Origin of the sequence: Noviherbaspirillum massiliense JC206 (assembly GCF_000312045.1) — a bacterium.
Classification (GTDB): Bacteria; Pseudomonadota; Gammaproteobacteria; order Burkholderiales; family Burkholderiaceae_D; genus Noviherbaspirillum; species Noviherbaspirillum massiliense.
Window position 1 is genome coordinate 2,935,849 of record NZ_HE978634.1, and the last position, 55,981, is coordinate 2,991,829.

The following is a 55,981-nucleotide window of genomic DNA, read 5'->3' on the forward strand; positions in this document are numbered from 1 at the left end:
CGACAATGGAACGCAGAGCACCCGGGCGCTGCTGTTCGACCTGCATGGGAATATCGTCGCCAAGTCGCAGGTGCACCTGCAAGCCTATTTTTCCGACCAGCCGGGATGGGCCGAGCATCACGCGGAAGACTACTGGCAGGCGCTATGCGTCGCCTGCCAGCGGCTGTGGGCGCAAACGAATGTGCCGAAGTCTGCGATCAGGGGTGTGGCCGTCACTACCCAGCGCGGCACGGTGATCAATCTCGACAGGCAAGGCAAGCCCTTGCGCCCTGCGATGGTCTGGCTCGACCAGCGCCGCACCGCAGAAGTGCCACCCATCCATCCCCTGTGGCGGCTGGCTTTCAAGCTCGCACGCGTGGAAAGCACGATCAATTTTTTTCGCGGCGAAGCCGAAGCCAACTGGATCAAGGCGCACCAGCCGGAGATCTGGGACAAGACCGACAAGTTCCTGCTGCTGTCGGGCTATCTGAACTACCGTCTCTGCGGCAGCTTCATCGATTCCATCGGCTCGCAGGTCGCCTACCTGCCCTTCGATTACAAGCGGCTGCGCTGGGCCGCTGCGCACGACTGGAAATGGCAGGCGCTGGCGGTCACGCGCGACATGCTGCCGGAACTGGTCCCGCCGGGCACCGTCATCGGCAAGATCGAGAAAGACGCGGCCGAGGCTACCGGCATCCCGTCCGGCACGCCGCTGGTGGCCGCCGCCGCCGACAAGGCCTGCGAAGTGATCGGCGCCGGCTGCCTCGATCCGCACATCGGCTGCCTCAGCTATGGCACGACCGCGACCATCAACACCACCAGCCGGAAATACCTGGAAGTCACGCCCTTCATCCCGCCTTATCCTGCCGCCATCCCGAATGCCTACAGCACCGAAGTGCAGATCTTCCGCGGCTACTGGATGGTGAACTGGTTCAAGGAACAGTTCGGTCATCATGAAAAGCTGCTGGCCGAGCAGCAGGGCGTGCTTCCCGAAGCATTATTCGACGAACTGGTGAATGCGGTGCCGCCGGGATCGATGGGATTGATGCTGCAACCCTACTGGACGCCGGGCATCAAGCAGCCGGGACCGGAAGCGAAAGGCGCGGTGATCGGCTTCGGCGACGTGCACAATCGCGCGCACCTCTACCGTGCCATCCTGGAAGGGCTGGCGTATGCGCTGCGCGAAGGAAAGGAACGCATCGAAAAGCGCAGTGGCGTGCCGATCACCTCGCTGCGCGTCTCCGGCGGCGGCTCGCAAAGCGATGCGGCGATGCAGCTGACCGCCGACATCTTCGGCTTGCCCACAGCACGGCCGCACATCTACGAAACCTCCGGCCTGGGCGCGGCAATCAATGCCGCGGTGGGCCTGGATCTGCACAGCGATTTCGATACCGCCATCCATGCGATGACGCGCATCGGCCGGGTGTTCGAGCCGCAGGCGCAGCATCGCCAGACTTACGACGCGCTGTATTCCCGGGTGTACAGGAAGATGTACGGGCAGCTGGCGCCGCTGTACCGGCAGATCCAGGAAATCACCGGGTATCCAAGCCTGAGCTGAGGCAGGTTCCCGGTGGTCGGATGGCGGAACATTACTTCGCCATCTCCTTCTCCTGCAGCGTGCGCCACATCACCTTGCCGGTCGCCGATTTCGGCAGGGCCTCGACGAACTCCACGATGCGCGGCACCTTGTAGGCGGCCATGTGCTCATGTGCCCACTGCGTGATGTCTTCCGCACTCGCTTCGGCGCCGGCCCGCTTGACGATCACCGCCTTCACCGTTTCGCCGCGATACGGATCGCGGGAAGCGATGATGCAGCATTCCTGTACCGCCGGATGCTTGTACATCATCGATTCCACTTCCGCCGGCCAGACCTTGAAGCCGCTGGCGTTGATCATGCGCTTCAGGCGGTCAGTAAAGAAGAAGAAGCCTTCCGGGTCCATGTAGCCGAGGTCGCCCGAGCGGAAGAAGCGCTTGCCGTCGAGTTCGGCAAAGGCTTCCTCGGTCTTTTTCGGATCGTTCCAGTAGCCCTGGAAGACCTGCGGACCATGGATCCAGATTTCGCCCTGCTCGCCCGGCGGCAATTCCTTCAGCGTGACCGGATCGACGATGCGCGAATCCACGTTGAAGTGCGGAATGCCGAGGCATTGCTGCTTCATCCGCTGCGGCGGATTGATGTGCGACGCGGCCATGGTCTCGGACAGGCCATAGCCTTCCATGTACTGCTGATTCGTCATGTCCAGCAGCTTCTGGGCGATCGCGGCCGGCATCGCAGCACCGCCGCCGGAAACCCGCTTCAGGCAGGAGATGTCGTATTCCGCCAGGCGCGGGTTGGACAGGAAGTCGATCATCATGGTCGGGATCAGCGTCCAGCTGGTGACCTTGTAGCGCGTGATCAGCTGACCGGCCGCGTCGCGGTCCCAGCGTGGCAGCACCACGATTGCGCCGCCGGAATAGATGGTCGCATTCATCACCGACTGCATGCCGGTGACGTGGAAGAAGGGCAGCACCGCGAGCGACACGGTGTCGGCAATCGTCGGCCCCGACCAGGTGGGGCTGGCGATCGAATTGAACATCACCGAGCGATGGGTATGGATGCAGCCCTTCGGCTTGCCGGTGGTACCGGAGGTATAGGGCATGCATGCGAGGTCATCCGGTCCTGCTATGTGCGGGCCCGGGACGTGGCGCGCGGCAACGGCATCGTGCCAGGCAACCACGCCTTCCATCGCCGGCACATTGCGCGGCGCGCGCACGAAATCCGGCACATTCAGTTCGGTGGGCGCGGTCAGGTAATCGGAGTAGGTTCCCACCACCACGCGCTTCAGGCCCGACTTGCCGACCAGCGGCGCAATGCGGCTGAAGATTTCCTGGGAAACGATGGCGACAGCCGACTGGCTGTCCTCCACGTAATGCTGCAATTCCTCGGTCATCAGCATCGGGTTGACCGGCACCACCATCGCGTCGGCGCGCAGGATGGCGAAATAGGCGATGATGAATTGCGGGCTGTTCTGCATGTCGAGCAGCACGCGGTCGCCGCGCTGCACGCCGCAGGCCTGGTGCAGATAGCCGGCGAGTGCCAGTACTTCCGCTTCCATCTGCGCATAGCTCAGGATCGAGTCGTAGAAAATGATCGCGGGCTTGTCCGGGTAACGCAGCGCCGAAACCTGGAGGTTGACGTAGACGCTGGTCTCGGGAGCGGTCAGGGTATAGGGCAGGCCGGCTGGCCAATGAGGGTAGTGGGTCGTGTTCATGTCTCCGCCTGTTGTTGTATCTGGCCTGTCGATTATAGAAGCGATGTGTCCGGCTTGCATTGGCAAATGACATCTTCTTGCGCGAAGCACAATTTTTTGCGCTGGGCTACCATCCATACTGCAGAAACATCGTCTTTCAGTGCCCCCTGACGGCACATCTGCACCGTGTTTTTTCAATAAAAGGACGCAAACATGAAACTCTATCTTTCCCCCGGCGCCTGCTCCCTGTCGCCGCATATCGTGCTGCTGGAAGCAGGGCTGAAATTCGAAACCGAAAAGGTCAGCCTGGCCGACAAGAAGACGGAAAGCGGCGCCGATTTCCGGAAGATCAACCCGAAAGGCTATGTGCCGGCGCTGCAGCTGGAAAATGGCGAAGTGCTGACCGAAGGCCCTGCCATCGTGCAATACCTGGCCGACAAGGCGCCGGAGAAGAAGCTCGTTCCCGAGCCCGGCAGCATGCAGCGCTACCGCCTGGCGGAATGGCTGAACTTCATTTCTACGGAATTGCACAAGACCTTCGGTTCCCTGTTCAACCCGCAGGCTTCCGAAGAGACCAAACAGGCGGCTCGTGACAGAATGGCAGCCCGCCTGGACCTGGTTGAACAGCAGCTGCAGAAGGCAAGCTACCTGATGGGTGAACAGTTCAGCGTCGCCGACGCCTATCTGTTCACGGTGCTGAACTGGAGCGGATTCCTGAAATTCCCGCTGGACCGCTGGCCGTCAGTGCAGCAATACCAGCAACGCGTCGCGGCTCGGCCCGCCGTCCGTGCGGCGCTGGTTGCGGAAGGCCTGATCAAGGGCTGAACCGGCATACACGACGCTCCCTCCATGCGGATTCGTTCTTTCCCCTCGTGAGCAAGCGACATGAGCGTGCGCATCGGCCTGATCTCCGACACCCATAACCTGCTGCGGCCGGAAGCGCGGCTTGCGCTGTCCGGCGTGAACCGCATCATCCACGCCGGTGACATCTGCAATGAAGCCGTGCTGCAGCAGCTTGCCGCCATCGCGCCGGTCGTCGCAGTGCGCGGCAACAATGACCGCGGCGACTGGGCGAATGTTCTCAGCGAGAGGGAGACCCTCGACATCGAGGGCGTGAAGATCCACGTGGTGCACGACCTGAAAGACCTGAAGGACGATCCGCAAGCCGCGGGATTTCGGGTCGTGGTGTCGGGGCACTCCCACAAGCCTTCGGTCAGGATGGAGGGCGGCGTGCTGTTCATCAACCCGGGCAGTGCCGGGCCGCGCCGCTTCAAGCTGCCGATCTCACTCGGCTTTCTCGAGATTACCGACGGCGAATGCAGGGCACGCCTGCAAACGCTGGAAGTGGATTAGCGCGGGGTTTCGCAAAGCACCGCTTTGCGCCGCGCTAATTCGAGCCGCCTGCAAGTGGCGACGTGGGCCGACCATGGCGGCAACGCGGTTCCACAAAACAAATGGAGCGCCCTGATTCGAGCTTCCAGCCGAAGGCGTGGTGAAAGAACCCTTTCCGCCCGCAGCTTGTTTTTGCGCTTGCCCTCAGTAAGTCTCCGGCCCCGGCTGCATCCCGCCATGCACATCCGTGCGACCGACCATGCTGAGCGCTACGGCTTCCGCCACCTTGATGCCATCCACTGCCGCCGACAGGATGCCGCCCGCGTAGCCGGCGCCTTCACCGGCCGGGAACAGGCCCTTCGTGTTCATGCTCTGGAAATTGTCCTGGCGCTTGACGCGCACTGGCGACGAGGTGCGGGTTTCGACACCGGTCAGCACCGCGTCGTGCATCGCATAGCCTTTGATCTGCTTGTCGAATTCCGGCAAGGCTTCGCGGATCGCCTCGATCGCATATTCCGGCAGGCTGGGTGCAAGGTCCGTCAGGTGCACGCCCGGCTTGTAGGAAGGCTGCACGGAACCAAATGCCGTAGATGCGCGCCCCGCGATGAAGTCACCCACCAGCTGCCCCGGCGCATCGTAGTTTTTCCCGCCCAGCACATAGGCGCGCGACTCCAGCTCGCGCTGGAAGTCGATGCCGGCCAGCGGATGCCCGGGAAAATCGGCCGGCGTGATGCCGACCACGATGCCGGAATTCGCATTGCGCTCGTTGCGCGAATACTGGCTCATGCCGTTGGTGACCACGCGCTCCGGCTCGGATGTCGCAGCCACTACGGTGCCGCCCGGGCACATGCAGAAGCTGTAGACGGAGCGGCCGTTCCTGCAGTGATGCACCAGCTTGTAGTCGGCAGCGCCGAGCAGCGGATGGCCGGCGAATTTGCCGAAGCGGGCGCGGTCGATCAGGGATTGCGGATGTTCGGCGCGAAAGCCGATCGAGAACGGCTTGGCTTCCACATACACACCGCGGTCATACAGCATCTGGAAGGTGTCGCGCGCGCTGTGGCCGACCGCCAGCACCACGTGGTCAGTCGCGATCCGTTCGCCGCTTTCCAGCACCACGCCGCGTATCTGCCCATGATCGATATCGAGATCGGTCACCCGGCTTTCGAAGCGGAATTCGCCGCCGAGCGACTCGATGGTGGCACGCATTTCCTCCACCATCTTCACCAGGCGGAAGGTGCCGATGTGGGGCTTGCTCACATACAGGATTTCCGGCGGCGCGAAGGCCTTGACGAATTCGGTCAGCACCTTGCGGCCGTAATGTTTCGGATCCTTGATCTGGCTGTGCAGCTTGCCGTCGGAAAAGGTGCCGGCGCCGCCCTCGCCGAATTGCACATTCGATTCCGGATGCAGTTCCCGCTTGCGCCACAGGCCCCAGGTATCCTTGGTGCGCTCGCGCACCTGCTTCCCGCGCTCGAGGATCAGCGGACGAAAACCCATCTGCGCCAGGATCAGCGCGGCGAAGATGCCGCAGGGGCCGAAGCCGATGATCACCGGCCGCGTCTTCAGGCCGGCGGGCGCCTGGGTGACGAAATGGTAGCTGGTGTCCGGCGCGGGCTTGACGTGCGTCGCGCCCTGCATGCGTTGCAGCACCGCGGCTTCATCCCTGACTTCGACATGCAGGGTGTACACCAGCATGATCGCGTTCTTCCTGCGCGCATCATAGCCGCGGCGGAAAATGGTGAATCCGATCAGGTCTTCGGCAGGTATGCCGAGCCGTGCGAGGATCGCGGCTTGCAGGTCGGTTTCGGGATGGTCGAGCGGAAGATGAAGGTCGGTCAGTCGCAGCATGCAGGATATTCCGGATAAAGCAGTCTGGGCGGGATGGGAAACTGGGTTGGAATCAGACGGCTCACGGAAACCATGCGGGCCATGGCCGGGGGCGAGAGCCGGCTGCTATTGTAACCGGCATGACCGCTAGCCGCAGGGAAATGGGGTAAAGGCATGCGGGCCGGCCGGCATGCCTGCAGCCGGCCCGCTGCCAATTGCAAGAACGTTCTTACTCAGCGGCCGGCCTGCTCCCGCAAGGCCTTGACCTGGTCATGGTTGTGCACCACGCCCTGATACTGGCGCTCGACCAGGGTGCGCACATCGACCGGCAGGTTCTTCGCCAGCGCCTTGCGGTAGCTGGCCACCGCCACATCTTCGCCGCGCTCGCACTCGGTCAGGATGGCCTTGTCATCTTTGCCAGTGACCAGGGATTTGATGTCCACCCAGCGCCGGTGCAGCGCGCCGCCGAGGCCACCGCTGGTCTCCGGGTCGCCGCCATAGCTGCGTACCAGTTCCTGCAACTGCGATACGGCGGTCGTGCATGCCTGGGCACGATTCAGGAAGAAGGTCTTGAGCTGCGGATTGCGGACATCCTCGGCGCAGGCGCGGAAGCCTTCCTCGCCATCCTTGCTGGTTTCGATCAGGTCGTTCAGTGTGGAAATCACTTCATCATTGTCCATATACCCTCCATGTCATCATCATTTGCCGCTGCTCTTGGAGCCGGAAGAAGAAGCGCCGCCGCCCTTGGTGCCGGACGCGCCGGTCGACGTGGTCTTGGCAGTCATTTCCTCGGCCATCTGCAAATGCTGATCAATGACGGGCTGGGTCTGGGTCACCAATGCCTTCAGGTCCGAATCCTTTGCCTTGGTTGCCGCGCGTTGCAGCATGCTGTGAGTCTTCTTGTGATCCTGCACGCCATCCTTTGACATGTACTGGCGGTCGAACGCCTCGCCTGACAGGGAGCTGAGCTTCTTGGCCATTTCCTGGTGCTTGCGGTCCGGCTCGGTTGGCAAGGTCACGCCCTTGGACTGGGCCAGCTGCTGCAACTGGTCCTGCGCCTTGGTATGGTCGTCGATCATCTTCTGTGCGAAATCGCGCACCTTGTCATCCTTCGATTGCTTCATGGCGATCTTGCCCATTTCAATCTCGGCCAGATTGGCCTGTGCCATTTCACGCATCGTGCTCTGGTCTGCCTTGCTGAGCGAACCGCTGGCGGAAGACTTGCCGCCGGAGCTGCTGGCGCTGGAGGAATTGCCCGCGCCGGAAGCCTGGCTGGATGGCTTGCTCGAAGAGGCAGCAGTGCTGCTCGATTGCGAATGGGCCGGCGCAGCACCGAACATCATCGCCAGCGCGGCCACACCCAGCGCCTGGCTGAATCCTGTACGTCTGAACATGAGTTTCTCCTTGAAACAGTAAATGGAACACCAGAATGCTTGCCCTGGTGGAAGTAAGGAGAAACGCAGGCAATCAACGTGCCAGTGCCGAAATGGCCTTGTTTGCGTTGAACTTGCTGTCGAGAGGGGGAATAGACTACAGGTGGCTTGCAAATATTACAGCAGCCGTAGTGGCTCGCCCTGTGACAGGCAAAGCAGGATGGATTCGGGAGAGAAAGAACGGCAGGCGGGCCAAGCCTGCCATCAGGAGGGAGAGAAACCAGGGCGAATTTCAATCTTCGATGGGGAACCAGGGTGCGCCGCGCGCACCCTGCCATCCCGGTGCATGCGGCGCACCCTGCTTTCTTGCCCTTTCAGGCTGGCGGAAACCGCTTCAGTGTTTCCGCTTCTCGCACTTGCATTCCAGCGTGCCGAGCACCGTGCCTTGCGGGTCGACTGTCTCCAGCTTTACATCGAAACCCCAGAGCCGGGCCACATGCTTCAGTACCTCGTCGGCCTGGTTGTTCAGCGGCCGGCGCTGGTATTGCAGGTGGCGCAGGGTGAGCGCGCGGTCGCCATGGGTATCGACCGACCAGACCTGGATGTTCGGCTCGCGGTTGTGCAGGTTGTACTGCGCAGCGAGCTGTTCGCGGATATGCCGGTAGCCTACCTCGTCATGGATGGCGGATACGCTGAGCCGCTCCTTGCTGTCGTCGTCGAGCACCGAAAAGAAATGGAAGTCGCGGATCAGCTTGGGCGACAGGTATTGCGAGATGAAGCTTTCATCCTTGAAGTTGCGCATCGCAAAGTCGAGCGTTTTGTTCCAGTCGCTGCCGGCAATGTCCGGAAACCATTGGCGATCTTCCTCGGTCGGGTCCTCGCAGATGCGGCGGAGGTCGCGGAACATCGCAAAGCCGAGCGCATACGGATTGATGCCGTTGTAGTAGCGGCTGGTGATCGGCGGCTGGTTCACCACATTGGTATGGCTCTGGAGGAATTCCATCATGAATCCGTTGCCGACCACGCCTTCGTCGTACAACTGGTTCAGGATGGTGTAATGCCAGAAGGTGGCCCAGCCTTCGTTCATCACCTGGGTCTGGCGCTGCGGATAAAAGTATTGCGAGATCTTGCGCACGATGCGCACGATCTCGCGCTGCCAGGGCTGCAGCAGCGGCGCATGCTTTTCGATGAAGTACAGCAGGTTTTCCTGCGGCTCGGCCGGGAAGCGATTCGCCTCCGCTTTCACCACCGGCTCCTCGTTGCGGCGCGGCAGGGTACGCCACAGGTCATTCACCTGCGACTGCAGGTATTCCTCGCGCTCGCGCTGGCGCTCGCGCTCCTTCGCCATCGACAGCTTCGCCGGGCGCTTGTAGCGGTCGACGCCGTAGTTTTGCAGGGCGTGGCAGGAATCGAGCAGCAGTTCCACCGCTTCGATGCCGTAGCGCTGCTCGCATTCAGCAATGTACTTCTTCGCGAACACCATGTAATCGATGATCGCTTCCGCATCGGTCCAGGTGCGGAACAGGTAATTGCCCTTGAAAAAGGAATTGTGGCCGTACGAGGCATGGGCGATCACCAGTGCCTGCATCGTCAGCGTGTTTTCTTCCATCAGGTAGGCGATGCAGGGATCGGAATTGATCACGATCTCGTAAGCCAGCCCCATGTGGCCGCGCCGGTAGCTCTTTTCCGTTGCCAGGAAATGCTTGCCGAAGGACCAGTGGGCATACGACACCGGCATGCCGACGGAGGCATAGGCATCCATCATTTGCTCGGCAGTGATGACTTCGAGCTGGTTCGGATAAGTGTCGAGACCGAAATTTTCCGCGACGCGGCGGATCTCGTCATGCGCCTGCTCGATGAGTTCGAACGTCCATTCGGACTGCTCTGGCAGGCGGCGCGGCTTGGCCGGCTTTTTCCTGGCGGCTGGCCGGGCCGGCTTTTTCGCCGCAGGCTTTTTCAAGGTGGCTGTCGTCATCACTTCACCTGTTTCTTGAACAGTTCGCGGAATACCGGATAGATATCCGCAGGCGATTCGATCTTCTGCATCGCGAAATGCGGATGCTGCGCCTGCACCTGGGTGTACTGGTGCCACAGGTTTTGCGGCTCGTCGTCGGTGATCTCGACATAGGCGTAATAGCGCACCATCGGCATGATGGTATTGATCAGCAGGTCGCGGCAGGTCACCGAATCGTTGTCCCAGTTGTCGCCATCCGATGCTTGTGCGACATACACGTTCCAGTCGGTATTCACATAGCGCTCGCGGATGATCTTGGTCAGCAGGTTCAGCGCCGACGACACCACCGTGCCCCCCGATTCGCGCGAATTGAAGAACGCATCCTCGTTGACTTCCGATGCCTGGGTGTGGTGGCGGATGAACACCACCTCGATCTTTTCGTAGGCGCGCGTCAGGAACAGGTAGAGCAGGATGAAGAAACGCTTGGCTGCATCCTTCTTCGCCTGGTCCATGGAACCGGACACATCCATCACGCAGAACATCACGGCCTGGCTGGTCGGCTTCGGCACCTTGATGCGATTGCTGTAGCGCAGGTCAATCGGATCGAGGAAGGGGATCGCTTCCAGCTTGATGCGCAGCTGGCGGATCTCCTTCTTCAGCGCGAGTATCCTGTGGTCATCTTCGAACTCGGTCCGGAGCAACTGCTCCAGTTCCGCCTCGGCCTCGCGCAGGCGCTTGCGCGACTTGGCGCCGACCGCGATACGGCGGCCGAGCGCTCCGCGCAGCGAGCGCAGGATATGGATGTTCGATGTCGTGCCGGACAACTTGAAGCCCGCTCTTTGCTGCTTGAACTCCGTTATCGAAGCGAGCTGGGTTTTTACCAGGTTGGGCAGCTCCAGGTCCTCGAAGAACACATTCATGAATTCTTCGCGCGACAGCTCGAAAGCGAAATCGTCTTCTGTTATTTCTTCGCTATTGCCGGCCTTCCCCTTGCCGGCACCGCCGCCACTCTTCGGACGCTGGAGCTGATCGCCCTTCTGGTACTCCTTGTTGCCCGGCCGTACAACCTCCCATACCCCGCCTTGCGCATGGCCAAAGCTGGGTTCGTTGATGTCCTTGACCGGAATTGAAACCTTTTCGCCTTTCTCGATCTCGGTGATCGAGCGGCCCTTTACCGCGCGTGCAACTGCATCCTTGATCTGCCCCTTGTAACGCCGCAAGAAGCGTTCGCGATTGACCGCGGACTTGTTCTTGCTCTGCAAACGCCGGTCGATGAGGTAAGCCAAAATGCCTCCTGCTGGTGGAACTGCCGTTGGCTGATTGCCTGCTTCAGTTCGCTTCAAATCCAAAATTCTGCGTGATACCCCTCACCGTCAAGGAAGGGTTGGGGGTGGAGATGGGTTGCGCTGTGCGCTAGTCTTTACAAAACCCATCCCCCACCCATCCTCCCCCTTGAAGGGGGAGGAGCATTGCCTTTGCTGCCATAGATACTTACGACGACTTCCGTACCCGCAGATACCATTCGCACAGCAGTCGCACCTGCTTGGCGGTATAGCCCTTCTCCACCATGCGCGAGACGAATTCCTGGTGCTTGTGCGCATCGTCGGCGCTCGCCTTCGCATTGAAGGAAATCACCGGAAGCAGGTCTTCGGTGTTCGAGAACATCTTCTTCTCGATCACCGTGCGCAGCTTCTGGTAGCTGGTCCAGGCCGGGTTCTTGCCGTGGTTCTGGGCCCGCGCGCGCAGCACGAAGTTGACGATCTCGTTGCGGAAGTCCTTCGGATTCGAAATGCCCGCCGGCTTCTCGATCTTTTCGAGTTCGCTGTTGAGCGAATCGCGGTCGAAGCTTTCGCCGGTATCCGGATCGCGGTATTCCTGGTCCTGGATCCAGTAATCGGCGAACGTCACGTAACGGTCGAAGATGTTCTGGCCGTACTCGGAATAGCTTTCCAGGTAAGCGGTCTGGATTTCCTTGCCGATGAACTCGACATAGCGCTGGGCGAGGTATTCCTTGATGTAGGCCAGGTACTTCTGTTCGACTTCCGGCGCGAACTGCTCGCGCTCGATCTGCTGTTCCAGCACATACAGCAGATGCACCGGGTTGGCCGCGACTTCGGTATTGTCGAAGTTGAAGACCTTGGACAGGATCTTGTAGGCGAAGCGGGTCGACAGGCCGTTCATGCCTTCATCCACACCTGCATAGTCGACATACTCCTGGCGCGACTTGGCCTTCGGGTCAGTGTCCTTCAGGTTTTCGCCGTCATACACCTGCATCTTGGAAAAGATGCTGGAGTTTTCCGGATCCTTCATGCGCGACAGCACCGCGAACTGCGCCATCATCTTCAGCGTTCCCGGCGCGCAGGGCGCATTGGCCAGCGAGGAACCCTTGATCAGCTTGTCGTAGATCTTGACCTCATCGCTCACACGCAGGCAGTACGGCACCTTGACGATATAGATACGGTCGAGGAAAGCTTCGTTGTTCTTGTTGTTGCGGAAGGCTTTCCACTCCGATTCATTCGAGTGCGCGAGCACCACGCCGTCAAACGGAATCGCACCGAAACCTTCGGTACCCTTGTAGTTGCCTTCCTGGGTCGCGGTCAGCAGCGGATGCAGCACCTTGATCGGCGCCTTGAACATTTCGACGAATTCCATCAAGCCCTGGTTCGACAGGCACAGGCCGCCGGAATAGCTGTAGGCATCCGGGTCGTCCTGGGAATAATCTTCCAGCTTGCGGATGTCGACCTTGCCCACCAGCGAAGAGATGTCCTGGTTGTTTTCGTCGCCCGGCTCGGTCTTCGAAATCGCGATCTGCTTCAGCACCGAGGGATAACGCTTGACCACGCGGAACTGGTTGATGTCGCCGTTGAACTCCTGCAGGCGCTTGACGGCCCACGGGCTCGGAATGGTTTTCAGGTAACGGCGCGGAATGCCGTAGTCTTCTTCGAGAATCGGCCCGTCTTCTTCTTCATTGAACAGGCCCAGTGGCGATTCATTGACGGGCGAACCCTTGATGGAATAGAAGGGCACGCTTTCCATCAGCTGCTTGAGCTTTTCAGCGATGGAGGATTTGCCGCCGCCCACCGGACCCAGCAGGTAGAGCACCTGCTTGCGTTCTTCCAGGCCCTGAGCCGCGTGACGAAAATAGGATACGACCTGCTCGATGACCTCTTCCATTCCGTAGAACTCGCGGAATGCGGGATATATTTTTATTACCTTGTTGGCGAAGATGCGCGACAGCCGCGGATCATGACGCGTGTCGAGCAGCTCCGGCTCGCCGATCGCTTCCAGCATGCGTTCGGCCGCAGAGGCATAAGCGAGTCGGTCACGCTTGCACAACTCCAGATATTCTTGCAGGGAGTATTCCTCTTCCCGAGTCCGCTCATACCGTGCTGCGTAGTTGTCAAAGATTTTCATGTAAGGTCCTTTGATGAAAGTCCAGCGGTCATTAGGTGTCGGATTGAGAGATAAGTTTCCACTCCGCAAGTCAAATATACGCCGCGTTTTCTCTAGGCGGGTGGAAATGTTGCGCAAAAAAACGCCTATTTTTTTCGAGCGGAAGAAGTTGAAAAATTGGCTTATCACTTCGTATTTTCAAAGCGATATTTCTTCCGCATTTATTTGCAAAATACGGGAGCCGGCGAGAAACTTTTCCGCGCGATGCTTGTCGTGTTTCGCCAATTTTTATTTATCGAACAAGCGTGCTGCGTATGCAAGACGAGCTTTATTTTTCTTTTAAGCGCTCGTCGGAAATGCAGGCGTAATGATCTTTATACGCCTGCCGCACAGATCGATGATTGAATGAATTGAATGTGAATCCGGACGCTGATCGGCCTTTGCGCAACGATGACTCGCGCTTGCGCCGAACAACGCCCATGATGCAGGATCGCGCGAAGCATCCTCCCATGACTGCGTCGCGCATTGAAGAAACGCGGCCGCGTGCATATTGGAGTCACGCAGCTGCGAGTGGATGCAACCAAGGCACTACTTGCGGAACAAACCCTTCAATTGTTCCTGCAGTTTTTCCTGCACCTTGCCTTTCTGGTCACCGAGCGCCTTCTGCGCTTTCGATTGCAATTCTTCCTTGCGCTCGTCGAGTTTCTGCTTCGCGAGTTCACTTGCCAGACCGGCAAAATCAACCCTCCAGCCTATCGCATCGAACGGTCCCGACAGCCGCACCGGCACCGTCACGCCCTTGAGCGCCTGCAGCTCCGGACCGCCCTGGCCTTGCAGCGACGATACCACGGTGGTGCGCACCAGGTAGTCGAGCTTGCTTTCGCCGATGTTGATGTCGCCCGCGCCGCCAATCCGGAACAAGGGTGACTTGAGGTTCAGGTCCTCGTTGTGGGCAACGCCGTTGGTGATGCGGAAACTGCCGCTGAATTCGCTGAAGTCGGTTTTTTCCGTCGCCGAGCCGGTACCGGTCTGCGGTGCTTCATTGCCGCGCAAGGCGCCAATCTTCGCTTTCGCGTTGCGGATGACTTGCGCGATATTCACGCCACGCACTGCACCATCGCGCAGCGAGAGGCTCGTGTTGCCGTTCAAGCCTTTCTTCATCTGGCTGACGGTCGCGCCGCTCGCCGTCACATCCAGCTGCACATTGCCCTTGCCTTCTATTTGCTCCTTGCCGATCGCATCCTTCAGCAAAGGACCGATGTTGATGCCGGACAGGTTCTGGCGCACGGCAATGCGCGGCGGCGTACTGGCCGTGGCCGACAGCGAACCGGCCACGCTGCCGCCATACAGATTCGCTGCGAGCGGATTAATGTCGGCCTTGCCATTGGCTGCATGCAGGTCGGCGCGCACATTCGCCATGCGGACATTCGCCGCCTTCAGCGCGCCGATGCGCAGCTTGCCCTCGGCTTGCAGCTTGTGCAAGGCCGACAAGTCCAGCGGCTGTTCCGGCGCCCCGCCCTTTGAAGTCTCCGTCTGAGGCGCCGCTGCGGCCGTCTTGCGCTTGTACCGGTCAAGGTCGATCTGGTCGATGCCGATGTCAAAGTTGTAGGCAGCAGGCGAGAATTTCGTCAGCCCGAGTTTCGCGTCGAAGTTGCTCTGATCGAGCTTGCCCTTGAGCACGGCTGCCAGCGTCTGCTTGTCGAGATTGGCATTGGCGTTGCCGTCGGCCTTGAAATCCAGCATGCCGCCGCCCGGATTCGGCAGCCTGAAAGCGGCGGCGATCTTCGGCAAGCTGATCGTCTTTGCGGTCATGTCGGCGGTGAACGGCGTGGTGAGCTCGCCGTCGAGCGCGGTATCGCTCTGTTTGCCGGACAGCGTGAGACGCAGCTGCGGCGACGAGAACAGCAGCTTGTCGATATTGCCTTCCAGCGCGGCGGCAAGTTTTGCCTTCGCGTCAAGCTTGTCTTCCCGTATCGCCACGTCGAGCGCGAGCGATGGAATCTTGAAGGCTTGCGGCGAGCCTTCGAACGAGGGTGCGCTGAAGTTCGCATTGATGGTGCGTGCGCCTTCACTCATCCGCGCGTCGCCGCTCAGCTTGCCGCCGCTGACCTGCTTGTCGGTGATGGCAAGCTTGGGCGCATCGAACTTTGCTTCGATCGATCGCCCCGCCTGCTTGCCGCTGATGCTGAACTGAATGCCGTCCAGGGCAAAACGCTTGTGCTCGGGATCGAGGTCGGCATCGCCGGCTGCCTTGAGCACCAGGTCGCTGAAGTCGGCCAGCCTGCCCTTGACTTGCGCATCCAGCCCCTTCAATGCGTATTGCTTTCTCACGGTATCCATGGTGAAGCCGGTTTTCACATCCACCCTGGCGTTGACGGCCGGCTTGTCGCCGCTGACATCGGCGCTCAGCTGCAGCTTGCTCGGCACGCCATTGGCAATCCGGCCAGTTTCCAGGTTCAGGTTGGCGAGTTCGATCTTGCGTTCCTGCTGCTGGTCGTCATACAGGATGCGGGAATTGGTAATGTCAATGCCGTCGATGTCGAGTCGGACCGGCTGCTGCTTTGACTGGTCAGCCTGCTCCGCCGGCTTTTCCTTATCCTTGGACAGCAGGTCGTCGAAATTGCTCGTCCCATCCTTGAAGCGCCGGATATTGGCTTGCAGCCCGTCGATCTGCACCTTGTCGACCACCACCTGCTTCGACAGCAAGGGAATCAGGGCCAGCGATACTTTCGCGCCGTCGATCGATGCGAACTCGGTGTTGCTGTTGTGTTCCGTGATGCTGGCCTTGCCGAGCTTGCCGCCAATCTTGGGAAAGAATGTGAGCTTGATGTCACCCGGGATGGCGAGCGTACGCTGCGTCTTTTCCTGCACCAGGCGAATGATCTGCGGCTTGTAGGCGTTGGGATCGAAGGTGGCGGCAATGATGGCCGCGCCGATCAGCAGCAGTACGATCAGCGAAGCAATGGCAATGGCGATGTATTTGACGATTTTCGGCATGTCATTCTCGTGAAGAAGTGCTCGGCGTCGCAATGTCGCCGCGACGATAAGCTTTTAGCAAAAAACGGGCCGGATCAAGCGCTTCGGCGAGCCGGCGTTCTATCGGCAAGGGTTCCGCATTCAGTTGGGCAGCCAGCAACTCGGCCGCAAAGGGTGCCCACACCAGCCCGCGCGAACCATAGGCCAGCAAGCCATGCAAGCCCGGCAGGCGCGGCACGTCACGCAGGCGACTGCCCGTGATCGCCTCGTCCGCAGCCGGCAGTGCGCCGACCAGCGGCAGGCGATCGGGCGCAACGGTGCGGAACCCGACGCGGCCGGCGAGTGGCGCTTGCGCATTCTGCTGCGCCGCATCCGGCAGGATGTGCGCCAGGCGCGCGAGGTTTTCCTGCTGACTGGCCTGCCGCAACTGCGGATCGCCATCGAAATCATAAGAGGCCCCGACACAGCAGATGCCTTGCGAAGGCCGGGTCACATACCCGTCGCCACATACTACCACCGGCAATTCGGGCAGAGCCGTCGCGGGCAGATGCATGACCTGGCCGCGCACTGCCTGCAGCGGCAGTTGCGCAGCCTGAGGAAAGAGCGCCGTGCTGGCGCCGGTTGCAAGGATCACGACCGGGGCCTGCGCAAGTACAGTGTCCCCGCCATCGCGCACCTGCCAGCATGCCCCGTCATGCTCAAGTTGCACGGCCGTATGCGCGAAACGGCGCTCGAGGCGGTCGCCGCAGGCCGCGAGCAGCGCTTCGCACAGGCTGGCGGGATATACCCAGCCGCCGCGGGGAAACAGCCAGCCACCCTGCTTCAGCGGCTGGCCCAGCAGGCTTGATGCGGCAGGACCGTCGAGCCATTGCGCGAATTCCGGCGGATAGCGGTGGCTGGCGTCGATCTGCCGTTGTACCTGCTCATCCGCGGCATCGTCCGCCAGCTGCAGCACGCCGCAGGCTTCACCGGAAAATGCGCGGCCAATGCCGCCGAGCTGCGACCAGCATTGCAGGGCAAACAGATAGGCGGCGCGTAGCAGTTGCGAGCTCGGATTGTCATCCTTCGAAATCAGCGGCTTCACAACGCCGGCGAGGTTGCCGGAAGCTTCCTGGGCCGGCGCTGCATGGCGCTCGATCAGCGTCAGGCGCCAGCCGCGCGCCGCCAGCCGCTCGCAGGCGGCGCTGCCGGCGAGGCCGGCGCCGATCACGATTGCGTGGCGGTCGGCCGGAACATCGCGGTGAGTGGTTTGCCAGCGCGGTGCAAAGCGGGCGCTCAGCATTTCCCGCTTGCGGCCGAAGCCCGGCGGCTTTTCGCAGGCGAAACCGGCTTGCGTCAGCGCCTTGCGAACCGGCGTCGACACGGTATAGGTGGCAAGCGTGGCCTCCTGTGCCGCCAGCCGGTTAAGGCGTTCCAGCAATTGCGGCGCCCACATGTCAGGATTTTTAGACGGCGAAAAGCCGTCGAGATAGAAGGCGTCGACGCTGGCATCGATTTGCGGAATGCAATCGCGCACGTCGCCGAACACCAGAGTCAGGATGATCCGCCCGCCATCGAGCAGCAGGCGGTGGAAGCCGGCGATCAGCGGCGGCCACGCGGCGCGCAATTCGGCGGACAGCGGCGCCAGCTCCGGCCAGCGGGCATGCAGGGTGGCGAGATCGGGCACGGCGAAGGGGTGCTTTTCCAGCGCAAGGTAATGCAGTTGCGCTGGCCGGGCCGGGTCTTCGCGCAGCGCTGCCCAGGTTGCAAGGAAATTCAGCCCCAGGCCGAAGCCGGTTTCCAGGATGGTGAAATGCTGCCTGGCGCGCCAGCGTTCCGGCAGCCGGTTCCCTTTCAGGAACACGTGCCGGGCCTGTCCGAGGCCGCCGTCGGCGGAGTGGTACACGTCGCCGAATGCGGCGGCATAGGGCACGTCTTCGACGAAGGCGAGCGTGGCTGGAACGAGAGGCGTGTGCAGCATGAATTCGTTGGCAGTCGGATAAGTCAAATGCGTAGTATCGAGGTACACTTGCGTCCCGAAAGAGGGGCGGGCAGGCAGAACGGCCGCGCATGCGATTGGCCTTGCTCAATCGGCAGGCGCATGGCCTTGAGATAATGAATCTTGCCTAGCGCCGGATACCATTCAAACATCAGCATTATCAAGCGAAATGAACCGTTCCAGAAACGCAGCAGCATCCAAGACAGCCTCCGATCGCCCGCCGTATGCGGTCCGCAATTCGAAAATCCACGGCAACGGCGTATTCGCCACGCGCAAGATCCCGGCCGGGACGTTCATTATCGAATATGCGGGCGAGCGCATCAGCTGGAAGGAAACGCTCAAGCGCGAGAATGCCAAGCCGGCCGATTGCTACCATACCTTTTTCTTCAGCCTGGACAACGGACGCATCATCGACGGCGGCAGCAACGGCAATGATGCGCGCTGGATCAATCATTCCTGCAATCCCAATTGCGAGGCGCGGGAAGAAGACGGCCGCATCTTGATCTACGCCCTGCGCGACATCAAGCGTGGCGAAGAACTGAACTACGACTACGGGCTGGTGCTCGAGGAGCGCCACACGCCCAAGCTCAAGCGCGCCTATGCCTGCCTGTGCGGCGCGGAAAACTGCCGCAAGACCATGCTCGCACCCAAGCGCTGAGCTTGCCCAGCCAAAGATGGCCGCTTAGAACGAATTTCAATATGCCATGGTGAAGCAGGGAGCGCCGTGCGCACCATGGAATCCCGGTGCGCACGGCGCTCCCTGCTTTCTTTCCCTTTCAGGCTTGTGGAAACCGCATTAGGCCAGCACACCGAAGCGCCAGGCAAAGAATACCGCGAGACCGACACCTATCGTCAGCAACTGGCGCCTCGTCGCGGCGGATACCGCGATCGCGACGATGGCGGCGACCAGCTGCGGATTGCGCCAGGTCAGCTCCATGTCCTTGCCCTGCGGTGCCAAAATCATCGGCACGATGATCGCCGTCAGTACGGTGACCGGCACAAAGCCCAGCGCCTCCTTCAATAACGGCGGAAATACGACGCGGTCGCCGAGCAGGAAGATCGCAGCCTTGATGAAGAAGGTCACGGCAGCCATGCCGGCCACCATCAGCAGGTAATTCATGCGCCGCCCTCCTGTTCGACTGCGCCGCGGGCTTGCCGGTGCAGCGTCAGGATGCCGGCCGCGACACCGGCCAAGACCGCCAGCAACAGCCCCAGCTTGTAGGGCAGATCCTTCCCCGCATAGGCGCAGGCGCCGGCCGCAAGCGCCGCAGCCAGCTGCGACCGCTGCCGCAATTGCGGCACCACGATGGCAATGAAGGTCACCACCATTGCAAAGTCCAGCCCGAGCGATTGCAGTTGGGGAAAGCCGGCGCCGAACAGCAGGCCCGCCAGCGTCCAGAACTGCCAGTTGCCGTACATCGCAAGGCCGGAACCGAGGAAATACCAGTGGCCAAGGGGCGCCGCAGCATGCCTCAGGTAATACGCATTCATCACCGCGAAGGTTTCATCCGTGAGCAGAAAGCCCAGGCCGAAACGCCAGCCCAGCGGCAGGTGCGTCACGCGCGGCAGCAGCGTCGCTGCATACAGCATGTGACGCAGGTTCACGATCAGGGTGGTGAGCCAGATCACCAGCAACCCGGCATTGGCGGCCACCAGGCCGACGGCGATGAACTGGCTGGAACCGGCATACACGCTCATCGACATCAATTGCCCATGCCATGGCGCAAGAGGCGTGGAACCGACAAGGGTGCCGAAGATGACGCCGAAGGGCGCGGCACCGACCAGCATGGGCAGCGTGTCGCACGCGCCGGCGGCGAAACTGGACAAGCGTGTGGAATGCGGCATGCGTTTTTCTATCCTGTCTGGCAAATTCATGAACACTTGGGGATCTCCGCGGCGGGCAGGATCCCGGCGAAAGCTCGCAATGGTAGCGCCGGCTGCTTGATCTTGCTTGAAGCGGGCCGGGCTGGGGCCGGCCGGAAAGGGGGGAAGGTGTGCGTCTGGGCAGCCGCGTATCAACGGGGCAGGCGGGAATGGATTGGACAATCCTTCAAGAATGCTTTCTTTGTAACAATTTATGCAACTTGATCCAAATCAACATAGATTGCCCTATATTAACAATAGGCCGCATTCCCACTACTTATGCGACCAAAGCAAAGACGGCGCGGGCGCGCAATTCGGGAGGTCGTATGGTCAAATTCCAGTTTTCTATACTGACGCAGAACAGGCTCAAGATCGACAACATCGCCATCATGGGCCGGAATCAGGAAGATGCGGAACGCAAGCTGCGCCAGATGTACCGCTACTGCGAAGTGCTGAGCTGCGAAGTGAAAGCGGGCGTGACGAAGGCAGAAAGCCTGAATTGCGACGTGAACCCGGGCTCGGCGAAGCCGGTGCAGAAAGCGCCCGTCGAAGACAAGACGTCGATGGAAGACATCCTGACGCTCATCTCGAACTAGCCTCGTCGGCATTCAGCCGATAAAACGCTCGGCCTGCAATTCATCCAGCAAAGCGGCATAGTCCTGAGCACCGCGGCTGTTCGGCGCATGCTCGAACACATTCTTGTTATAGGCCGGGCTCTCCGCAAGGCTGACGCTTTCCCTGATCTGCGTGCGGCAGACTTCATCGCCGAAGTGTTCTTCCAGCATGCGCTGCACATCGCGTTCCACCCGTCGCCCAGGATCGAAGCGCGTCAGCAGGTAGCGGCGCCTTACCCGGCGCTTCAGGACCGGCTCCAGCGCTTTCAGCGTCTTTTCGATCTGGAGCGCCCCCTTGTATGACAAATGATCGGCGGCGACCGGCACGAGCACGCAGTCGGCGGCGAAGATCGCATTCAGCGACAGCACGCCGATCATCGGACAGCAATCAACCACCACACGGGCACTCCCATCGAGGAATTTTTCCGTACGCAGGCTGGTGTTGAGACGGTTCACCACGTTATAGCCCTTGCCAAACATGGTATCCACCTTGGACAGCTCGAGATGCGCCGGGACGATGTGGATGTTGCTTGCGGTCGGGCGGACGAGCTCGCGCAAGGGGCGGTCGCGCTGGAACAGGCTGAGGATGGTCTCGTCGCCGGAGCCGGCGGTGACGCCGGCAATTGCGCTCAAGTGCGCTTGCGGATCGAGATCGATGCCGTAAACGGTCTGCCGGCCGCGCGCCATGGCGGCTGCAAGATTGAGCGCAGTGGTGGTCTTCCCTACCCCGCCCTTCTGGTTGAATACGGCAACGATGGTCATGGCTGGGCCTATTCTAATCGTGATCCCAGGGTTTGTGACAATTTGACACCGTGCCGGGCCTGCGTTTATGCGCGGCCTGCAACACCGCCCGCATCCAGACGGGCATTCATCCGCTCCCCGCAGCCTGTCCCTCTGACGGCGGCTGCTCTTATTCTTCCAGCCTGGCCTTCAGACTCAGCAAGTCCCGCTCGACCAGGTCGGCATCTTCCATGAAAGTCTGTGCCGACATGTCGGGTGCACGGAACAGCGTGAACAATACCTCGCTGCCCGATCCATTCGGGATCACCCGCATCGGAACGGCGATTTCAGCGCCCTGAGCAATCCCGACAAAATGGTCGAGCACGCCGCAGGGATTGTCCGGGCAAAAGCGGATCGTCACCGGCCCTTGCGGCGTCTCGGCTATCCAGCCTTTCTCCGTCTTGCGCACCGACTTGCAAAAGCCTTCTGCCCACTGCGGCAAATTGCGCGGGTCGCGGACGTAGGCATAGACGCGCGCAGGGTCGCAGGCAATCGAGATGCTCAGGGGCCGCGATGGAAAGAGAACGTCCATGATCATGCTCCTTGGAGTGGGGGCGAGATTTGCCCAACTATAAACCTACAGTCTGATCTGGTCCTTCAGGAAGTCGAACAGCAGCCTCACCCGCTGAAGGTGCCGGATATCGGGGTGCGCCAGGATCCACAAGCCGGTTTCCAGTTCCTCCACCGGACCGTCCAGCATGTCGACGTCCGGATGATCCCGCAGAAGGAACAGGGGAACGACACCCACGCCCAGTCCCCACACCACCGAACCCGCGACCGACAGCACGCTGTTGCAGCGGTAGCGCGGCACCAGCTTTGGATAATGCTGGCGCCGCCACTTGACCGAGGGATGGTCCGGGATCGATTCATCGAGCGCCACCCAGTCTGCCTCGGCCAGGCGCAGCTGCCCGGGCTGGCGTGCCAGGTAGGCGCGGCTGGCAAACACGCCCGCCGACAATGTGCCGAGCCTGGTTCCGACCAGGTGCTCCGGCGGCTTGCGCGTGGCGCGGATGGCGACATCCGCGTCTCGCCGGTTCAGGTTGGCTACGGCATTGGTGGCAACCAGCTCCAGTTCGATTCGCGGATACGCGGCGGAGAAGTGATGAAGCACCGGCAGCACCAGTCCATGCAGGATTGTGTCGGTGGTGGTGATGCGCAGGACGCCGGACGGCTCGTTTCCGTTCTTGAACGCGGCTTCCCGCGCCTCCTGCAATTGGGCCTCCATCCGCTCGGCATGGTGCGCCAGTTCCAGCGCCAGCTCGGTCGGCAGATAGCCTTGCCGGCTGCGCTCGAACAGGCGCTCGCCCAGATCCTTTTCAATCCGGCCAATAGTCCGGAACACCGTCGACGCATCGAGCTTCAGCCGCTCGGCCGCGCCTCCCAGGGTGCGCCCCCTGACTAGGGCCAGGACCATTTCCAGCTCACCGAAGCCGAGCTTCGATTGCATTCTTGCATAGGAAGATTTCATGAGCGCCTATTTTCATTGCTTTTTTGCCCACTTACATTAGCACCACCCCAACCACCCTGAAAGGAATTCATCATGATCGATCAACGTTTTGCCTCCCATGCGGCCCTGCTGTTGCGATTAGGCCTGGGGACGATGTGGATATCGCATGCACTGCTGAAGCTGCTGGTGTTCACGATGCCCGGCTTCGCCAGCTTTCTGGCCAGCCACGGCATGCCGGTCTTCATCGCCTGGCCGGTCGTGCTGCTCGAACTGGCGGGCGGCAGCCTGATCCTGCTGGGCTATTACGGTCGCATCGCTTCCCTGTTGCTGCTCCCCATCCTCCTTGGTGCCAGCGCCGCGCATCTTGGCAATGGCTGGGTGTTCAGCAATCCGAACGGCGGCTGGGAATATCCGGCATTCCTGATCCTCGCATCCGTCGTGCATGCCTTGCTGGGCGACGGTGCATATGCCTTGAAGTCCGCCAACAGCCCCGCTTCCATCCGGCTGAAGACAGCCTGAGTTTTCCACCCTCCCGACATGAAAGGATATCCCATGAAGCTTTATTACACTCCCGGCGTATGCTCTCTCGCCCCGCACATCGCCCTGCGCGAAGCCGGCCTCGAATTCACCCTGGAGAAGGTCGACGCGCAAACCAAGCGCACCGACGCCGGTTGCAATTTCCTTGAGGTCAATCCAAACGGCTATGTGCCCGCGCTCGAAATCAAGCCTGGCACGATCCTGACCGAAGGACCGGCAATCATGCAATACATCGCGGACCTCGCACCCTCCTCAGCACTGGTGCCGCAAGCCGGTTCCTTCGAGCGATACCGGCTGCAATCCTGGCTCAACTTCATCACCTCGGAAATTCACAAGGGCTTCTCCCCACTGTTCAAGGCCGAGATGCCGCCCGAGGCCAAACGGATTTTCCGGGACCAGCTCGCCAGACGTTTCGACCATGTCGAGCGGCACCTGTCGCAGCATGAACACTTGCTCGGGAGCGGCTTTTCCGTAGCGGATGCCTACCTGTTCGTGACCACCGGCTGGTCGCCTTTCGTCGGGATAGAACTGGAAAGATGGCCTGCGCTGCTCGCTTATCGCAAGCGGATTGGAGAGCGTCCGGCAGTAAAGGCGGCGATGCAGGCCGAAGGCCTCATCAAGTGACTGGCACGGCCAGTGGCATTACGGCTGAAGGCATAGTGCGTGCATCAGCGCCGGGATTTCCGCCGGAATCTCGCGCGCCAGGTAGCCGAGCGGGCCGAAGCGCTCTGCCAGGCGCTCGCCGGCACGCGCATGCAGCGCCACGCCCCATGCGGCCGCCTGCTCCAGCTGGGCACCGCGCGCGGACAGGCCGGCGATGATGCCGGACAGGGCATCGCCGGAGCCGGAGATCGCGAGGCCGATATTGCCGCCTTCATGCCGCCACACTTCGCCGCTCGGCGCGGCGATGATCGTGGTGGCGCCCTTCAGTGCCACCAGCGCATTCCAGCGCCGCGCCGCATGACGCGCGGCGGCGAGAGGATCGGCAAGCACGCCATGCTTGTCGCAGGCATTCAGGTGCGCCATTTCCCCCGCATGCGGGGTCAGCAAGACCGGCGTATCGAATTGCGAGACATAGCGCTGTTGCGGATGGCAGGTGGCATCGACCGCCTGCAACTGGCGCCGCACCACGTTCATCGCAGCCGCGTCCAGCACCAGCTTCGCGCCATTCAGATGGGGCAGCAGCGCCATCACGAAGGCGCAGCTGCCCTGCTCATCCTGCATTCCGGGGCCGATCAGGACCGTGTCGAACTTTGCCAGCATCCCGTTCAGGATATCTGCGGCGGCGGGCGCAATGGCGCCGGCATCGGTTTCCGGCAAGTCGACCACGCGCGCTTCCGGCATCGCCAGCGCGACCAGCGGTGCTGTGGCCGCGCTGGTCGCGATCGTCAGCTTGCCGGCGCCGGCCCGCAGGGCGGCGGTCGCGGCGAGGATGGCTGCGCCCGGCATCTGGCGCGAGCCGGCGATGACCAGCACGCTGCCACGCTGCTCCTTGTCGCCGTCCTCCGACGGCATCGGCAAGGGCCAGGCGCGCAGACCGTCATCATCGATGTCGTTGATGCGGTCGCTGGCAAACTCGTCACACATGCGGGCTCCTCAGGATTTCGGCGCGGCCTGCACGTCCGGCTCGTCGGTGACCGGCGTGCCGGAGTCGCGCAGAGGCGCCACGAAGTTGACGAGGTCGAGCACCAGCTTGCCATTCCTGCCGCGCGCCGGATCGAAGCGGTAGGATGTGACGGAGCAGTTGGGCACATCGCCGCTGCGGTCGATCTCCAGTATCTGCTGTTCATCCATGCGCTCCAGCAGATAGCGGAAGCAGTTCACGATCACCTGATGGCCGACGATCAGCACCCGCTCGCCACGGTATTCGCGGACGATGGTGTCGAGCACGCTGCGCAGGCGCAGGATCACGTCGCACCAGCTCTCGCCGCCGGGCGGGCGGAAATAGAACTTGCCGACATGCGTACGCTGCTCGCTCAGCTCCGGATATTTCTGCCGGATGCCGTGCCGGGTCAGGCGATCGAGAATGCCGAATTCCTTCTCGCGCAGGCGCTCGTCGGCAATCACCGAGACTTCATCGCGGTCAAGCCCGGCCGTCTCGAGGACGATCTGGGCCGTCATGCGCGCGCGAACGTAGGAAGAACAGAGGATGACATTCGGCCGCTCGGAAGGCGGCATGTCGCGGAACCAGTGTCCCAGGGCTTCCGCCTGGCGCCGCCCGAGGGCCGAGAGCGGGGTGTCAACGTCGCGGGTGGCGATATCGATCAGCGCCACCCCGGCAGCCTCGGCTGCATCGCGCGCGACATTGCCTGCGCTCTGCCCGTGGCGGACGATCCAGATTTGCTGGGGCCATTTCTGCTCTGCCATTGCTGCCTTCCCTGTTGAATGAAAGGAATGACAACTGCAGGGACGCGAAGTTTCCTGCCGGAGGCGCAGAGGAGGCAATGCGCAGGCGGCGAACACCGCCCGCATGAGGAAAAGAAACCTGCCTCAGTCGAAAGAGACTTTCCCGAACAGGAACAGGACGTCGCCGTTGCCCTTGTTTGACGACAGGCGCGGCACATAGGAAGCGAGCATTTTGAAATTTTGCGTGCCGACAGATGCAATCGGGAAAACAGCGGGGAAGGGAACGCCGCCGAAATAGTCACGGCGGCTTACCAGCATCGGTGCCAGACCGGCACCGACTTCGAGGCCGGATTGCCCGACCGACCACATCCATTGGTAAGCATAGCCCGCCATGATTTGCGGATAGCAATGCGAATCGGAAATGCCGATCAGGAAAATCGATTCTTCGTTGCCCTTGGCATTGCGGATGGACTTGCCGATACCGAGGCCCCAGGCTTCTTCGTTGAGTTCATGCAAGCGTTCCCGGGTATAGGTGCTGCGCCCGTGATAGGCATAGCCCGAGAAGTACACGTCGAGCTTGCCGGTATCGTAAATGTTCTCGACCCTCTCCCGCGCGCCCTGCCCCATATCCTGAACCGTCTGCCACCAGCCACGTTCGCCGGACTCCTGCGCTCCGGCCGAAGCCGCAGCCGTCAACAGCAAGGCGGACATACCCGTGCCAAGAACCTTGCTCAAACCAAAGAATTGCATGAACTACCCTTGTTGTTTGTTTGCCGCACCCTGCTGCAATGCGGACGCTCTTTACTGACTGACTTGAAACTGTCTTTCAACTATCCAAACCTGCGCTGCGCATCCAGCGCCAGCCCGGCGCCGATGCTGCCGAACAGGTCGCCCTCCACCCGCTGCGCGTCCGGCAGCAGCGAGGCAATCCGCTTGCGCAGCATATGCACGCCGCTCGAGCCGCCCGTGAAGAACACCGTATCGACCGCTTCCGCCGGTACGGCGGCATTCCGAAGCAGTTCGCCGACTGCGGCTTCAATCGCCATCACCAGGTGCGTAATCGCCGCATCGAAATGCTCGCGCTCGACCAGCACCGTCTGCGGCGGGGGCAGGCGCTCCAGCTGCAGGGCAGTGACCGTCGCTTCGGAGAGGGCAATCTTTCCTTCTTCCACCTTCAGCGCGAGCCAATGGCCGTCGCGCTGCTGCACCAGTTGCAGCAGCCGGTCCAGCTTGTCGCGCTCGCGCGCGTCGCGCCGGAGGTCTTGCAATTCTTCCCAAGCCTTGCGGGTATAGGCGAGATTGATCGTGTGCCAGGTCGCCAGGTTGAAATAATGGCTGGATGGCATTTCTGCATCGCTCGCCAGGCGCGAACCCATGCCGAGCCGGGGCATGACGGAAGACAGGCTGAGGTATTTGTCGAAATCGGTGCCGCCGATGTGCACGCCGGCGGTGGCGAGGATGTCGTCGCGACGGTCGGCTTTTTGGGCGCGCTGCGGAGACAGGCGCACGAGCGAAAAGTCGGAAGTGCCGCCACCGATATCGGCAATCAGCACCAGCTGCTCGCGTTCGATTTCCGATTCATAGTCGAAGGCGGCGGCAATCGGCTCGTACTGGAAGGCGACTTCGCGGAATCCGGCGGCCTGCGCGATCTGCAGCAGGCTGGCTTCCGCCTGCTGGTCGGCCTTGAGGTCGTCGTCGATGAAATGCACCGGGCGGCCGAACACCGCATGCTCGAAGCTGCGGCCGGCAGCCTGTTCGGCGCGGCGCTTTAATTCGCCGATGAATTGCGCCAGCAGCTGGCGAAACGGGATGGCGCGCCCCTGCACTTCCGTCTGTCCGTCGAGGAGACTGGTGCCGAGCAGGCTTTTGAGCGAGCGCATCAGGCGCCCTTCATGCCCGGCAAGATAATCAGCCAGCGCGCCGCGGCCGAAACTCCATCTGTCTTCTTCCGCGTTGAAGAACACGGCGGAAGGCAGGGTGGTCTTGCCTTCCTCGAGCGGGAGCAGAGAAGGATGGCCGGGCCGGCACCAGCCGACGGTGGAATTGGAGGTGCCGAAATCGACGCCGCAAGCTCTGGCCATCATTAAAAAACATTACCGTTTGGAAAGAGCGACATCATAGGGCAATGTGCCGCCGCTGTGTACAAGGACGGAGGGAATTGCACCGGAAAGTGGCGCGGATGATGCGGCATCCCATCGGTTTGCCGCATTTCCTTGCCTGTCTGTCAGCCTTATTTGTCGCTATTCCAGACCACGGCATTGTCGACCGCGTACAGCTTGCAGGGTGCCTGGCTGGTCTTCTGGCAGTCGGCCAGCACCTGGCTCGGCGGATCATCGCCATCTTCCGCCCAGCTCCATGCGCCGGAAGAAGACAGGGCGAAGGCGCGCGGCAGCGGCTTGCTCAGGAATTCCTTGTACTGCTGGCGGCCACGGTCCCGCAGGTAGGGAACGGCATCGACATTATCCAGCGACGCGTAGTTGGTCGCGGCGACCTGCGGCTCATCCGACAGTGCCACCACCTCTTCGGTCGGCATGCCGAGTTCCTTCAAAAACTTTTCGGTTTCCGGCCACCAGATCTGCACGCCGTCGCGGCTGCCGGCCATGCCGTGCGCATCGTTCTTGAACGCGCCGTAGGCGACCAGCTTCGCATGTCCGCCCGCGCTCACATAGGCGTCGCGCAGGCGCGCCGCCAGTTCGGGGCCGAAGTGCTGGTCGTTCTGGCCATAGAACCAGATGCTCGGCAGCGTCGTCTTCGCGCCGAAATCATTGAAGGCCTTCACCAGGGAATCCTGCCAGTCGCAACCGGCACCATGCATTTTCAGGCCGCCGGCGAAATTGATCAGGCCCTTGACACCCGGGATACTGCGCGTGCCGAAGGCGATCGTGGCCAGGCCGCCATAGGATTGGCCGGCCACGATGATGCGGTCCTTGTCGACCCAGGGCTGGGTACGCAGGTATTCGAGCACGCCCTGCAGGTCGTCGGCCTGCGTCTGGCCGTTGCCGATCATGTCGCAGCCATGCTCGACATATTCACCGGTCGACTCGGCAAACCCTTTGCGCATCGGCACGACGACAGCATAGCCGCGCTTGACGAATTCGCGGCTGATCACCACGAAGCGGTCGCGTCCCTGATTATGCGGATCGCCGAGAGCCTTGCCGTGGTTCATTACCACCAGCGGGAAGGGCCCCGGGCCGGGTGGCGTGAAGATGGTGGTTTCGAGTTGCACATTGTCACCGCCGGACACCACCGGCACCATGACAACTTGTTCATTCAGTGCGGTATTGAGGGTGACTGCCTGGCTGCGGTAGGGGGAGCCGACGAGACTCAATCCGAGAACGGCCATGGCGAGAAAGGTTGTGAGTTTCCTGCTTTTCTTTGCTTGAATTGGGGAAGAATTTGTCATACATCTGAAACTGGTTTGAACTGCACACAAACCGGCTCGCGATGCGAACCGCCGAGGGGCTTTGCTTCGTGCGGGCGGCGTGCTGGGAACAGCACCGCATGTCCAATGAGCAAGGGCACAAGCGAAGCGAGGACGGCGTGTAATCAGGATGATACTGGGCAACTCTTGATGACACGCAACGTTGCCCATTCTAAATATTGACTGGGGGCAGTCAATACTCGTTTATGCAATGGAGAAAGGTTTTTTTGAAGAAAGGTGTACGACAGGCAAGGAGATTGCGCGCGTCATTAGAGGAAGTGCAAGGAATGCGTGGATTTCCTTTGAACATTCCTTAACAGGAAGGTAGAAACTGAAATGTCCCGGACACGAGCGGGATCAATAAAAAAAGAGCGCACCTGCCTCGGCTGCAGCAGTGCGCTTTGTGGAGGAGACCCAGGCGCCGCATTTCAAAAAATGCGCGGGAGCGGATTTGTTTTTTCTAACCCTGCAACCTTCCCGTTACCTGCTGGTCAATGTGTCACCGAGTACTTGAAAGGAAGGACCTATGAAAGTTGACGTTTACAAGCGCCCGGAGAACGAAGGGAGATATTCCTATCTTGCCGTCCCTGAAGGGAGGCCCATTCCGGAGGAGGCTACGAGTATCGAGTGGGAGACCGCCGAGCAGAATATCGATCTCGATCCGAACAATGAACCCGTGCTTGGCCTGTCGCCGGAAGATGCGCTGCAGCAGATCGACGCGAAAGGCTATGCCATTTCACGAGTGCACGATAAGGTCTGGCTCGGGCCGAGCGTCTAAAAGCCTGCCCAAACACCATACGAAGCAAACCGATATTTGGCCGAGGCGCACGTCAGTACGAACGGTACTTCGAGCACCGCAGGCCGAATAGAGGCACGCACATCAAGTTTGCAAACAGGCTGAAACCCTTGCGCACGCTTTAGCCGGAGCATCCTCCGGCTTCTGCCGCCCCCGCATCCAGTGCTGCAGGGATCGCACCCGCGGTCCATCCCTCGACTGGATCAATTTCAGGCGGCAATCCGAAATGCGGCCGCTGCACCGCCCAGGCTGCGGCGACCGCGCACAACACCGCATCCAGCCAATCCGCCGTTCCATCTTCAATCATCCGTTGCCGCAATGACGGCACAGCATGCAGCCGTATGCCAAAAGGATGCGTGCCTGCCTCGAGCGCGTGCACGATCTCTTCACGCGCGGCTTGCCGCTGCAGTGTCTGTTTCGCACGCTCGTCGCTCTTGTAGGATGCACGTGTCACAGCCCGCGCCACCAGGCCGGGATAGCCTTCCAGCGCAATACGCTGCGGGTCGCCCGCATGCAAGCCATACACCGTCACGCCTGCGTCCAATAGGCGCGGCGTGCCTTCATGGAACATGTAGGCCACTGGCGGATTGACCCATTTCATTGAAGGACTGGAACCGGCGGGGCCATCGGTGACGCGGTGCGCGAACTTGTTGCCGACCGGTCGCGCGTCGCAAAAAGCCTTGAAGGTCTCGCGCAATGCAGCCCGCGGCATGGCAGCGCAATGCCGGACCAGTTCCGCCCAGGTCTGCGGCCAGCCGAGATGTTCGACCAGTTCACGCGACAGGCCGAAGGGAAAATCGAATGCGCCCACCCAGGGACCGGGCTGGCGCAGCCAGTCTTCATAGGACGTCCAGTCAGGATGTTCGGCGATGCGCTCGACATGCAAGACATTGCCGTCGCTGTGACCGTGCGCCACCGTGATCGGCTTGGCGCGGCGGGGAGAGGAAGTGAAATCGACACCGACGATATGCATGCCGGGAGTGTAGCGCCACTTTCCCAGTGCTGGTGTGCAAGGCTTGTTGCAACACAAGACATGGTTCGCTTCGGGAATTATCGATTGGAAAAGCCTCTCCAATGCAATATGTCTTTCATGCATTGCGAACTATGAAAGTCTTTTCTTCATGAAGCGCCGCTCCTGGCTGCATTTGCTGTCCGGTCTTGTGCTGAGGCACGGCTGGCCCCTGCTGCTTTTGCCGCTCGCTGCTTGCGCCACCCTGCCCGATGTCAGCTATCTGCGCGACGAAGAGCTGATACCGCGCAACCGGCCGCAGATCGCCGACGGGCAGGGTACCCTGCCTGCAGGAAAAAGCCAGGCACTGCTGAGCCGGCTGAAGGCGCAGGTCGATCCCACTGCCATCCTGACCCGGCACATCAAGGCGGAAGAAGCGATCAGCAACAAGCCGCTGGTGGCAGGCAACAAGGTGACGCTATTGGATGATGGTCCGCAGACCATGCGCGCCATGCTGGCTGCGATCCGCGAAGCGCGCAGGCACATCCACCTCGAGACTTATATCTTCGAAGACGATGAAGTGGGGCGCGCTCTCGCCGACCTGCTGATCAGGAAGCATGCGGAAGGTGTGCAGGTGAGCGTGATCTACGACAGCGTGGGAACGCTGGACACGCCGCGGGAATTCTTCGAGCGCCTGCGCGCGGCAGGCATCGGCTTGCTGGAATTCAATCCGGTCAACCCGATGCGCGCGCACGACGACTGGGAAATCAACCAGCGCGATCATCGCAAGATCCTGATCGTCGACGGACGCATCGCGTTTACCGGCGGCGTGAACATCAGCCGGGTGTATGGCAAGAGTGCGCTACTTGGCAGCAAGAGCGGCAAGCCGCCGAAGGACCCCAAGCAAGCCGTCTGGCGCGATACCCACATGCAGATCGAAGGGCCGGCGGTGGGGGAAATCCAGAAGCTGTTCCTGGAAACCTGGCGTCTGAAAACCGGCACCGCCTTGCCGGATGCAGACTTCTTCCCGCCCCTCAAGCCGCAGGGCCAGGCCCTGGTACGCGCCATCGGCAGCATCGCGGAGAAGGAGGATTACACGATCTACAAGACGTATATTTCCGCCTTCGCCAATGCCAGCAACTACATCCATCTCACCACCGCCTATTTTTCCCCCGACCGGCAGGTCGTCGATGCGCTGATCGATGCCGCCCATCGCGGAGTCGACGTGCAAATCGTGTTTCCCAGCTTTTCCGACAACAGCTTCATGGTCTACGCCAGCCGCTCCTACTACCAGGAATTGCTCGATGCCGGCATCCGCGTGTATGAGCGGCAAGGCGCCATGCTGCATGCCAAGACCGCCGTGATCGACGACGTGTGGTCGACGATCGGCTCCACCAATATCGACATCCGCAGCTTCCTCCACAATGACGAAGTCAATGCCGTGGTGCTCGATATCGGTTTCGCCCGGCAGATGGAAGCGCTGTTCCAGCGGGATGTCCGGGAATCGGTGGAAGTTTCCCGGGAACGCTGGGCGCAGCGCGGCGTGACGGAGCGCCTGCGCGAGTGGGGCGTGAGGATGTTCAACTACTGGCTGTAAGGGGCAGCCGCTGCAGGCGGGAAAAATTTCTGCCGCCGCTGCGCGGCAGGCAGCTTCCTCCGCGGCATGTGCAGTTCCCGCTCTCTTTTCCGAAAATTCCGGTCAATGCGGAACCAATGCCTGTTGTCCGGTGCCCGAATACAAACCGACGTATTCGAGACCACCAGGGAGGCGGCCAAGGCCATGGACCACCGCATCGAGGCAATCATGCCCCCCAACTACCGCTCCTTTCATTGGGCCGGCTATTGCATCGGCTTTGCCCTCGGCGGATTCTTCGATGGCATCCTGCTGCACCAGGTACTGCAGTGGCACCATTTCCTGAGCGGATGGACGCAAACGCCATTCAACGACCCGCGCATCCAGATCCTCGCGGATGGCCTGTTCCATGCGGCGATGTATGTCATTGCCGCCGTCGGCATCTGGAAGCTGGTGCGGGCGCGCCATGTATTTGCGCTGAAGGCGGCCAACCGGATGCTCGGAGCCAACGCGCTGATCGGCTTTGGCAGCTGGCATGTGCTCGACAGCGTGCTGTCGCACTGGATACTGGGCATCCATCATGTGCGCATGGATGTGCCGGACCGGCTGTTCTGGGATGTGCTGTGGTTCCTGCTGTTCGGTGTGCTGTTCGTGGCAGCCGGCATCCTGCTGCGCCGCTGGCGCGAACCGCCCCCGTCCGGGAAGGACCGGCGTGCCAGGTCGCGCTCCGCCATCGGCCCGGCACTTTGACTGCCGCGGCGCAGGCGAACGATACCCGCATGCCGACAGGGAAGCCAGCTAGAACAGGATGAGGAGCCCGATCCTGACATGGTCATGATCGTCTTCCGCGATCCGCCGTAATTGCTGCAGCTGCAATTCTATGGTGAGCGACTGCTGCCGCCATTGCTTCAAACGCTCTATCTGTCCACCTGAAGGAAATTCCCATTGCACCTGCCCGCGGATTTCCCCGGCAGGAAAGGCTGCGCTCTGCACCTCCAGGTAGAAATTCCCTGCCTGCAGCGATGAGAGCTGGGTGTGGGTAATGCCGGCGCGCGCGCTCCAGATGCCGGTGCCGCCGGTACTTGATTCGGAGGCGAGCGCCAGTACCAGCGGGCCATTGCTGCCCGGCCGCCCTTCCCGCAACTGCACGGCAGTGGCGGCGACACCATTGGCAATCACGCTGGCGGTCAGAGTGTGCGAGTCGGGCTCGTAAGTCAGCAGGCCGTCCGCACTCGCCGCGCTTCCCGTGGCCGGGACAACCTGGTTGCCCGTCAGCATGGTGCTGAAGGCCTGCGGCAGGTCGTCATGCCCGCCGCCGCATGCGGCAAGCAGCAGGACTGCGCCAAGCAGCAGCGAAAAGCACATGTACCGTGCGGCGCCGGCAAATTGCGCGGAAATCATGGCTTTCATTGGATCACCCGCCTTCTTCGTTTCGCCCTTGATGCAATCGGACTAACACAAGCATGCAAATTTGCTTTGACAAATTGCAATGAAATTGAACCAACATATCAAAAGACTATCTGATTTTTCCTTGCCTTTTTCTGCCTGTCCAGCAGGTGCCCCACGTCATGAAAACCGCGAAGAAAATATCATCGGGCCGTCTCCCGAAAGGTGCGCTGCTGACCATGTTATCCGCCTTCCTGTGCCTCGGCATGCTGGCTGCCTGCGGAGAGGGCGGTGGAGGCAGCAAAGCCTCGCCGAGCAGCGCCTCTTCCGCGAGCGCGCCGGCTGCAGCAAGCGTTCAGCAAACCCTGGAAGTACCGAGCACTCTGGCCAGCGGAACCTTCTCCAGCGCAAGGACGCTTAATGTGCCTCCCGGCATGGGCATCCGCCTGTGGGCACGGGTTGACAATGCCCGCTTCCTCGCACTTGCGCCGAATGGCGACGTGCTGGTGTCGATCCCGGATTCGGGCGAAGTGCGGCTCCTGCGCGAGCGGCCCGGCGATGTGCCGCAGGAATTCAGCTTCGCCACCGGCCTGCGCAATCCGCACGACATGGTGTTCCACACCATCGGCAACGTGACCTATCTCTATATTGCCGAATCCAACCGCGTCACGCGCTCGGTCTATCAGCCGGGCGACACGACCAGCGCCGCGCGCGAAGTGGTGGTGGACAATCTGCCGGATTCCTCGTCGCCGGAGCTCGGCGGCACTTACGGACACGAGCTGAAGAATATTGCGGTGGGGCCGGACCACAAGCTGTATGTGTCGATCGGTTCCAACTGCAATGCCTGCGTCGAAGATACCCAGGCCAACCCGGTGCGCGGCGCGATTTACCAGTATGACGCCGATGGCAGCAATGGCCGGCTGTTCGCGCGCGGCCTGCGCAATGCGGAAGGCCTTGACTTCCTGCCGGTCACCAATACCTTGTGGGTCACCGTCAACAACCGCGATGAAATCAAGTATCCCTTCGCCAATGACTTCGACGGCGATGGCAGCATCGACCTCGGAAAGATCATCGATGCCTTTGTCGATGACAATCCGCCGGACCTGTTCACGGCGGTAGGTGATGGTGCGAATTACGGCTGGCCATTCTGCAACAGCCTGCCCAATGCCAGCATGGCGAACCTGGAATTCGCGAACGACGCCGACCTCAATCTCAACGGCTCGAACTTCGATTGCGCACGCGCGACCCGCGCCTCCAAGGGGATCGCTGCGCATTCCGCGCCGCTCGGCTTCAGCTTCCTGCAAAACAGCAACGTTGCACCCGCATTCCGCCAGGGTGCGGTCGTTGCCTTGCATGGCTGCTGGAATTGCACCACGCTCAGCGCCGGCTACAAGGTCATGTTCTTTCCCTTCGATGGTGCCGGCAACGCGGGTGCGGGCATTGACCTGGTCAGCGGCTTCGTGATCGATCCGGTAGCACGCGACGTCTGGGGACGGCCGGTAGACGCCATCGCCGACGGCAAGGGCAATATCCTGATCTCGGACGATTTCGCGGGGGCGATTTACCAGCTGTACCAGAAGTAAGGCTTCCTGCCGCGCGAAACTGAACAGCACCGGCTTATCGCTGTCGAACCTGCGGAGGGTTCAACATGATGCCGATCTTATCCGAGCAAGAGCGGACACGCGTTGATGCGCTGCGCCAATACCATATTCTCGACACGCCAGCGGAATCGGAGTTCGACGACCTGACGGCGCTGGCCGCGACCATTTGCAAAACGCCGGTGGCCGTCATCAGCTTGCTGGACGAAAAAAGGCAGTGGTTCAAATCCAGCATCGGCCTGGATTTTTCGGAGACGTCAAAGGAACTTGCGTTTTGTGCACACACGGTGGAGCGGCGCGATTATCTCGAGGTAGTCGACACCTTGAACGATCCGTCGTTCTGCTCCCATGCGTTGATGCAAGCCGCTCCCTGGATACGATTTTATGCGGGGGTGCCGTTGATCACGCCGGAAGGCGTTGCACTCGGTGCCCTGTGCGTGATCGACCGGGTGCCGCGGCATTTGACGGAAGAGCAGAAGGATGGATTGTGGCGCCTGAGCCGCCAGGTGGTTTCGCTTCTGGAATTGCGGCGCTCCCTGGCGAGGCTGAACCAGACCGTGGCCGAGCGCGACGAGGCGCAAAAGGAATTGCACGGCATACAGCAAGACCTGGAAGCGCGGGTGGCGCAGCGCAGCGCGGAACTGCAGCGTGCAAACACGGCCTTGCAATCGGAAGTCGAGCAGCGCGTCGTCGAGCGCAATGTCTCCGATTTCCTCCTCAACAGCCTGCCGGACATATTTTACGTGCTCGACGAGGAAGGCCGGCTCCTGCGCTGGAATGAAAATTTCGCGCGGGTGACCGGATACAGCGCGAGCGAACTGGCGGGCGCGGACCCGCGCATGTTCTTCGACCGCACGCAGTACGACCTGTACGAGGAAAAGCGCCGGGAGCTGTATGCCCGCGGCAAGGCGCAGTTCGAGGCAGAAATCCTCACCAAGGATGGCAGGCACATCCCCTACCTGATGAGCGGCATGCGCACCCGGATCGGGGACAAGGCATACACCTCCGGCATGGGCATCGACATGACCGAGCGACGCAAGGCGGAATCGCAGCTGCGCCTGCTCAAGCGGGCCGTCGAGTCGAGCCTGAACGCAATCGTCATCGTCGACCTGCAGCAGCGCATCCAGTACGTGAACCCGAGCTTCGAGCAGATGACCGGCTATGCCAGGTCCGAGGTGCTCGGGTCGGATTTCCGGATGCTGTTCGCGGCTGACCAGGAGCAGCCGGAAATCGAAAACATCAACAAGGCAGTGCGCGAGCGCTGCGACGGACTCGCGCAGCTGCATGCCTACAAGAAGAATGGCGAGCGCCTGTGGATCGAGCTGGCATTTTCACCGGTGCACGGCACTGGTCACGCCTCCACCTATTTCGTGGCAGTGATCAACGACGTCACGGATGCCAAGCGCTACGAGGAACAGCTCGAATACCAGGCCAATTACGACGGGCTCACCGGCCTGGCCAACCGCAATCTGCTGCATGACCGTATCCACCAGGCGATCGCCTCCGCGCAGCGCCACGGCACCGAAGTGGCGATCATCTTCATCGATCTCGACAACTTCAAGTACGTCAACGACAGCCTCGGCCACAACATGGGCGACCTGCTGCTCAAGCAAGTTGCGGCGCGCCTGCAGAAATGCGTGCGCGAAGGCGACACCATCGCCCGCCATGGCGGCGATGAATTCGTGCTGGTGCTGGCCGGGCATCTGAACGCCGACAATTTTTCGATCTGGATGGATCGCCTGCTGAAGAATTTCAAACAACCCTTTTCCGTGGCCGACCATCAGCTGTTCGTCACCTGCAGCATCGGCGTCAGCTTGTATCCGAAGGATGGCCTGTCTGCCGACGCCCTGCTCAAGAGCGCCGACATTGCCATGTACCGCGCCAAGGAAACCGGGCGCAACAACTACAAGTTCTTCAGCTCTTCCATGAATGAACGCATGTCGCAGCGTTTGGGACTCGAAACCAGGCTGCGCCACGCGCTCGACCGCGACGAGTTCATCCTGTTCTACCAGCCGCAGGTCAGGGTGGATGACGGCAGGATCGTCGGCTTCGAAGCCTTGCTGCGCTGGCTCGATCCCGCCAAGGGCCTGGTCACCCCGGACGGATTCATCGAAGTCGCCGAAGAGACCGGGCTGATCGTGCCCATCGGGGAATGGGTGCTCGATACCGCATGCCGGCAACTGAAGGTCTTGCAGGCTGCGGGCGGCGCGGGCTGCTCGGTATCGGTCAACCTGTCGGCGCGGCAGTTCGATTCGGAATCGCTGCTGCATTCGGTACGGGCATCGCTGAGGAATTCGGGGATCAAGCCGCATGACCTGAAGCTGGAAGTCACTGAAAGCACGGTCATGAGCGACCCGGATGCGACCGACCTGATCCTGAGCGAGCTGAAGGAAATGGGCTGCCCGGTCGCGATCGACGATTTCGGCGTCGGCTATTCCAGCCTGAGCTATCTGCAGCGCTTCCCGGTGGACCAGCTGAAGATCGACCGCTCCTTCGTCCAGCACATCGGGGTCCGTCACGACGACGGCCTGATCGCGCAGGCCATCATCTCGCTCGGTCACAGCCTCGGCCTAACGGTGGTCGCGGAAGGCGTGTCCGACCCGCGCCAGTTCGCCTTCCTGCGCGAGAGCCATTGCGACGAATTCCAGGGCCACCTGTTCAGCGAGCCGGTCGGCATCGACGTCCTGCGCGACATGCTGGCAAGCGGGAAATCCCTGCAAGCCTGACCGGCAAGTGCATCCGGCCCCTCACCTCCCGGGCCGGCAGGACTCGCGAATGCACTATCTGGATGCCGGCCTGCCGCGGACGCCCTCGCCAGCCGCCATGTCGGCCAGCGAAATTTTTTTTATTAGATCTAAAGAAAGCAGCTCCGCTGCCGTTACCGGGATACCTCGTCCTGCATCCGGACGAATCCAACCTGGGGAAACACCTTGTCTTACCTGAGCGGCACTTACGAGAGCGGATTGGTCGTTCTGTCAATCATCGTCGCATCCCTTGCCGCCTATGCCGGCCTGGAACTGGCGCAGCGCGTCACGCTTGCGCGGGAACGGGCTGCCGGCCTCTGGCTGGCCGGCGGCGCATTCTCCATGGGCCTCGGCATCTGGTCGATGCACTTCGTCGGGATGCTCGCATTCAGCCTGCCGATCCGGATCAGTTACGACATCCTGCTCACCCTGCTTTCCCTGCTGATTTCGGTCGCGGTTTCCGGCTTCGCCTTATTCCTCGTGAGTCGGCCCCGGGTCGGCGCGGCAAGCCTTTGCGCCGGCGGCACGCTGATGGGCCTGGGCATCAGCGCGATGCACTATGCCGGCATGGCCGCCATGCGCATGCAGCCGGGCATTGCCTATGATCCGATGCTGTTCGCCGCATCGATCCTGGTTGCGATTGTGGTTTCCATCGCGGGGCTGTGGCTGGCGACCACGCTGAGGAAGGACGACTCGCGCATGGCACTGGCGAAAAAAGCCGGTAGCGCGGTCCTGATCGGGCTGGCGATCTGCGCCATGCACTATACCGGCATGGCCGCCGCCAATTTTGCCGACGGCAGCATCTGTACCGTCCAGGGCGGCGTCGACAGCACCTGGCTGGCCGTCACCATCAGCCTGGCGACCATCGGCATTCTCGTCATTACCCTGCTGCTGTCGGCGGCGGATTCTCGGCTCGCATCCCGCACTGCCGGGCTGACCCGTTCGCTGCGGCATGCGAATGAACGGCTGCATCATCTCGCGCTCCATGACGGCCTGACCAGGCTGCCGAACCGGACGCTGCTGGAAGACCGCATCATCCAGGCCATCTCATCCGCGCAACGCTCGGGAAAGCCCTTTTCGGTGATGTTCCTCGATCTCGACCGGTTCAAAACCATCAACGATTCGCTCGGCCACCATTACGGCGACAAGCTGCTGCAGGCGGTGGCGCAGCGCCTTACGGCCATTCTGCGCTCGGAAGACACGGTAGCCCGGATCGGCGGCGATGAATTCGTCGTGGTGCTCAGGGAAATGGCGGAGGCGCAGGCCGCCGCCCATATCGCGGAAAAGATCCTGACCGCCCTGGCACGGCCCTTCTCCATCGAAGGCCAGGAACAGAACATCAGCTCCAGCATCGGCATCAGCATCTATCCGGATGACGGAACGGACCTGCGCGCGCTCATGATGCATGCCGACAGCGCGATGTATCACGCCAAGAACATGGGGCGCAACAATTACCAGTTCTTTACAAAGGAGATGAATGCCGCTGCGGCCATGCGGCTGGAGATGGAGAAAAGCCTGCGTCACGCCCTCGAGAATGGCGAATTCGAGCTCCACTACCAGCCCAAGGTCAGCACCGCGTCCGGGGAAATCGTTGCAATGGAAGCGTTGGTGCGCTGGCGCCATCCGCAGAAGGGACTGGTGTCGCCGGCCGAATTCATTCCCCTGGCCGAAGACATGGGCCTGATCATTCCACTCGGTGCATGGGTGCTGTCGACCGCCTGCCGCCAGAACCGGCAATGGCAACTCTCCGGCCTGCCGCGCCTGCGCGTCGCGGTCAACCTGTCGGCAGTCCAGTTCCGGCAGAAAGACCTGGTCGAGTTCATTGCGCAGGTCCTGGAAGACACCGGGCTGGAAGCAAGCTGTCTGGAGCTTGAAGTGACCGAGAGCACCGTCATGCAGGATGCGGAAGAGGCGGCGCTGATCCTGGAGCGGCTGCACGCGAAGGGCATCCACATTTCCATCGACGATTTCGGCACCGGCTATTCCAGCCTGAGCTACCTGAAGCGCTTCCATCTCGACAGCCTGAAGATCGACCGCTCCTTCGTGCGCGACATCAGCTCGGATCCGGACGATGCCGCCATCGTCAAATCGGTGATTGCGCTTGCGCACAGCCTGAGGCTGCGGGTGATCGCGGAAGGAGTGGAAACCGGCGAACAACTCGCCTTCCTGCGCACGCTCGGATGCGACGAATACCAGGGCTATTACCGCAGCCGCCCGCTGCCCGCGCAGGAATTCGAGCGGCTGCTGCGGCAATCCATGGGCCTGGCGGCGGACACTCCGGATAGTCGACACATTGGGGCGCCGAGCCCTGCCTGACACGATCTGAGCTTGCGCAAACCGGGTGATCCGATTCCGGGCGGAATCCGGGGCCCTTTGCTAATCTGTGCCCTTATTCCCCACGACACAGAGACCAAAGGAGACCACCGTGACCAGCCTCGACTCGATCCAGGAATTGCTCGCCCCCCTGTTCCCCGGCATGCTCGGCATGCAGCTGACCGAAGCCACGCCCGAGCGCGTGAGCGCCACGCTCAAGGTACGGCCGGAATTGTGCACCGTCGGCGGCATCCTCCATGGCGGTGCCATCATGGCGTTCGCCGATACGCTGGGCGCGGTCGGCACCTTCGTGAATCTGCCGCAAGGGAAGCGCACCACCACCATCGAATCCAGCACCAAGTTCATGGGCGCCGCGCCCTCCGGTTCCACCGTCACCGGCGAGTCCATCGCCCTGCATCGCGGCCAGACCACCATGGTCTGGCAGACCTCCATCAAATCCGAATCGGGCAAGCTGTGCGCGGTCGTGACGCAGACCCAGCTGGTGCTCGGGAACTGACGCTCCGGGCGCGCATCAGTCCTGCGCCACCTTCAGTTCCGCCTCTTCCTGCGGCACTTTGACCGCCGCCAGGTAAGACCACAGGGAAGCCAGCGACACCACCAGCAGCATGGCCAGCAGCCAGCGCGGCGATGGCGTGGCTTCGACGAAGGCGGCGACCGCGAGCGGCCCGATCGCCTTGGCGGCCAGCGACGGTCCGGCGAGCGCGCCGGAAATCGCGCCATAGTTCTGGCGGCCGAACAGCGCCTGCGGCACGGTGCCGCGCACGATGGTCAGTACGCCATTGCTCACGCCGTACAGCATGCAGAACGCGGCCGCCGCCGCCTGATGCTGCCCCAGGAAAATCACGGTCAGCAGGGCCGCCGGCAGGATGGCAAAGGTCAACTTGCCCACGGCCTGCGGCCGCACGCGCGAGGCGAAAGCCATTTCGGCAATGCGCCCGGCCACCTGCATCGGCCCGATCAGGGTCGCCATGAACACCGACGCGGCAAGCGGATGGCCGAAGCGCTGCAGGGTCGGGATCAGGTGCACCGACAGCGCCGCGAAGATGAAGGTATTGGCGGCGAAGGCGAAGGCAAGCTTCCAGAAGACGGGATGACGGACCGCTTCCTGCAGGGTGTAGTTGCGCGCGATGGATTCCGCCGCGCGCGCGACGACCCTGCGTGCGCTGGCCGGCAGCAGTGCATGCAGCGGCGCGCACAGCAGCAGATGCGCGGCGGCGTAGATGAGGCAGGTCTCGCGCCAGCCGAAGTGATGCTTGAGCATCAGCGTCAGCGGCCAGAACACGGTGCTGGCGAGTCCGCCGGACAGGGTCACGATGGAAATGCCCTGGCGCGCATCGTGCACGAATTCACGGTTGATGGTGGCGAAGGCGGCTTCATACAGCACCATCGCCATGGCCAGGCCGAGCAGGGTCCATGCCGCGACATAGCCGGCAAGGGAATGCGTCATGCCGAGCGTGACCATCCCGGCGCCGGCCAGCAGGGAGCCGGTGCCCATCACCGGCCGCCCGCCGTAGCGGTCCAGCAGGATGCCGGCCGGCGTCGAAGCCAGCCCGGCGATCAGCAGGCTCCACGAAAACGCGCCGAAGATGACTTCGGTGCGCCAGCCGAATTCGCGCTGCATGTCGGCGGCAAGGAGAGCGAAGGCGTAATAAAGCGAACCCCAGGACACGACCTGGGTGAAGGAAAGAATGCCGATGATGCTGCGGCGCTGGGCGAGGCTCTGGCTGGGTGTATTCATGCAGGTGGGGCCGGCAGGATGCTACTGCATCCCGCCTTGGTTCATGGATCGGTCAGCCCTGGACGTATTCCGCCACTTCGATCAGGTTGCCGTCCGGGTCGCGGAAGTAGATGGAGCGCAGCGGCCCCAGCGCGCCGCGCCGCGGCACCGGGCCGGCTTCGATGGCAATGCCCTGCTCCTGCAGATGCGCCAGCACCTGGTCGACCGGCACCGACGCGATCAGGCAGAAATCGCCCGCACCGAAGGTGGGCGCGACCGCCTTGGTCGGCGTATCTGTGCCGCGGTCCTGCAGGTTGATCTTCTGGTTTCCAAACCGCAATGCATGCCGCGGCTGCCCTTCCGGTCCGCGGAAGAATTCGCGCTCGAAGCCGAGTGCCCGCTCGTAAAACACGGTCGTCGCTTCGATGTCCTTGACGGTCAGGACGATGTGATCCAGCCGGTCGGCCAGCAGTTTCGTTGCCATGCTTGTCATGCTCCTCGTTGATGGAGTCCGCCTTTGCCTGGTGTCCCGGCAGGCGCCTCTGGTGGTGAAAATTTTCGACCCGCCTGTTGCGATGCCGCTTCCCGGATGCGGACAGGAAAACGGAACAACTAACATATTGCCACTTTTGCCATTTTCCTACCGTTGTAGGAATTTTCCGAGTTTTTATTGCGCATGCTCAAGCATTGCCAGTCGGTTTTTTCCTACATTTACTCCAAGGAATTTCTTATTCAAGGGAGCGCACAAATGCAGAATGCACTGAACACCGAAGTCATGATTGAAGCCATGGTCGATGCCGCCTGCCCGGAGGATGCAAGCAGCCGCGAAAAGCATATCTACCGCCAGATGCTGATGAGCCTGGTCCGCCTTGCCAAGTCCGAGCATGCTGCGGAAATGAAGAAGCATGCCGAACGGCTTGTCAGCGTGGAAACGCCAGCGGCAATCGAAATGGCAGCCTGAGCGAGCCGGACCCGATGCCGCTCCTCCGCTCCGGCACGAGGGCAAAGCCTGTCAGAACATGCCGTGTTCATTGGGCGAGTTCTCGGGCAGCGCCTGCCCGACATCCCACATCTCGGCGATGCGTCCACCCTCGAAGCGGAACAGGTGCACCACCGCTGCGCCTCGGTCGGACGGGTTCTGCCTGACACGGGAATGCACCACCACCAGGCTGCCGTCCTGCAGCGCGCGCTGGACTTCGAAAGTCTTGCCCGGATTTTTCGCAGCGCTTTCCTCCATCGCCGCCATCAGCGATTCGGCATCCCCGGGGAAGTAGGGATTGTGATGGCGGAAGCCGGGGGCGATGTACTTGTCGTAGGCCTCGCGCACCTTACCGGAAGCGACGAGGCGGAGGAAAGTGATGGCGATGTCTTTGGGAATGGCGGGTTCGTTCATGAGCGCTCGCTTATTTGATTGGCAAAACCACGTCAGTATTGAGCGATGATCAAAAGGGTTGCGTCGAGCTTATCGTGTTCATCAGTAGCCTCTTTGATTGGCTCTGAAAAACAGTTTTGCTCCAGTGTAGGTTAAGCAGATTCCAGCCAAAGCAGCAGCGATGCCGATTTCAGTACAGTACCCATGAGATTGGAAGAACCTCGCAATCTCGTTTCGCAATCTGTACGGTCGGCTGGACAAAAAACCATCGCAGGAATTCGCTAGCGCTGCATGAATGCCTGCTTGCGCGATGAAAACGCCGGCGGAAACAGTGAGCAGGGTTACTCCGAAATCTCTGCATTTGGCATTAATGACGTTCCGCTCAAAATAGGCCCCGTACCAGATTAATAGAAGCCCGACGAGCGCAATATTAAATGCGGCTATCGCAGGAATTTTAGAAATCGGATTCGTCGTCATGGCTGCGATATTGATGAGTACGCCCATCAACGTGATGAAGGCGAGAAAAAGCCACTTCATTTCGTCGTGACTCTCATTATTTTTGACGCCTTGTTTGACCAACGAAGACGTCTGTGTCGAATGTTGTGTTAGAAGTCATCAAATTACATTCTCTCTTGCTTCGATGTTCTTGCTCATTCAACTATTCTTATTCAGTTCTTCAGCTCGCAACTTCTTCATTTCCCGCAAGCGGCTTTGAAATTCCGCATATCGCTCTGGATCACGCTCCCGGAATTGCGTCATATGCTGATCCTCAGAGGTCATGCACTTCACAAACTCAGAGAAATCATGTGCGATCAGGGTGAAAACGCCAGGTGCACTAGCTTCTTCATGGTCAAGAAAGTAAATCGCTCCAGCCCCTTCACCCTGAAGCTTTATAAGGAAGTGGTTGCCGAAGGCGTCATCACATATCCCTAAGTAATCAAGACTGAAGCTGGCCGATCTTTCTATGGAAAGTCTTGAATAAATAGGTCCTTTATGTAATCCATACATATGATGAATCCGGGTAGCATCGTCAGAAAGAGGAACGATGTCGTTCTTGAACTTCCCACCATTAAACCGCATAAGATAATCCCTATAGGACATGGGGAGTGGGCCGCCCAATGCTCTCTCAAATGCATCTAACTCGGCCATGTCCAATGCGCCATGTGGATTAGCTGTGACTACAACGTTTTCCATGCCATTTTTCCTTGCTGCATCCTCAATTCGCACCGCACTTCGTGTGACTTCTAACACCTGACATCAAGCGCCGCTGAAGACCGCCGCGTGGATGGAAATATCAGGCCTCAGGACGACTTCAGGTGGCACGCGGCCAATTGAAATTTCACCTCTTCTCTACTGCTTGCTGAAATAGCCGCGCTCGCACCAGTACCTGACGGTTACGCCCGGCTGAGCTTGAAACAAGGCTTTCGCTACTTCGCAGTTGTCTCTGTTGTATTCAGCTCCATCCGAGCTATCGAAGGTTGTGACATGCACGCGTCACTTTTCGCCACCCACAACTGCACTGCTTCTATAGAGCGTGTAAACAAACTTCGAATCAAGTCGAACCGATTCTGCGGCAATAGCTGACGCGGTTGTCACTGCCAATAACGCGCTTAAGGTACACCGCATATGCTCCCCTGTGGCCTAACTGTTTAGTTGCACGTCACCATCTGTACGGTATGCACGATACACTGTCCGGCACCAGTTAAGGACAGCCGACAATGCTCGCCCAAGTCACAACAACAAACGCTCACCGCGCAAACACCTTCCCATCAATCGCCGTCAGAATCGCATCCACTGCCGGATGCTTGATCTTGCGTTCGTTGGAAATCGCATAGAACTGTTCACGCACTTCCGCCAGTTCGCCCACGGGCACTGCGCCGAACTGTTCCTTGACGTCGTCGGCCAGCGCTGACGGCGCGGGAAAGAGGCCGAGGCCGCTTCTGCCGAAGGTGTTCAGCAGCGCGTTGTCATCGAACTCGCCGGCCACGTCGGGGCGGATGTCGTTGACTTCGAACCAGTGATCCAGCCGGCCGCGGATGGCGTTGTTGCGCGTGGGCAGGAGCACCGGGGCGCCGCGCAGGCTGGCGGGAAAGTCGGAGCGGTACTTCTTCGCCAGCTCCGGTACGCCGAACAGGGTGATTTCGCTTTCGCCCAGCAGGTGGCTGAATACCCGCAGGGTGGTGCCTGACGGTACGGGCCGGTCGGTCAGCACCACGTCAAGCTTGTGCACCGACAAGTCACCCAGCAGCGATTCGAAATCGTCTTCATAGCAGACCAGCTTGACCCGCTGCGGCAGTTGCAGCGCGGCGTACAGCAGGCGGGTGGCGATCAGTTTCGGCAGGGAATCGGAAATGCCGACCGTCAGGCGCATGGTCTGGCCGATATCGGTTTCCGACAGCACATCCTGCAACTGCTCGCCGAGCAGGAAGATCTGGTCGGCGTAGGCGAGCGCGACCCGGCCTGCCTCCGTCAGCACCAGGCGGCGGCCCTGCGGCGCGAACAGGGCCTTGCCTAGCGACTGCTCCAGCAGCGCGAGCTGGGCGCTGATGGTTTGCACGGCGACATCAAGGCGTTCGGCGGCGCGGGTGACGCTGCCTTCCTTGGCAACGACCCAGAAGTAGTAGAGATGGCGGAAATTGAGTCCCGAGGATTTCATCATCTTATTTTTCCGAACCAAAGTTCATATTATCTTCGCTTTTTACATGAATGCGAAGCGCTTACCATCTCATCATCTGCCGCAACGGCAGGTGTTCAATCAACAAAGGAGGTAAAGCATGAATGAACGTTATCAATCGTTGCGCGGCAACACCATGCGCTCCACGACTACCGTCATGGACGGCGCGGCGCACCGGGTATTGCGCAACACTTACATGTTGCTGTCGGCGACGCTGGCATTCAGCGCGCTCACCGCAGGCGTCTCGGCTGCGCTCAGGCTGCCGCATCCCGGCATCCTGATCACGCTGGTCGGCTACTTCGGCCTGCTATTTGCGATTACCAAGTATCGCAACAGCGGCGTCGGCGTGGGCCTGCTGTTCGCGCTGACCGGCTTCATGGGTTATACCTTGGGACCGGTGATCAGCCACTACCTGCACCTGCCGAATGGCACGCAGGTGGTCATGATGGCGCTGGGCGGCACGGCCGCGATCTTCCTGGGTCTGTCAGCCTACGCATTGACGACCAAGCGTGACCTGTCCTTCATGGGCGGCTTCCTCTTCGTCGGCGTGCTGGTTGCCTTCCTGGCCGGCCTGGCTGCGGTGTTCTTCAGCATCCCGGCCCTGTCGCTGACCGTCTCGGCGGTGTTCGTGCTGCTGATGTCCGGCATGATCCTGTACGAGACCAACAACATTGTACGCGGCGGTGAAACCAACTATGTGATGGCGACACTAAGCTTGTTCGTGTCGATCTTCAACCTGTTCACCAGCCTGCTGCACCTGCTCGGCTTTGCCAGCAAGGAATAAGCAAACCAGGACCTCGGCAGATTTCTGCCCGGTCGCTCGAAGGGCGCCATGTGTCATTACCTGGCGCCCTTTTTTGATCCGGCGGCAATGACTGTCGCCAAAGAGAACCTCAGTAGGGTGCGCCGTGCGCACCCTATCCCCCACGGCGAAATTGAAATTCGCTCGTAGAACAAGGACTTCATCATGCTGGAACTGCTCTCCGATCCCCAAGTCTGGATCGCCTTCGCCACCCTGACCGCACTGGAACTGGTGCTCGGGATCGACAACATCATCTTCATTTCCATCCTGGTCGACAAGCTGCCGCAGCATCAGCGCGAACTGACGCGCAGGCTCGGCCTGTTCATGGCGATGTTCATGCGTATCGGGCTGCTGCTGATCCTGTCGTGGATCGTCGGCATGACCGAACCGCTGTTCTCGATTCTGGGGAAAGGCTTTTCGGGGCGCGACCTGGTACTGGTCGCCGGCGGATTGTTCCTGCTCTGGAAGAGCGTGAGCGAAATCCATGAAACTTTCGAAGGCGCCGAGGGCAGCACGGGCGGCGCGGTCAAGGCCACGCTGGCGGGCGCGATCGTGCAGATCATGCTGATCGACCTGGTGTTCTCGCTCGACTCCATCATCACCGCAGTCGGCATGGTCGACGAGGTGGCCGTGATGATTGCCGCCGTCATCGCTTCGGTCGGCATGATGATGTTCTTCGCCGGCCCGATCGGCCGCTTCGTGTCGGCGCACCCGACCATCAAGATGCTGGCGCTGTCCTTCCTGGTCGTGGTGGCGGTGGTGCTGATCGCCGAGGGCTTCGGCCATCATGTGCCGAAAGGCTACATCTACAGCGCCATGGCCTTCTCGGTAGTGGTAGAGATGCTCAACATCAGGCTGCGCAAGCGCTCGACGCATCCGGTGCCAGTGCATTCGGTCTATGCACCGGACCATGAATCGCTCAAGCACTGAAGCCAGATGGAAACAGCCGGCATGCGCACGGAGCGCTGCCGGCCCCAGCCCGCAAGCAGCGGGATCAGTAGTCAGGCAGGCAGGAGCGCCGAGCGGCGCACGCCGAAATACCCCAGCTCGGCCAGCACGCCGACCGCCAGCGCCTGTGCAATGACGAAGGCATGGCCGAGCGCGTTCGGCGCCACCCAGCCCAGCACCAGCAGCATGATGCTTTCGATGGCCCACACGGCATTGGCGACGATGATCGTCCACACCGCCGCACGCGATACCTGCTGCCGCGTACCGACGTAGCCGACAAAAGCTGCAAACGGCAGCAGCACCAGCCCCGCATACCGCAGCAATCCTTCCGGCAAACCAAGCCAGCTCGACAAGGGCCCGGCGCCCAGCGCCATCAGCAGGCCGGTGGCTGCGCTGGCGGCGGCATCGGCCAGCAATACGCGACGCAGGAAGGGGGAAGCATCCAGCAAAGACATGGCAATCTCCTTATGGCGGCCGCGAGGCCGCAGTGGGTTGAGGAATACATCGGTGTTGGCCTTGGCCAGGAACCCGTCGCCTGAACCATGCATCGATTGCGTCGGGCTTGGATGCATGATTGCCCACGCCGCGCTTCGATTCAATTACGTCCGAGGTAATAGGAATGGCTGACGGTTGCGTTATCATCGCCTCATGATGCAATCCACCCGACCGATCGGCGAGTTGTTGCGCGAGTGGCGGCAGCGCCGCCGCCTGAGCCAGCTCGACCTTGCCTATGAAGCCGACATCTCGCCGCGGCACATGAGCTTCCTCGAAACAGGACGCTCCCAGCCGAGCCGCGAGATGCTGCTGCGTCTGGCCGAGCGGCTGGACATTCCTTTGAGGGAGCGCAATGCGCTGTTGCATGCCGCCGGTTATGCGCCGGTCTATCCCGAGCGCCCGCTGGCCGATCCGGCGCTGAATGCGGTGCGCAAGGCGATCGATCTGATCCTGGCCGGCCATGCGCCTTATCCGGCGCTGGCCGTCGACCGCCATTGGACGCTGGTCACCGCGAACGAGGCAGTGCCGCCACTAATGGCACAGGCCGATCCCGCGCTGCTGCAAGCGCCCGTCAATGTGCTTCGCCTGAGCCTGCATCCGAAAGGCCTGGCGCCGCACATCGCCAATCTCGCCGAATGGCGCGCGCACCTGCTGGACAGGCTGCGGCGCCAGGTCGAGGCGACCGCCGATCCGGTTCTGATTGAACTGCTGCGGGAATTGAGCGCCTATCCTGCGCCGGATGGACAGGCATTCGGCCCGGTGACGGTGGAACCGCATGCCGGCGTCGCCGTGCCCTTTCAGCTGAAGACCGAGGCCGGCATCCTGAGCTTCTTCAGCACCACGATGATATTCGGCACGCCGGTCGACATCACCCTGTCGGAACTGGCGATCGAATCCTTCTTCCCGGCGGACTCTGCGACCGCGGCGGCGCTGGCAGGCAGGGCGCAAACAGCGCAGACCGGGTGACGATCCCGCCTTTCCCTGCAAATCAACTTGTTGGAACCATCATGCACATACTGAACCCGGAGCAAACCGCGCAGGCGCTGCCCTATGCCGAACTCGTGCCCGCCATCGAACAGGCGGCGCTGCAATTCGCACGCGGCGAAATCCTTGCGCCGGAACGGCAGGTGGTACGCATCGATGCGTCCAGCGTGCTGCTCGGCATGCCGGCCATCGGCGCGGACATCAGCGCCACCAAGCAGATCACCGTACACGGCGACAATGCCCGGCATGGCCTGCCTGCGATCCAGGGGGAAGTCATCGTGTTCGACACCGCTACCGGACGCAGGCTGGCACTGCTCGACGGTCCCACTGTGACCGCGCGCCGCACCGCGGCCGTCACGCTGGCCGGCATCCGCAGGCTCGTGCCCGCCGCACCGGCCTCGGCCGTGCTGATCGGCACCGGCGTGCAGGCCGCGGCGCATGCGGATGCGCTGATCGAATTCCTCGGCCTGAGCCAACTCCGGATTGCCAGTCGCGATCGGGAATCCGCAAGCCGCTTTTGCGAGGCGGTGGCCCAGCGTTATCCGCAGGTGACGGCCACGCCGGTCACCCTGGCGGAACTGCCGGCGCATTGCCTGCAGGCCGACCTGGTGATTGCCCTCACGACTTCGAAGGCCCCTGTCATTCCCGAGCAGCTGCGGCCGGAAACGCTCGCCGTCGGTGTCGGCGCCTTCAAGCCGGACATGGCGGAATTGCCGGCGGCTCTCCTGCATGCGCGGCCCATCGTGGTCGATCATCTTGAAGGCGCGCGGCATGAAGCCGGCGACCTGCTTCGTGCCGGCATCGACTGGGACAAGGTGCGCGACCTGCCGCATGTCCTTGCCCATGGCATCGGCGAGTCAGCCGTGACACCCGTGCTGAAAACCGTCGGGCATGCAGCGTGGGACCTGGCAGCGGCACGGGTAGCGGTACGATTTATCAGGCCTGACTGATAGAGGAGTAGGGTGCGTCATGCGCACCTTGTGCTTCCGGTGCGCATGGCGCACCCTACTTCTTTCACTCTCCTTCAAGGGATGCGTAGCGTGGGAGCGGGTCAAGAATTTTGAAGGCATTGAAAGCCATCCCTATCCCAACCGTCCCACGTTTCGCCTTGCGAGGCGAAACGGTTCGCAAGCACGAAGCAGAGCTTCCGGTGCGCACTGCGCACCCTACTTCCTTTCCCTTTCAGCCGCATCCTGTGCAAGGAGATGGAGCAACAGCGGTTTCCCTTGCAGAGATGCCCTACTGCGCCACCCACTGCGCCTTGAGCTGCTCCACCAGGAAGTCGATGAAGATCCGCACCTTGGCTGACAGGTTGTGCCGGTCGGGATAGACCGCGTACAGGTCGGCCGGCGGCAAGGCATAGTCTTCCAGCACCAGCTGCAGGCGCCCGCTCTGCAGGTACTTGTTCAGGTCCCATTCCGAACGGATCACGATGCCGCGCCCATCGAGCGCCCATCCCAGCACCACGTCGCCGTCATTGCTGGAAAGCGTGCCGTGCACCTTGACCGATTCCACCTTGCGGCCCTTGGTCAGGCGCCAGACGCCATAGGCATCGTCGTTCTGCCGGTGGATGATGCAGGTATGCTGCGCCAGGTCCTGCGGCGCTTGCGGCACGCCCGCCTTTTTCAGGTAGGTGGGCGAGGCGCACAGGAAGCGCCGGTTCGACATGATCTTGCGCGCGGACAGGCGCGCGTCCGGCAGGCTGCCGAAGCGGATGCCGAGGTCGAAGGCTTCCTCCACCAGGTTGAGCGGGCGGTCGGTCAGTTGCAGCTGGACTTCCACATCCGGATATTCCCGGGAGAAGGTCGACACGATGGGGGCGATATAGGTGCGGCCGAAGCCGAGCGTGGCATTCACCCGCAGCAAGCCCTTGGGCGCATCGCGGCCGCCCGACACCATCTGCTCCATCGCTTCGATGTCGGCAAGGATGCGGGTTGCCTGCGCGAGGTAAAGCGCCCCCTCGTCGGTCAGGCTCATCTTGCGGGTGGTGCGATTGACGAGGCGCACGCCGAGGCGCTGCTCGAGCTGCATCAGGCGCTTGCTGACCGCGGGCGGGGTGACGTCGAGTTCTCTTGCCGTTTCGGAAAAACTGGCTTTTTTCGCCAGGAGTACAAAGAAGGCGAGTTCGGAAGATGCATCCATTATTAAATCAAAGGAAAGAATGGTATGAATTCTGGTAAAGCACGAGTTTATATTGAACCGGTAAAGTAATGACCGTACCGCCACCCCTATTTTTGCAAGGACTGCCCTCATGAAGATTGTCGACATCCGCGAAGTCACCAAGCCGATCAGCTCTCCTATCCGCAATGCCTACATCGATTTCAGCAAGATGACGCTGAGCCTCGTCGCCGTAATCACCGACGTGATCCGCGACGGCAAGCCCGTCGTCGGCTACGGCTTCAATTCCAACGGCCGCTACGGCCAGGGCCAGCTGATGCGCGAGCGCTTCATCCCGCGCATCCTGGAAGCGAAGCCGGAGTCCCTGCTCGACGCCAATGGCGTGATCGACCCGCACAAGGTGTGGGACACGATGTTCAAGAATGAAAAGCCGGGCGGCCACGGCGAGCGCTCGGTCGCGATCGGCACCATCGACATGGCGGTGTGGGACGCGGTCGCGAAGATCGAGAACAAGCCGCTGTTCCAGCTGCTGGCCGAGCGCTATGGCGACGGCAAGGCGAACCGCAAGGTGTTCGTCTATGCGGCTGGCGGCTACTACTATCCCGGCAAGGACGACGAGCAGCTGAAGAACGAGATGCGCAGTTACCTCGACCGCGGCTACTCTGTGGTGAAGATGAAGATCGGCGGCGCGCCGCTGTCCGAAGACCTGCGCCGCATCGAGTCGGTGCTGTCCATTCTCAAGGATGGCCAGCGCCTGTGCGTGGATGCCAACGGCCGCTTCGACATGGACACCGCGATTGCCTATGCCAAGGCGCTGTCCCAGTACAACCTGTTCTGGTACGAGGAAGCCGGCGATCCGCTGGACTACGAACTGCAGGCAGTGCTGCGCAGCTACTACAAGAACCCGATGGCCACCGGCGAGAACCTGTTCTCCATGCAGGATGCGCGCAACCTGATTCGCTACGGCGGCATGCGCGCCGACCGCGACTGGCTGCAGTTCGACTGCGCCCTGTCCTACGGTCTGGTCGAGTACCTGCGCACCCTGGAAATGCTGAAGCAGCACGGCTGGTCGCCCAGCCGCTGCATTCCGCACGGCGGCCACCAGATGTCCCTCAACATCGCGGCCGGCCTCGGTCTCGGCGGCAACGAGTCCTATCCGGACCTGTTCCAGCCCTACGGCGGCTTCCCGGACGGCGTGAAGGTCGAGAACAGCTATGTGACGATGCCGGACCTGCCGGGCATCGGCTTCGAAGGCAAGGCTGACCTGTACAAGGAAATGCAGGCGCTGAGTAACTAAGCACCGCCAGGCATTGATCGGCCGCTGGCTGCATGCATCGCAGCCAGCGGCCGATTGCATTTCAGAAGCACTGCATCCAGACACCGCTGCGCTGGCAGAGCCTGCCGCCGCCGTCGAGATAAGCCCCTCCCGCGCCGTTGTATCGTCCTCCGTTCGCATTCCAGCATCCGCCGGGATCGCAAGTCGTGACGGGCGCGGGCGGTGCAGGCATGGCCGGCGCCGGCGGCACTGCCGGCATGACCGGTGTGCGGGGAGGCGCCGCCGCGGCGGGCGGAGGAAGCCGCTGGATAGTCGTGGGGAGAATATAGGGCGTCGGGCGTGCCGGCTTGTCGTTGCGCGGCTTCGGTTCCTTCTGGCCACTCTCTTTCCGCACTTGCAGCTCTTGCGGTTGGCCTGAGGCGGGATCAGGCGCCGCGCAGCCCGGCAGTTGCAGGATGAAAATCACGGCGATGGGTAGCAAAAGATGTTGCATGGCGCGCTGAACATCCGGTCGTTCGACCCCTTGAAAAGTTGGATCGTTTTTTTCCTTTCGGGTTTGCATTGCAGCGTCTTTTTTATCGCGCTACCCGCTTCCTTGAGGTAGTGCAGTTTCTTCTGCACACCCGTGGCGGATTCGAGCCGGAGAACAGGATCGATTGCATCCAGGCCCGACATGAAGAGCTGCCAGCCATAAGCCGGAGTCCAGGATGTGACGAACCGATCACCGGTTACCGCTCTTCGGCTGGAACTGGTAACTCTCGCCATGCTTGAGGTAGGTGATCCGGCTCTGCAGTTCGGCGCGCCTCACTTCCTTTTCGAAATCGCTCAGGGGCGACTTGAACACATCGTAGTCGTTGAAGTGAATCGGGATCGCATGATGGGGTGCGATGATCTGCAACATCTTCACCCCGTCCTTGTCATCCATCGTCACCTTCATCACACCGAGGATGCGGGTGCCGCCCAGGTGCAGCAGCGCAAGGTCGATGTCCGGATAGCGCTTCGGAATGTCATGAATGTCGTCATACACCAGGGTGTCGCCGCTGATGTACATGCGATAGTCCGTCTGATTGCCCCTGGCGGAGAATTCCAGCATGGAGCCCATCACCTGCGGCAGCAGGCGGTACGCCACCGGCGGGCCGTGCCGCCCGGGCATTGCAGTGATCTTGAGGCTGGCATCGCCTTTCCTGACCTGCAGGGTTTCCCAGGTCGCGAGCGGATAGCGCGCCTTGAAACCCATGTCCGCCAGCTGCCCTGCGGCCTGAGGCGTAGTGACGATGGGGATGTTGCGGTCCAGCTTTTCCTGCACCAGCTGGTCGAAGTGGTCGCCATGCATGTGGGACAGCACGATCAGATCGATCGGCGGCAACTGGTCCAGGTCGATCGCGGGATTGGTGAGGCGTTTTGCCGTCAGCCCGTAGCCGAGATGCACATGGTCGCCCATGTGCAGGAAATTCGGATCGGTCAGGATGGTAAAGCCGGCATAGCGGATGATCACCGTAGCCGTGCCGATGAAAGTCACCGTGCCGGTCTCCGGCACCGCCTTCTGCGCCGGCGCTTGCAGGGTCAGTACCTGTTGTGCGCCGCCTGCCTGGCCTTCTTTCTGTTCCTGCCCGGATGCGCATCCGTGCAGCAGCATCGCCATCAGCACCGCAAGAATGCCCTTGCCCGCCATGGAAAAGTCCGGTTTCATGCCCGCCTCGCTCCTGTCCGTTCATCTGTTCAGAACTATCGCTCGGGCGCATGCAATTTTGATTCCCGGTCGAACCCGGCCCTGTCCCGGAGGTCACAGGAGCAGGAAAGTTTTACTGGAGCACGCTGATGAATACTTCCCCTCCCGATCCCGGCACCCCGGAAAGCCGGCGCAATCCGGGCGATGAAGCCGCACCGGGCAGCGAACAGACGGGCGAAATCACCTGCCCCGAGTGCAATGGCAGCGGCAGGCTGGCGGACCAGAAACCCTGCCCCAATTGCGGCGGCACCGGACTGGTCGTGAAGATTGTGGGAGATGCCTGAGCACGCACCGGGACGCGGCGCGCCTCGGAAGCATCTTTTGCAGAAATAGGAACGGAATGAAGGATGGAAGTCAGCCCGGCAAAATCCTGCTTCCGGGCCTGCTCCATGTCAGGAAGGGTTGAAGACACAGGCCCCGCTTACGGGCGCTTGTGCTCCCTGTCCTTCTCCAGCTTGCTCGGGTCGGGAATGGCGATCGGGTCGCTTGCGGGAAAGGTCATTTCGACGGCATCGTCCAGCAATTCCTCGACCTGTTCATCCACATCGTCCGAGGCGATCTTCCGTTCGGTAACGTCCTGGGAAGCAGCCGTGTCGGGCGGAACATCCTTCGGCGTCACCGATGCCGAATTCTTGCCATGCGACGATCCGGGCTCACTGGATTGTTTCCTCTTGTCGACTTCCTCGTTGCGGGTGGAATGGGCCATGTCATATCTCCGGTTGAATTCAAAGGCAGCCAATGCGCCGCCTCCTTGTATGCGATGCAGCAAATCCGGAAAAGTTTCCACAACTGCTATAGCAAAAATCAATTGGACCATACACAAAGGCAAGTTGCGTCCGGCCACACCGCCTCCACCGCATTGCTGTCAATAAACGCTACACTGTCGCCTTTGCCGCTCTTCTCTTTCCTGCAGGATTGCACTTCATTACGACCTTCTTATGACTTCCTTCCATACCGAAAACCTCAACGTCACCGCCTTCGATGCCATGCCCTCGCCGCAGGAATTGCATGCGCGCCTGCCCCTGAGCGACAAGGCCGCTGCTACCGTGGTGCAAGGCCGGGAAGCGCTCAAGAACATCCTCGACCGCAAGGATTCGCGCATGTTCGTCGTGGTCGGACCCTGCTCGATCCACGACCCGGTGGCGGGTCTCGACTATGCGCGCCGGCTGAACGCGCTACAGGAAGAAGTGAAGGACACGCTGCTGCTGGTGATGCGGGTGTATTTCGAGAAGCCGCGCACCACCACCGGCTGGAAGGGTTACATCAACGATCCGGACATGGATGACTCCTTCCATATCGAGCGCGGCATGGCGAATGCGCGCCAGTTCCTGCTCGACGTCTGCGAGCTCGGCTTGCCGACCGCCACCGAAGCGCTCGATCCGATCTCGCCGCAATACCTCGGCGACCTGATTGCCTGGACCGCGATCGGCGCGCGTACC

At 61.3% G+C, this 55,981-nt stretch carries 55 protein-coding genes (1 of these 55 cut by a window edge); 22 read left to right on the forward strand and 33 right to left on the reverse strand.

Annotated elements, in window-relative coordinates; genetic code table 11:
- On the forward strand, positions 1-1,537 hold a 1,537-nt coding region (locus tag HGHM_RS14380; RefSeq protein WP_019142246.1), incomplete at its 5' end, for an FGGY-family carbohydrate kinase.
- 31 nt (positions 1,538-1,568) lie between these two features.
- Here the strand turns inward: HGHM_RS14380 and HGHM_RS14385 are convergent.
- Positions 1,569-3,227, reverse strand: a complete 1,659-nt coding sequence (locus HGHM_RS14385) for a long-chain fatty acid--CoA ligase (protein WP_019142247.1) — start codon at positions 3,225-3,227, stop codon at positions 1,569-1,571.
- Positions 3,228-3,419: 192 nt separating this feature from the next.
- Here HGHM_RS14385 and gstA (HGHM_RS14390) point away from each other — a divergent pair, with 192 nt between their 5' ends.
- Both gstA (HGHM_RS14390) and HGHM_RS14395 read left to right on the forward strand, forming a co-directional pair.
- Positions 3,420-4,031: a glutathione transferase GstA gene (gene gstA, locus HGHM_RS14390; protein WP_019142248.1), complete on the forward strand. Its 612-nt coding sequence runs from the start codon at positions 3,420-3,422 to the stop codon at positions 4,029-4,031.
- Between the two features lie 60 nt (positions 4,032-4,091).
- Positions 4,092-4,559 (forward strand): metallophosphoesterase family protein, encoded by a 468-nt coding sequence (locus tag HGHM_RS14395; protein WP_019142249.1) that lies wholly within the window; start codon positions 4,092-4,094, stop codon positions 4,557-4,559.
- Between the two features lie 183 nt (positions 4,560-4,742).
- Here the strand turns inward: HGHM_RS14395 and HGHM_RS14400 are convergent, their stop codons facing one another.
- The 8 genes from HGHM_RS14400 to mnmC form a co-directional block, all read right to left on the reverse strand.
- Entirely contained in the window at positions 4,743-6,386 is a 1,644-nt protein-coding gene (locus HGHM_RS14400; protein ID WP_019142250.1) for an NAD(P)/FAD-dependent oxidoreductase, read from the reverse strand.
- Between the two features lie 212 nt (positions 6,387-6,598).
- The gene (locus HGHM_RS14405) at positions 6,599-7,045 is read right to left on the reverse strand and encodes a ferritin-like domain-containing protein (RefSeq protein WP_019142251.1); all 447 of its coding nucleotides are present in this window, start codon (positions 7,043-7,045) and stop codon (positions 6,599-6,601) included.
- Between the two features lie 18 nt (positions 7,046-7,063).
- Positions 7,064-7,759 (reverse strand): DUF4142 domain-containing protein, encoded by a 696-nt coding sequence (locus HGHM_RS21365; RefSeq protein ID WP_034348536.1) that lies wholly within the window; start codon positions 7,757-7,759, stop codon positions 7,064-7,066.
- A 373-nt stretch (positions 7,760-8,132) separates the two neighbouring features.
- A complete protein-coding gene (locus tag HGHM_RS14420; RefSeq protein ID WP_019142254.1) occupies positions 8,133-9,713 on the reverse strand; it encodes a SpoVR family protein in 1,581 nt (526 codons plus the stop codon).
- On the reverse strand, positions 9,713-10,978 hold the full coding sequence (locus tag HGHM_RS14425) for a YeaH/YhbH family protein (RefSeq protein ID WP_019142255.1): 1,266 nt from the start codon (positions 10,976-10,978) through the stop codon (positions 9,713-9,715). The genes HGHM_RS14420 and HGHM_RS14425 overlap by 1 nt, the downstream gene beginning before the upstream one ends.
- 205 nt (positions 10,979-11,183) lie before the next feature.
- Positions 11,184-13,106, reverse strand: coding sequence for a PrkA family serine protein kinase (locus HGHM_RS14430; RefSeq protein WP_019142256.1), 1,923 nt, complete (start codon positions 13,104-13,106; stop codon positions 11,184-11,186).
- Between the two features lie 567 nt (positions 13,107-13,673).
- A complete protein-coding gene (locus HGHM_RS21370) occupies positions 13,674-16,082 on the reverse strand; it encodes an AsmA family protein (protein ID WP_019142257.1) in 2,409 nt (802 codons plus the stop codon).
- Position 16,083: 1 nt separating this feature from the next.
- Complete coding sequence (mnmC, locus tag HGHM_RS14440) at positions 16,084-18,069, reverse strand: bifunctional tRNA (5-methylaminomethyl-2-thiouridine)(34)-methyltransferase MnmD/FAD-dependent 5-carboxymethylaminomethyl-2-thiouridine(34) oxidoreductase MnmC (RefSeq protein ID WP_245549219.1); 1,986 nt, start codon at positions 18,067-18,069, stop codon at positions 16,084-16,086.
- 139 nt (positions 18,070-18,208) lie between these two features.
- Between mnmC and HGHM_RS21375 the strand changes: the two genes are divergently transcribed.
- Entirely contained in the window at positions 18,209-18,697 is a 489-nt protein-coding gene (locus HGHM_RS21375) for an SET domain-containing protein (protein ID WP_019142260.1), read from the forward strand.
- A gap of 138 nt (positions 18,698-18,835) precedes the next feature.
- On the opposite strand, the gene HGHM_RS14460 is transcribed toward HGHM_RS21375, so the two are convergent.
- Both HGHM_RS14460 and HGHM_RS14465 read right to left on the reverse strand, forming a co-directional pair.
- Complete coding sequence (locus HGHM_RS14460) at positions 18,836-19,159, reverse strand: AzlD domain-containing protein (protein ID WP_019142261.1); 324 nt, start codon at positions 19,157-19,159, stop codon at positions 18,836-18,838.
- Positions 19,156-19,884, reverse strand: coding sequence for an AzlC family ABC transporter permease (locus tag HGHM_RS14465; RefSeq protein WP_019142262.1), 729 nt, complete (start codon positions 19,882-19,884; stop codon positions 19,156-19,158). Before HGHM_RS14465 ends, HGHM_RS14460 begins: the two co-directional genes overlap by 4 nt.
- Positions 19,885-20,228: 344 nt before the next feature.
- Here HGHM_RS14465 and HGHM_RS23485 point away from each other — a divergent pair, with 344 nt between their 5' ends.
- Positions 20,229-20,498, forward strand: a complete 270-nt coding sequence (locus HGHM_RS23485) for a hypothetical protein (RefSeq protein ID WP_019142264.1) — start codon at positions 20,229-20,231, stop codon at positions 20,496-20,498.
- 12 nt (positions 20,499-20,510) lie between these two features.
- Here HGHM_RS23485 and HGHM_RS14480 read toward each other — a convergent pair whose 3' ends face one another.
- The 3 genes from HGHM_RS14480 to HGHM_RS14490 all read right to left on the reverse strand — a co-directional run bounded on the left by HGHM_RS14480 (position 20,511) and on the right by HGHM_RS14490 (position 22,764).
- Positions 20,511-21,278: a ParA family protein gene (locus HGHM_RS14480; protein ID WP_019142265.1), complete on the reverse strand. Its 768-nt coding sequence runs from the start codon at positions 21,276-21,278 to the stop codon at positions 20,511-20,513.
- A gap of 148 nt (positions 21,279-21,426) precedes the next feature.
- On the reverse strand, positions 21,427-21,828 hold the full coding sequence (locus HGHM_RS14485) for an SRPBCC family protein (protein WP_026076049.1): 402 nt from the start codon (positions 21,826-21,828) through the stop codon (positions 21,427-21,429).
- Positions 21,829-21,873: 45 nt separating this feature from the next.
- Positions 21,874-22,764 (reverse strand): LysR family transcriptional regulator, encoded by an 891-nt coding sequence (locus HGHM_RS14490; RefSeq protein WP_019142267.1) that lies wholly within the window; start codon positions 22,762-22,764, stop codon positions 21,874-21,876.
- 72 nt (positions 22,765-22,836) lie between these two features.
- On the opposite strand from HGHM_RS14490, the gene HGHM_RS14495 reads away from it, so the two are divergent.
- Both HGHM_RS14495 and gstA (HGHM_RS14500) read left to right on the forward strand, forming a co-directional pair.
- Positions 22,837-23,262: a DoxX family protein gene (locus HGHM_RS14495; protein ID WP_019142268.1), complete on the forward strand. Its 426-nt coding sequence runs from the start codon at positions 22,837-22,839 to the stop codon at positions 23,260-23,262.
- Positions 23,263-23,295: 33 nt separating this feature from the next.
- A complete protein-coding gene (gene gstA, locus HGHM_RS14500) occupies positions 23,296-23,904 on the forward strand; it encodes a glutathione transferase GstA (RefSeq protein WP_019142269.1) in 609 nt (202 codons plus the stop codon).
- A gap of 18 nt (positions 23,905-23,922) precedes the next feature.
- On the opposite strand, the gene HGHM_RS14505 is transcribed toward gstA (HGHM_RS14500), so the two are convergent.
- The 5 genes from HGHM_RS14505 to HGHM_RS14525 all read right to left on the reverse strand — a co-directional run bounded on the left by HGHM_RS14505 (position 23,923) and on the right by HGHM_RS14525 (position 29,029).
- Positions 23,923-24,867, reverse strand: coding sequence for an NAD(P)H-hydrate dehydratase (locus tag HGHM_RS14505; RefSeq protein WP_019142270.1), 945 nt, complete (start codon positions 24,865-24,867; stop codon positions 23,923-23,925).
- Between the two features lie 9 nt (positions 24,868-24,876).
- The gene (locus HGHM_RS14510; RefSeq protein WP_019142271.1) at positions 24,877-25,647 is read right to left on the reverse strand and encodes a histidine phosphatase family protein; all 771 of its coding nucleotides are present in this window, start codon (positions 25,645-25,647) and stop codon (positions 24,877-24,879) included.
- Between the two features lie 123 nt (positions 25,648-25,770).
- Entirely contained in the window at positions 25,771-26,376 is a 606-nt protein-coding gene (locus tag HGHM_RS14515) for a hypothetical protein (RefSeq protein WP_034348539.1), read from the reverse strand.
- Positions 26,377-26,456: 80 nt separating this feature from the next.
- Positions 26,457-27,707, reverse strand: a complete 1,251-nt coding sequence (locus HGHM_RS14520) for an Hsp70 family protein (RefSeq protein ID WP_026076050.1) — start codon at positions 27,705-27,707, stop codon at positions 26,457-26,459.
- 149 nt (positions 27,708-27,856) lie between these two features.
- Positions 27,857-29,029: a dienelactone hydrolase family protein gene (locus tag HGHM_RS14525; protein WP_161603784.1), complete on the reverse strand. Its 1,173-nt coding sequence runs from the start codon at positions 29,027-29,029 to the stop codon at positions 27,857-27,859.
- A 544-nt stretch (positions 29,030-29,573) separates the two neighbouring features.
- Here HGHM_RS14525 and HGHM_RS14535 point away from each other — a divergent pair.
- A complete protein-coding gene (locus HGHM_RS14535; RefSeq protein WP_019142276.1) occupies positions 29,574-29,825 on the forward strand; it encodes a DUF6139 family protein in 252 nt (83 codons plus the stop codon).
- A gap of 139 nt (positions 29,826-29,964) precedes the next feature.
- On the opposite strand, the gene HGHM_RS14540 is transcribed toward HGHM_RS14535, so the two are convergent.
- Positions 29,965-30,816 (reverse strand): DUF429 domain-containing protein, encoded by an 852-nt coding sequence (locus HGHM_RS14540; RefSeq protein ID WP_019142277.1) that lies wholly within the window; start codon positions 30,814-30,816, stop codon positions 29,965-29,967.
- A 148-nt stretch (positions 30,817-30,964) separates the two neighbouring features.
- On the opposite strand from HGHM_RS14540, the gene cls reads away from it, so the two are divergent.
- Complete coding sequence (cls, locus tag HGHM_RS14545) at positions 30,965-32,389, forward strand: cardiolipin synthase (protein WP_019142278.1); 1,425 nt, start codon at positions 30,965-30,967, stop codon at positions 32,387-32,389.
- A gap of 123 nt (positions 32,390-32,512) precedes the next feature.
- A complete protein-coding gene (locus HGHM_RS21385) occupies positions 32,513-33,115 on the forward strand; it encodes a DUF2243 domain-containing protein (RefSeq protein WP_245549220.1) in 603 nt (200 codons plus the stop codon).
- Positions 33,116-33,163: 48 nt separating this feature from the next.
- Here HGHM_RS21385 and HGHM_RS14555 read toward each other — a convergent pair whose 3' ends face one another.
- On the reverse strand, positions 33,164-33,775 hold the full coding sequence (locus tag HGHM_RS14555; protein WP_081583569.1) for a CHRD domain-containing protein: 612 nt from the start codon (positions 33,773-33,775) through the stop codon (positions 33,164-33,166).
- Between the two features lie 158 nt (positions 33,776-33,933).
- Between HGHM_RS14555 and HGHM_RS14560 the strand changes: the two genes are divergently transcribed.
- The 4 genes from HGHM_RS14560 (at position 33,934) to HGHM_RS14575 (ending at position 40,923) form a co-directional block, all read left to right on the forward strand.
- Entirely contained in the window at positions 33,934-35,334 is a 1,401-nt protein-coding gene (locus HGHM_RS14560; protein ID WP_019142281.1) for a PQQ-dependent sugar dehydrogenase, read from the forward strand.
- A gap of 65 nt (positions 35,335-35,399) precedes the next feature.
- Positions 35,400-38,075, forward strand: a complete 2,676-nt coding sequence (locus HGHM_RS21390; protein WP_019142282.1) for a sensor domain-containing phosphodiesterase — start codon at positions 35,400-35,402, stop codon at positions 38,073-38,075.
- Positions 38,076-38,279: 204 nt separating this feature from the next.
- On the forward strand, positions 38,280-40,409 hold the full coding sequence (locus HGHM_RS14570; RefSeq protein ID WP_019142283.1) for a putative bifunctional diguanylate cyclase/phosphodiesterase: 2,130 nt from the start codon (positions 38,280-38,282) through the stop codon (positions 40,407-40,409).
- A gap of 109 nt (positions 40,410-40,518) precedes the next feature.
- Entirely contained in the window at positions 40,519-40,923 is a 405-nt protein-coding gene (locus tag HGHM_RS14575; RefSeq protein WP_019142284.1) for a PaaI family thioesterase, read from the forward strand.
- Positions 40,924-40,938: 15 nt separating this feature from the next.
- On the opposite strand, the gene HGHM_RS14580 is transcribed toward HGHM_RS14575, so the two are convergent.
- Together HGHM_RS14580 and HGHM_RS14585 are read right to left on the reverse strand one after the other, a co-directional pair.
- Entirely contained in the window at positions 40,939-42,165 is a 1,227-nt protein-coding gene (locus tag HGHM_RS14580; protein WP_019142285.1) for an MFS transporter, read from the reverse strand.
- A gap of 52 nt (positions 42,166-42,217) precedes the next feature.
- Positions 42,218-42,628: a VOC family protein gene (locus HGHM_RS14585; protein ID WP_019142286.1), complete on the reverse strand. Its 411-nt coding sequence runs from the start codon at positions 42,626-42,628 to the stop codon at positions 42,218-42,220.
- A 264-nt stretch (positions 42,629-42,892) separates the two neighbouring features.
- On the opposite strand from HGHM_RS14585, the gene HGHM_RS14590 reads away from it, so the two are divergent.
- Complete coding sequence (locus HGHM_RS14590) at positions 42,893-43,105, forward strand: hypothetical protein (protein ID WP_148415517.1); 213 nt, start codon at positions 42,893-42,895, stop codon at positions 43,103-43,105.
- A gap of 51 nt (positions 43,106-43,156) precedes the next feature.
- On the opposite strand, the gene HGHM_RS14595 is transcribed toward HGHM_RS14590, so the two are convergent.
- From HGHM_RS14595 to nhaR, 4 genes are all read right to left on the reverse strand, one after another.
- Entirely contained in the window at positions 43,157-43,537 is a 381-nt protein-coding gene (locus tag HGHM_RS14595; RefSeq protein ID WP_019142288.1) for a nuclear transport factor 2 family protein, read from the reverse strand.
- Positions 43,538-43,618: 81 nt separating this feature from the next.
- A complete protein-coding gene (locus tag HGHM_RS14600; RefSeq protein ID WP_148415519.1) occupies positions 43,619-44,095 on the reverse strand; it encodes a hypothetical protein in 477 nt (158 codons plus the stop codon).
- 75 nt (positions 44,096-44,170) lie between these two features.
- Positions 44,171-44,710, reverse strand: coding sequence for an SMI1/KNR4 family protein (locus HGHM_RS14605; RefSeq protein WP_019142290.1), 540 nt, complete (start codon positions 44,708-44,710; stop codon positions 44,171-44,173).
- Positions 44,711-45,263: 553 nt separating this feature from the next.
- Positions 45,264-46,172, reverse strand: a complete 909-nt coding sequence (gene nhaR / locus HGHM_RS14610) for a transcriptional activator NhaR (protein ID WP_026076052.1) — start codon at positions 46,170-46,172, stop codon at positions 45,264-45,266.
- A 118-nt stretch (positions 46,173-46,290) separates the two neighbouring features.
- Here nhaR and HGHM_RS14615 point away from each other — a divergent pair, with 118 nt between their 5' ends.
- Both HGHM_RS14615 and HGHM_RS14620 read left to right on the forward strand, forming a co-directional pair.
- Positions 46,291-46,974 (forward strand): Bax inhibitor-1/YccA family protein, encoded by a 684-nt coding sequence (locus HGHM_RS14615; protein WP_019142292.1) that lies wholly within the window; start codon positions 46,291-46,293, stop codon positions 46,972-46,974.
- Positions 46,975-47,157: 183 nt separating this feature from the next.
- Positions 47,158-47,922, forward strand: a complete 765-nt coding sequence (locus HGHM_RS14620) for a TerC family protein (RefSeq protein WP_019142293.1) — start codon at positions 47,158-47,160, stop codon at positions 47,920-47,922.
- Between the two features lie 71 nt (positions 47,923-47,993).
- On the opposite strand, the gene HGHM_RS14625 is transcribed toward HGHM_RS14620, so the two are convergent.
- Positions 47,994-48,395 (reverse strand): hypothetical protein, encoded by a 402-nt coding sequence (locus HGHM_RS14625; RefSeq protein WP_026076053.1) that lies wholly within the window; start codon positions 48,393-48,395, stop codon positions 47,994-47,996.
- 193 nt (positions 48,396-48,588) lie between these two features.
- Between HGHM_RS14625 and HGHM_RS14630 the strand changes: the two genes are divergently transcribed.
- Positions 48,589-49,401, forward strand: coding sequence for a helix-turn-helix domain-containing protein (locus tag HGHM_RS14630; RefSeq protein ID WP_019142295.1), 813 nt, complete (start codon positions 48,589-48,591; stop codon positions 49,399-49,401).
- Between the two features lie 41 nt (positions 49,402-49,442).
- On the forward strand, positions 49,443-50,369 hold the full coding sequence (locus tag HGHM_RS14635) for a delta(1)-pyrroline-2-carboxylate reductase family protein (protein ID WP_019142296.1): 927 nt from the start codon (positions 49,443-49,445) through the stop codon (positions 50,367-50,369).
- A gap of 289 nt (positions 50,370-50,658) precedes the next feature.
- Here the strand turns inward: HGHM_RS14635 and HGHM_RS14640 are convergent, their stop codons facing one another.
- Positions 50,659-51,561: a LysR substrate-binding domain-containing protein gene (locus HGHM_RS14640; RefSeq protein WP_019142297.1), complete on the reverse strand. Its 903-nt coding sequence runs from the start codon at positions 51,559-51,561 to the stop codon at positions 50,659-50,661.
- A gap of 109 nt (positions 51,562-51,670) precedes the next feature.
- On the opposite strand from HGHM_RS14640, the gene HGHM_RS14645 reads away from it, so the two are divergent.
- On the forward strand, positions 51,671-52,834 hold the full coding sequence (locus tag HGHM_RS14645) for a mandelate racemase/muconate lactonizing enzyme family protein (protein ID WP_019142298.1): 1,164 nt from the start codon (positions 51,671-51,673) through the stop codon (positions 52,832-52,834).
- Positions 52,835-52,895: 61 nt separating this feature from the next.
- On the opposite strand, the gene HGHM_RS22350 is transcribed toward HGHM_RS14645, so the two are convergent.
- Genes HGHM_RS22350 through HGHM_RS14660 form a run of 3 tightly spaced genes read right to left on the reverse strand, consistent with a single transcriptional unit; the run spans position 52,896 to position 54,503 of the window.
- Complete coding sequence (locus tag HGHM_RS22350) at positions 52,896-53,306, reverse strand: hypothetical protein (RefSeq protein WP_154652082.1); 411 nt, start codon at positions 53,304-53,306, stop codon at positions 52,896-52,898.
- Positions 53,276-53,488: a hypothetical protein gene (locus HGHM_RS23385; protein ID WP_019142300.1), complete on the reverse strand. Its 213-nt coding sequence runs from the start codon at positions 53,486-53,488 to the stop codon at positions 53,276-53,278. The genes HGHM_RS22350 and HGHM_RS23385 overlap by 31 nt, the downstream gene beginning before the upstream one ends.
- Positions 53,489-53,534: 46 nt before the next feature.
- Entirely contained in the window at positions 53,535-54,503 is a 969-nt protein-coding gene (locus HGHM_RS14660) for an MBL fold metallo-hydrolase (protein WP_245549222.1), read from the reverse strand.
- Positions 54,504-54,631: 128 nt separating this feature from the next.
- On the opposite strand from HGHM_RS14660, the gene HGHM_RS14665 reads away from it, so the two are divergent.
- Entirely contained in the window at positions 54,632-54,826 is a 195-nt protein-coding gene (locus HGHM_RS14665; RefSeq protein ID WP_019142302.1) for a hypothetical protein, read from the forward strand.
- Between the two features lie 137 nt (positions 54,827-54,963).
- On the opposite strand, the gene HGHM_RS23490 is transcribed toward HGHM_RS14665, so the two are convergent.
- On the reverse strand, positions 54,964-55,248 hold the full coding sequence (locus HGHM_RS23490) for a hypothetical protein (protein WP_148415521.1): 285 nt from the start codon (positions 55,246-55,248) through the stop codon (positions 54,964-54,966).
- A 232-nt stretch (positions 55,249-55,480) separates the two neighbouring features.
- Here HGHM_RS23490 and HGHM_RS14675 point away from each other — a divergent pair, with 232 nt between their 5' ends.
- Positions 55,481-55,981: the beginning of a 3-deoxy-7-phosphoheptulonate synthase gene (locus HGHM_RS14675; RefSeq protein ID WP_019142304.1), read on the forward strand. It continues 561 nt past the right edge of the window; the window shows 501 of its 1,062 coding nt (coding positions 1-501); it begins with the start codon at positions 55,481-55,483; its stop codon lies beyond the right edge, outside the window.

Excerpts from the sequence above, each read along its gene's own strand:
- HGHM_RS14385 (WP_019142247.1), bottom strand. The coding sequence starts at position 3,227 with ATGAACACGACCCACTACCCTCATTGGCCAGCCGGCCTGCCCTATACC.
- gstA (WP_019142248.1), top strand. The coding sequence starts at position 3,420 with ATGAAACTCTATCTTTCCCCCGGCGCCTGCTCCCTGTCGCCGCATATC.
- HGHM_RS14395 (WP_019142249.1), top strand. The coding sequence starts at position 4,092 with ATGAGCGTGCGCATCGGCCTGATCTCCGACACCCATAACCTGCTGCGG.
- HGHM_RS14400 (WP_019142250.1), bottom strand. The coding sequence starts at position 6,386 with ATGCTGCGACTGACCGACCTTCATCTTCCGCTCGACCATCCCGAAACC.
- HGHM_RS14405 (WP_019142251.1), bottom strand. The coding sequence starts at position 7,045 with ATGGACAATGATGAAGTGATTTCCACACTGAACGACCTGATCGAAACC.
- HGHM_RS21365 (WP_034348536.1), bottom strand. The coding sequence starts at position 7,759 with ATGTTCAGACGTACAGGATTCAGCCAGGCGCTGGGTGTGGCCGCGCTG.
- HGHM_RS14420 (WP_019142254.1), bottom strand. The coding sequence starts at position 9,713 with ATGACGACAGCCACCTTGAAAAAGCCTGCGGCGAAAAAGCCGGCCCGG.
- HGHM_RS14430 (WP_019142256.1), bottom strand. The coding sequence starts at position 13,106 with ATGAAAATCTTTGACAACTACGCAGCACGGTATGAGCGGACTCGGGAA.
- HGHM_RS21370 (WP_019142257.1), bottom strand. The coding sequence starts at position 16,082 with ATGCCGAAAATCGTCAAATACATCGCCATTGCCATTGCTTCGCTGATC.
- HGHM_RS21375 (WP_019142260.1), top strand. The coding sequence starts at position 18,209 with ATGAACCGTTCCAGAAACGCAGCAGCATCCAAGACAGCCTCCGATCGC.
- HGHM_RS14460 (WP_019142261.1), bottom strand. The coding sequence starts at position 19,159 with ATGAATTACCTGCTGATGGTGGCCGGCATGGCTGCCGTGACCTTCTTC.
- HGHM_RS14465 (WP_019142262.1), bottom strand. The coding sequence starts at position 19,884 with ATGCCGCATTCCACACGCTTGTCCAGTTTCGCCGCCGGCGCGTGCGAC.
- HGHM_RS23485 (WP_019142264.1), top strand. The coding sequence starts at position 20,229 with ATGGTCAAATTCCAGTTTTCTATACTGACGCAGAACAGGCTCAAGATC.
- HGHM_RS14480 (WP_019142265.1), bottom strand. The coding sequence starts at position 21,278 with ATGACCATCGTTGCCGTATTCAACCAGAAGGGCGGGGTAGGGAAGACC.
- HGHM_RS14485 (WP_026076049.1), bottom strand. The coding sequence starts at position 21,828 with ATGGACGTTCTCTTTCCATCGCGGCCCCTGAGCATCTCGATTGCCTGC.
- HGHM_RS14490 (WP_019142267.1), bottom strand. The coding sequence starts at position 22,764 with ATGAAATCTTCCTATGCAAGAATGCAATCGAAGCTCGGCTTCGGTGAG.
- HGHM_RS14495 (WP_019142268.1), top strand. The coding sequence starts at position 22,837 with ATGATCGATCAACGTTTTGCCTCCCATGCGGCCCTGCTGTTGCGATTA.
- gstA (WP_019142269.1), top strand. The coding sequence starts at position 23,296 with ATGAAGCTTTATTACACTCCCGGCGTATGCTCTCTCGCCCCGCACATC.
- HGHM_RS14505 (WP_019142270.1), bottom strand. The coding sequence starts at position 24,867 with ATGTGTGACGAGTTTGCCAGCGACCGCATCAACGACATCGATGATGAC.
- HGHM_RS14510 (WP_019142271.1), bottom strand. The coding sequence starts at position 25,647 with ATGGCAGAGCAGAAATGGCCCCAGCAAATCTGGATCGTCCGCCACGGG.
- HGHM_RS14515 (WP_034348539.1), bottom strand. The coding sequence starts at position 26,376 with ATGCAATTCTTTGGTTTGAGCAAGGTTCTTGGCACGGGTATGTCCGCC.
- HGHM_RS14520 (WP_026076050.1), bottom strand. The coding sequence starts at position 27,707 with ATGGCCAGAGCTTGCGGCGTCGATTTCGGCACCTCCAATTCCACCGTC.
- HGHM_RS14525 (WP_161603784.1), bottom strand. The coding sequence starts at position 29,029 with ATGACAAATTCTTCCCCAATTCAAGCAAAGAAAAGCAGGAAACTCACA.
- HGHM_RS14535 (WP_019142276.1), top strand. The coding sequence starts at position 29,574 with ATGAAAGTTGACGTTTACAAGCGCCCGGAGAACGAAGGGAGATATTCC.
- HGHM_RS14540 (WP_019142277.1), bottom strand. The coding sequence starts at position 30,816 with ATGCATATCGTCGGTGTCGATTTCACTTCCTCTCCCCGCCGCGCCAAG.
- cls (WP_019142278.1), top strand. The coding sequence starts at position 30,965 with ATGAAGCGCCGCTCCTGGCTGCATTTGCTGTCCGGTCTTGTGCTGAGG.
- HGHM_RS14555 (WP_081583569.1), bottom strand. The coding sequence starts at position 33,775 with ATGAAAGCCATGATTTCCGCGCAATTTGCCGGCGCCGCACGGTACATG.
- HGHM_RS14560 (WP_019142281.1), top strand. The coding sequence starts at position 33,934 with ATGAAAACCGCGAAGAAAATATCATCGGGCCGTCTCCCGAAAGGTGCG.
- HGHM_RS21390 (WP_019142282.1), top strand. The coding sequence starts at position 35,400 with ATGATGCCGATCTTATCCGAGCAAGAGCGGACACGCGTTGATGCGCTG.
- HGHM_RS14580 (WP_019142285.1), bottom strand. The coding sequence starts at position 42,165 with ATGAATACACCCAGCCAGAGCCTCGCCCAGCGCCGCAGCATCATCGGC.
- HGHM_RS14585 (WP_019142286.1), bottom strand. The coding sequence starts at position 42,628 with ATGGCAACGAAACTGCTGGCCGACCGGCTGGATCACATCGTCCTGACC.
- HGHM_RS14590 (WP_148415517.1), top strand. The coding sequence starts at position 42,893 with ATGCAGAATGCACTGAACACCGAAGTCATGATTGAAGCCATGGTCGAT.
- HGHM_RS14595 (WP_019142288.1), bottom strand. The coding sequence starts at position 43,537 with ATGAACGAACCCGCCATTCCCAAAGACATCGCCATCACTTTCCTCCGC.
- HGHM_RS14605 (WP_019142290.1), bottom strand. The coding sequence starts at position 44,710 with ATGGAAAACGTTGTAGTCACAGCTAATCCACATGGCGCATTGGACATG.
- nhaR (WP_026076052.1), bottom strand. The coding sequence starts at position 46,172 with ATGAAATCCTCGGGACTCAATTTCCGCCATCTCTACTACTTCTGGGTC.
- HGHM_RS14615 (WP_019142292.1), top strand. The coding sequence starts at position 46,291 with ATGAATGAACGTTATCAATCGTTGCGCGGCAACACCATGCGCTCCACG.
- HGHM_RS14620 (WP_019142293.1), top strand. The coding sequence starts at position 47,158 with ATGCTGGAACTGCTCTCCGATCCCCAAGTCTGGATCGCCTTCGCCACC.
- HGHM_RS14625 (WP_026076053.1), bottom strand. The coding sequence starts at position 48,395 with ATGTCTTTGCTGGATGCTTCCCCCTTCCTGCGTCGCGTATTGCTGGCC.
- HGHM_RS14630 (WP_019142295.1), top strand. The coding sequence starts at position 48,589 with ATGATGCAATCCACCCGACCGATCGGCGAGTTGTTGCGCGAGTGGCGG.
- HGHM_RS14635 (WP_019142296.1), top strand. The coding sequence starts at position 49,443 with ATGCACATACTGAACCCGGAGCAAACCGCGCAGGCGCTGCCCTATGCC.
- HGHM_RS14640 (WP_019142297.1), bottom strand. The coding sequence starts at position 51,561 with ATGGATGCATCTTCCGAACTCGCCTTCTTTGTACTCCTGGCGAAAAAA.
- HGHM_RS14645 (WP_019142298.1), top strand. The coding sequence starts at position 51,671 with ATGAAGATTGTCGACATCCGCGAAGTCACCAAGCCGATCAGCTCTCCT.
- HGHM_RS22350 (WP_154652082.1), bottom strand. The coding sequence starts at position 53,306 with ATGCAACATCTTTTGCTACCCATCGCCGTGATTTTCATCCTGCAACTG.
- HGHM_RS23385 (WP_019142300.1), bottom strand. The coding sequence starts at position 53,488 with ATGTCGGGCCTGGATGCAATCGATCCTGTTCTCCGGCTCGAATCCGCC.
- HGHM_RS14660 (WP_245549222.1), bottom strand. The coding sequence starts at position 54,503 with ATGAAACCGGACTTTTCCATGGCGGGCAAGGGCATTCTTGCGGTGCTG.
- HGHM_RS14665 (WP_019142302.1), top strand. The coding sequence starts at position 54,632 with ATGAATACTTCCCCTCCCGATCCCGGCACCCCGGAAAGCCGGCGCAAT.
- HGHM_RS23490 (WP_148415521.1), bottom strand. The coding sequence starts at position 55,248 with ATGGCCCATTCCACCCGCAACGAGGAAGTCGACAAGAGGAAACAATCC.